Genomic DNA, 57,671 nt, shown 5'->3' with positions numbered 1-57,671 from the left:
GGTAGCTTCCGGATTGTATCCGGCAAAATCACCGACACGCAGGTTGTACGATCCCTGAACAGGTATATCATAGGTGTAAGTTCCGGTCAGTAGCGCAATATCCGCTGCATGGGGGACATTGATACCGTAGTTTCCGGAATCGGCACGGAACCAGTTCGGGTCCTCCGTATTAAACATGATATTTCTTTTCACCGGTTTACGTTTGCTCCACATGTTAATGCGTGCAGCAGCAGAGAAATAGTTAAGCGAGTTATCGCCCACACTTCCACCATAAGCGTTCAGGGTATCGCGGATATCCAGGTTAGTAAACCGCTCAGGGATTCGATTATATACCGCCATTAAGCAGCCCTCCTTTCTAATTGTTCAATTCTGTTTCTCAATTTGATATTTTCCTTTTCCAAAGCATCCATTCTCAACTCCGTGTCCGACTTCCATTCATAGTCTGAAAGGAGATGATCCCGGAGGAACCGGGCTGCATGTACTGCGTATACATAAGCGCATACAGCATAGTCCATCGTTTTAAAGTTACTTGTCTCATGGGTCAGTTCCGGAAGGATCTGCTCGGTGTACTGAGCATAACCACCCACATGGAGAAGCCCGTCACGATCTCTCTTCTTGCTGTTCCAGCGGTAGTAGATAGTGGGTGAGTCTGCGATCTGATCCAATTGCAGGGTTACTTCACCCAGATAGGTTTTATAACGTGAGTCGGAACCCCAGGTTGAATAACCGGAGACATAGTGGTTACCGGTGAAACTCCAGTTACCGCCGCCATAGTCCATGATATAGGATTTTCCAGAACTGGAATTGGTTGAGGTTGATGTTCCCCACCACCAGTACATGTGATCATTGGAGTGTACACCGATACCAAAGGTATTGTCAGAAGCCCTCACTTCTATCCCTCCATGGTCTGACCTGCCCTGGAATACAGCATACACATTAAAACCTGATGCGCCTGAGCCGCCATAGATACCACTTACAGCAAGACCGCCATTAGTACTCAGGTGACCACCGGCATAAATCCTGCCACTTGCGTTAATACCTCCGGCGGTATGGATGGCATCGGAAGAGGTGCTGCCTACATAGAACTGTTTACCATTATAGACACGTACCCAGGTCGAATCTGTCATGTGAATGCCACCGCCATAGGATTCGCAATAGAATCCGTTACTTCCGCCGGCCCTGACCCAACCGGCAGAATATATATCAGAGGTAGTGCTAATCCTTCCGTTTGCATTTAAGGTACTGCAAGTCCAGGCAGCAGAAGAATGGTTTGAATTATAGCCGGTCCATATGTGGTACATTGTGCCATAACTCGTAGCGTGATATTTTTGACTGCTTATATAAATAAGAGGAGCACCGCCCCTTGAGAAATGCAAAGCACACATATCCGGGACATCAGTACCCCCATATCCATTAATCCATAAAGTATCGCCCCAATATGAATCAGGATTAACGCCTGTCATAGCTACTTTGACCCCCATACTATTATTGAAATAGGTTTGAGGATTCGCCTGTTGTCCGCCGACATAGTTCGGAAGTATAAATGTGGCAGATGCAGAATTACCCATAAAGTGATTACCCCATATATAATTCCATTTACTTGCACTTCTGCCTAAATCATAAGTGTTGTCTGAATAAGGAGATATAGTGCCGGATATATTAATAGTATTATCAATATAATACGGTCTGTTAGCATTGTTCGTTATATGAACATAGCTTGTATTTTGACTACCTATTCTTATCTCGCAACCATTAACATTACTGTATAACCAGCCTCCATTGGCATAAAAAGAACCTGCGCTGACAGTACCGCCGGTACTCCCTCCTTGAACTGCAAATGTCCAACCTCCTGCACCATCAAGCCTAAGACTTCCGGCATATACTCCCGGCTGATGGAAACCAATACCAGGCTTAACTGTATTAGCTGTTCCATTTCCATTAACCATAAGACCCAAGCCATTATAGTCGTTGTTGCTTGCTTCTCTGAATGTTACATTATGAAAACGGGCATCAGTATAGCCCCAGTTACCAACATCCTTATTATTAGAATAACATCTAATTCTTCCATCTTCTATCTGATGTAAACCGGAATCATTGTCCCCAATAGCAAGTGAAATACTTGGTGCATCTCCACTTTTTCTATTAACAAATAGTTTACCATCACTATCCATAGTCATTTTAATACCAGCATCTGAATACCACCAATCAAATGACCATTGATTCCTAATACCAGCGCCTACTGTCCAAACAGGTTTATCCCCTGTAGGGTTGACGTTATTATAATATCCAATAGAACATTCTGAACCACTTCTATTAACTACAGCAAATTTGCCATAAGAACTTCCACTATATCTAACAAATACTCCTTCATTATTATTTGCTCCAGGTCTAATTTCATAATTACCTGCTTGTCCTGCTAAACCAGCAGTAGTACCAGATAAACCAGTATCGACTATTCTACCATTAGTATTATATCTTGTAAATGCCCAAGCGTTGTCTTTAGCTTTAATCTCTAAACCTTTATTAGCAGATGTAAATAATCCACAAGGTGTACTGGTATTATATAATATAATATCACTTCCAAGTTCAACAATAGAATTTTTTATTTCAGCGTTAAATACTTCTCCACTCTGAGAATTGAAATACTTGACATAAAACGGTAATCCTGTAGAACTTATATCATATATAAGAGTTTTGATATTATCTAAACTTGCTGCTCCTGTCCATTTAAGACCACAATATTTAACTCCACCATAAGTAAAAGTACATAGTTTAGGAGCATCTTCATCTGTAGATACTCCAAATCCATTATATATAACTCCTGCATAAACATTAGTAGTACTATATTTCTTCATAACACTAAAGTTTACAGAGCCATTGCCATATATACCATTTCCTCTTCTGTAAAACATGGTACCGCTTGCATAATTATATTCAGAATCAGCAGGACTAAGTTTACATAAAGCAACTACCCACCACCCATAGTCTGAATATATATTTTGTCCCTCAAAGTAAGGAGTTGCAACTTTATTACAATCTTCGAGAAAAGCTATACCTTTCCAATCAGTAGCCCAAGAAGAACCTTTGCCATCTCTATAATATAATCTATTATTAGTGTTATCTGTTGAAGAAGGGCCAACAAGTTCCCAGGTAGCATAACCTTCTCCCCAACCTTTCACATGAATACCTGACCACCAGTTAGAGGATGGCATGCCGGACATATGAAATAAGCCACTAATATTATAATTATCATAAGAGGTTGGAAGTATTGTGTCATTTCTTCTATCAATAACTCTTAAGTAATTAGATTTACTTGAATACTGAATACTGTTTTGGTCACCACCATACGCTAATGCATAAAGGTTGGAATCCACACTACCATTGGCCTTGAGAAATTGTGATGCGGTTCCATTAGGTGTTTTCTGATATAAATCAGGCAGTGTGATGACTCCGTTAGCCGCTTCATAGAGTGTGCCGTTCAACATAATGTTGCCACCACCGATACTTCCACCGCCACCGATAACGGAAAGTTTGCCACCTTCTTTCGACAGAGTGGCCGGGTCGTAAGGTAGCAGGTCGAGAAGGGTCGGAGCAGTATAATCGCCCACCGCATTCCAGGTTGTGCTACCTGTGATTAACAGGTTACCATCCAGTTTCCAGACTTTATGTGTCGGATCGTAATCGAGCAGGCCACCGTTTACTTTCAGTCCGCCGGTGAAATTCTTTTCACCGGTAATCTCCTGAGCACCGGCAAGGGTGACGAAGGTATTCAAACGATTCTGCAAACCATTGATTTTGCTAATCTCTAAAGTGGGGATATCAGAGGCTATCAACCCTGATGCGGACGTTGCGCGACCATAAGCGTCAACGGTGAGTTTAGTGTATGTACCGGCCTTTATTCCGGAAGGAGAAAGGGACAAGGTACGATCCGCAGACAAATCACCACCCCCGGAAAGACCGGTGCCGGCAATAATGCTACGGGTTTTATCCGCTTTGACAGATAGAGCAGTAGCAAGGGTATCCGTTTCGGAGAATCCGGCCAGGAACGCTTCAAGTTCCTTCCATTTGTTGATTGTCGAGTCGGTATCTGATCCGGTGAGAAAGGTAAGCAGGGTATTGGCTATCTCTGTAACATTGCGATATCCTTCCGTAGTTGGAAGACCGGCTCCTTTCAGGGCATTAAGGTTCGTATTTACAAAGTTCTCTGTTGCATATCCGGCAAGAGCTGTACCCAGATGTGATTTGTCGATCTGTTGAGAACCACTTTTCAAGAGTGCGGTCCACATGGCGGATTCGTCGAAGCTTGAACCGGCACTGCCGATTACTGACAGCCGGCCGCCCTCTTTTGACAGGGTAGCCGGATCATAAGGCAACAGATCAAGAAGGGTCGGAGCTGTGTATGTTCCATTGTCCCAGCCGAAAGTGATGTTACCTGAGATCAGCATATTACCGTTCAGTTTCCAAACTCTTTCGGTCGGATCGTAATCGAGCAGGCCACCGTTTACTTTCAGTCCGCCGGTGAAATCTTTTTCACCGGTAATCTCCTGGGCACCGGCAAGGGTTACAAAGTTCTCTCTGACGAAGGTCTCCGTAGCGTAGCCGGTAAGAGCGGAGGAAGTGATATAGCCTTTATCTGTGACAAATTTCTCTGTCGCATATCCGGCAAGAGCACCGGACAAATGTGACTTGTCGATCTGCTGAACACCTTCTTTACCGAGGATACCCCACATGGCCAATTCATCGAAGTCAGAACCTCCACCTCCTAACACAGTAATTACCCCATCCTTCCAGCCCAAAGTCTGCTGATCCAAAGGAATCTCTTCAAACATGGAAGGAAGATAAGGAGTATCACCATGCCCAAAAACAGCATACCTTTCAAGTACAAGTGGATAATTCGTATGCAAGTACTCTTGTCCATCAGGAGATCTTTTCTTCGTGAAGTAGGAGTCAGGAACTTCTTCCTTAGTAAGAAACCTATTATCAGCTTCCAAGGCAGAGTAAGCATTTTCTTCAGTTGGAGGAGTCTTATCATTCCTTCTTATTAAGTATATCTGCTTACTCCAAGCAGCATTGTATTTTGCGTAAATTCTATTTGAAATATATTCTTCCAAAGCACCTGCTGTGGTAGTATTCCATTCTTCTGAATAAGGTTGCTGGACAGGAAATAGTGCCCCCTCAGTTAGTGATAAGCGAGAAAATTCAACAAGTCGAGGGGGCACCGTAAAAGAACCGACTTCGGGTACTGTAATATTAAGTACTTCAGTAGGAATATCAGTTCTGGGAAGATTCAATAATGGACGAGCGTCTGCATAACGATAAGTAAACGTGTAATGACTCGGAAGTTCTCGGTCAGTATAAGTAACATTACTTTCTACGACAACTATGCGTCGCAAAGCAGAACCTGAATAAATATACTTCACCTCAGAAGGAAAGAAATCAAGTAACCACTGCCGTTCTTTCCGATTAAGATGCCCTGTATTTTTTTGAAATTTCCGCTCTGTGTCTACCCGATACTCAAAAGCTATATCTTCAACTTCCGCAATATTATGTGTGTGTTCACCTATAAAATCAGTTGTACCATAAGCACGAAAAGTATCAATTCCTCCAAGTGAGTTTTCGAATAGAATCCATTGCTCTTGCTCCGAGCGCATATCGGATGCATAATACCGTTGTATATATGTTAAACGCTCTGAAGAGTTGTTTTCTATCCAAACATCATAATAGGCAGGTAGTTTATGCCCCAACCGACCTGCAACTATCGCATATTGCAATGGAATAGTATAGGCATTACCGGAAGCAAAGGTGTATAGTTCAAGATCTTGCTGTGAGATCATATTTCCAGAGCTATCAGTAAAATAGGCACGGAGTTTTGCTTTGCAAGGGAGGATTGCATAGTAAGTAAGAAATTCCGGGGAATAATATGTAACTGGCTTAACCGAAGGTTGCCAAGAAAGGAAGTTTTGTGTGAGAAAATTAGAAGTGGTATCCGTAAGCCTATCGACTCCAGCACGAACAACACGAAAATTGACCTCTGTACCATCAATAACAGCTGTAAAGGTGGCCGCTAAAGAAGGTTGGACATAAACCGTTGAAGACTCTTGAAGCAAGAAAGAAAGACGGGCATGAACAATATCACGAATATCAATAGTAATATACCCATCCTGTCCAGGAGCATAACGATGTGATAATATCTCCTCAGAGCCTTGTCTTAACGTAAATAAGACCGGGCTTGCTGAATTTATACGAAACGGAGCAATATTACCACTCAAAGAAAGCACATCAGGTTGTTGAAGAATCGTCATAGCAAATATTTTATGTAACAAAAATAAGAGTGAGAAACAAAAATGAAAAGGACAAAAAATTCTCAAGTCGGACGAGAATGATCCGAGTCAGGAGTTGAATATAATACAGGAGTAAGATACCAGTCAACTTTATAATATACTTTAGAATTCGAACCTCGCTCTACGTAATAGTGTGCATATTCCCGATGATAATAATTACCTCCTTGATTATATTGCACCTCAGTTGGCGGCATTGGATAAATAGCAGGAAGAGGGGATGCTCCCCGAGGATCGAACTGTCCAATTTGAACAGGAGAATCATTATACTCCTGCTCTGTAATAATCGTAGTCGAACGAAGAATCTTCCATTTATACGTCTTATTCTCAACAAGAATATCTGACTCAGAAACAGCACTTTGGACAGGCTCATATAAGTGTGTAGTAAGAAACTCGGACTCTACCGGAGCATTATCCCCTCCCAAATGATAGCAGAGCTTATTGACAAGAAGTTCCTGCCCCTGAAGGAGAACTTTATGATGAGCATTTATACGATTTTTCAGAGAATCAGATAAAAGAAGTTCCGCCTTAACAGGCATCAACGAATTACGTAGTAAATCATCCAATGTCCTATAAAAGCGTTCAAATATTCCATCAGGTCCAGGATACAATAAGGAATATTTCCATTTACCATTATTGGTATGATTTGTCCCCTTACAAGATTCTCCATCCTTACAAACAAATACGAGAATAGGTGCTTGTCCGTCATCTGATGTCGTAATAGGAGTTTGAGGCTCTCCTTCATCGTTGGCAGCAGGAAGTCTTAGTGTAGAATTCAGACAGCGCCCGTCTCCAATATAGGGTGCCAAAGTACCACGCTCCACTCCCCTACGATAGTCCTGAGCAGTAATATCATCATATGCACCGTAAACAATAGAATAGGCACAATCCGGACAAGTAATTTCTTTAGTCTTTAAACTACCTCCGATGTAATAAGGGATCGTAGCAGATGCAACCTTCTGCAGAATTCTATCAGTACTGTCATATCCCCATCTGTAAAAAGCGCCATCATCCGGATCATAAAATGCTTCCGGATACTTAGCCTTCAAATCAATTATAGAATCAAATGAGTCTCCATCCTGAATGACCTTCTCAGAAGAGAGTTTTATCTGTTTATACTCAGGTACATCAACTATTGGATACGCCGTAAGCATAGAACTAAGATCGTACTCTGCTTTGGAGGACATGATTTCATTAAAGAGTTCAATACTTACTGTCATATTCGATTCATCCGATACAAATTCACAGCAAAACTTCTTTCGATACACATTCAGAATTGTACTACACAGACAATCAGGAACTAAGTGAGCAAGCAAGATTGAACCATTCACCAAAGAATCAATCGTATTATTTACAAAGACCATATCTTTGAACGGCTCAGTTCGAGTGAAAAAATTCTCTTGGAGAGTATACCCAAAATACGACATGATGCGCTGAAGAAGATAAGAGGAACGAATAAAAGGAGTCATATAATAACCCGGTTCCAACTTAACAGGACTGTTATTAACTGTCTCAGAACGTGGAAATTCATTATAAAAGCCCAAAACTCCGGATGTAGAAGTCACTACTTTTCCATTTACATCCATGTAGTTCATCCGGTTACAAAATCGACGCTGCCCATCGAGTTCAACCAAGATAGGAAAAATAGCAAAATGCGGATTAGAGTTATCAAGTAGTGACTTACAAAATGAAATCCCTTGAGTGACAGTCGATACCCCTGGTATTGTCTCAGTTCCAAACACTTCTGCCAAAGAAGTCTTCGATATCCTGGACAGAAAGGATCCCTCGTTCATGTAAAAGGAGGTGGATATACTCTTTTTTCGTTGAGCACCTAAAATAGCCTGTCTACAAGGCATAAAATACTCTCCATCCTGAATAGTCGCCTGAATGTTAGCAAAAGGTTTCTTGCGATTGGCAAGCATGTCAGAGTAACCGGTAAGTTTACGGTTAAGATCTGTATCCGGTAAATCTAAAGGAAATGTCTGCTCACCATACTCATTAAAGAACAGATTAGGACGTTCAACTTTAAGTTGTGTACCAGAAGTTAGCTGATAGGCCAGACCAGAGGCCGTATTAATAATTTTCATATTCTAAAAGTTAATCGTTTTTTGAACCAATGGAACGAGAGCGTTCAAGAAGCGCCCGCTTCTTATCAATCTCGGAAAGAACAATTGGAGCAGACACTCCATTTTCTTCAATTGAGATAACAGCCATGGCCAATCTCCGCATTAATTCAGGTGGAAGGGTAACACCAATATCCGGATTAGAGTTATCAGGAGGAACCGAAAGCGACTTATCGACAGATCCACCCGAGGAGCAACCGGCCATCCGTGCCCGAATCACCTGATTAAGATCAAGTGTACGGATAGTACCGGCTTGCTGGGCCTGATCGAGTAGATTGAGTATAGGAGCAACCGTGGGATTCTCGACTGCAGCATTACTTGCCACCCACTCCCGAGACTGACCGACCGGTCCCTCTCCTACTATTACCGTGGGACGATCTATGAAGCCTCGGGCATCAGGATCGTAATCAGCACCCGGAAAGAGTTTACCATCCTGGGCACGACGGACATCAATTTTACCACCTTCCTGGCGACCAGTTGCAACGCGAGCTCCACCCTTACTGGAGGAAGAGGATCCGGATAAGGTCATGTTCTTAACCTTCTGACGTTCGGCATTGGCAGATGCTATCTGAGCTGCACCGGTAACCCCCATCAGGGCAGCAGCTATCGCACCGGCAATGGGACCAAGATCGGCAAAGGCTTTCATTATAGAGACCGAGGTATCCGCAATGATCTGAGAGACTTTAATAGCAAAGTTGATATCGGCATACTTCTTCTGGATGTCGAGCTTCTTCTGAGCTTTCTCTTTCTCGAGACGCTCCACTTCCTTTGAATTGCCCTGAGCTGCTTCGATTTCAGCATCGTACTGAGCATCGACATTATCCATTTCTGCTTGCTGAAGTGCCTGGACCGCCCCGGAGAAGAGATTGTAGTAGTAGTCGAATTGTTTCTTAAATGAATCACGCTTCAGATTCTGAATAGCCTTCTGATATTCTTCTTCTTCCAGATAACCCTGTTCGTGGGCACTCTTCAATTGGGCAAGTTCGGCATCGAAACGCTCCTGCTGAGTGGAAATGCCATACTGATCACGAATTGCCTGGATACGTACCTGGTGATCCATTTCCAGTTGTTCCGAAGCCCGATAGTAAGACTTATCAAGTTCTGTAGTATCAAGGTGGTTCTTTTCGGCCATCTCCTTACGAGCCTGGTAAGTGGCATCAAGCACTTTTTTCTGAGCTTCAAAGTCCTCGTCAACAGTGGTCAGCTTAAACTGAGACTTGAAGTCTTTAACCAGGTCATCAAGTTTCTGTTGTTGAGCTGCACGAGCATTGGCAGCATTCTGATCAGCGGTCATCACCGCTTCATTTGCCTTCTTGACAGCATCGGCTTTGAGTTGGCCATTCTTCAGTTCCAGGTCATTGACATCGCTGAGATAACGCTGCTCGATAGCTAACCGGGTTTCAGTACTGGCAACATCGAGAGAAGATATAAGCATATCATATTGCTCTTTCGACAGCTTCTTCTCGGACAGAGCTTTGGTATAATAGAGCTTGTAAGCATCAGTAGTCTCTTTTTCCCTGGTTAGATCATCAGAGCGGAGTTTCTCAATAGAAGCAATGGCCTGCTTCTCCATATTAACCTCGATATCCAACAGTTTAGATTTGGCAGTAACGATCTGGTTCTGGTATTCAGCCTGTTTAGAAGACTTCTTCTCGTTCTTTTTAAATTTTTCGAGAACTGCGATACGCTTCTCGTAGTATTCCTGATCTGATTTTAATATGGCCAGGTTAATTTCACTTTCTGCCTGTTGCTTCTCTTGACCGGCTAACCGGATCTGGTTGATTTCAGCATTGTGAGTTGACTCGAGGTTCTTGAGGGCGACTGCGTTCGGATCTGACTTGTCTTCTGTAACATTGACTTTAGGAAAGCGGGCATCGTAAACCTCTTGGGCTATTTCCCTATATTGGTCGGCGGCATTCTTTTCGTCTTTGAGCCAGGCTGACAGCATGGATTTATTCATTTTCGTAAAGCGCTGCTTAGCGTCTGCCATATCTTTTTGTTGTTGAACAGCATCTTCCAAAGTTTGCCCATTTATTTTTTTCAGTTTTTCTTCAACTCCTAAAATAAGATCACCGTACTTTTCCAAATCAGCGTCTATCTGCGCTACTGTTTCAACACTTTTATCAATGTAAGATGTATAGCCACCAAACATACCATTGCTTTGCAAAACAGTCTTCCCACCTTGAGCATGCTGCTTCTGCAAATCTTCATATATTCTCTTATAATCTTCTTTTTGCTTCTCTAATTCAGAAATAGCTTTCTTATTTTCGAACAGTAACAAAGCCTTCTGCTTCTTAAGGAACTCGTCTACCTTATCTCCGGAAAGAGCAATTGCATGACCATAGTCGTCAAAAGCAGACGCCGCCCCTGGAATTAAAGATGTTATTTGAGATATAATATTAGCCAACTCCTTTTGTTCTGCATTATTTAGATCTGTCTTTGAACGCAAATCCTCATAACGGAGCATCAATTGTGGTACAGTGGATTCCAACTTGACTAACTGATCCAAATGATTTTCATATACCTCTGTATGCGAAGTAAATAGTTTATCAATCGTAGAGAAGAAATCAATTCCCCTACGTAAAAGTCCCTTATAGAAAGGTTCCAGCTTTTTACCGATCCGGTTAAGAATAGAATCCACCGTATCACCAAAATTAGACTGCAAGCCCTCCAGCTCTTGCATTTGTACGGCCATGGAACCGGCCACACCTTCTAATTGTCCCAATGAAAGCAAGTAGTCCTTAATAGCCTGCTCTGAATTTTTCACCTCTGTAGTCACCCCACGAAAAGTGAACTTAGTAGTTTCACCACTTTTGGCTGCTTTTATGCCAAACTCTTTCAGCCGTTCGTTTTCACCGGTCATAGCGTCAAGAATAGCTTCAATTAACTGATCCACGCTTTTACCTTGAGATGCAGCAAGATCCCCCATGTTAGTGAGTTCGTCATTGGTAGGTTTGATACCACGATTAACAAGTTTGATATAAGCCTCAGTCCATTCTTTTAAAGAAGCAGGAGTATCGGCAGCCAATTGCTGTAACATCTTCATCGACCGGGCAGCCTTCTCTTGTGATTGAAAAGTATTACGTAGGACCGCTTCATATTTTGCAAACTCTTTACGAGTACTGTAAACTGCAGAATTCAGTTGAACAAGATATCCCACGAGTTTTACAGCAATAAAGCCCTTTATTGCCATTTTCCACTTAGAAAGCATAGATCCGGCCGAACCGAACTCCGAGCTAATATTTTTACCTTTATTTTTGAGATCATCCATGCGCCGTCGAACTGAACCAAGCTGATTGCTTAGTTCCGCATAAGCTTCCGGATTAGCGGCCTCAGACATATCTTCAAGTTCAGCGGTGAGTTCCTTAGCTATTTTCTTTAATTGACGCATTGACATAGCATTGACATCAATTTGCCGAGTGAGCCGACTAATTTTATCATTATTCTTAGAAATCTGTTCGGTGTAAGACTTAACTTCCTTCTTTAAACGACGATATTCATCAGTGTTCTTTTTCCCTTGAGCTTCAAGTTCAACCATCGTTTTCCGACGCTCCCGTTCTTCCTTTTTGAGTTCCTTTGTTTCTTGGGTTAACGCATGAATTTCTTTTTGAGCTGTCGACGAATCAGCTGATACAATATATTTTATTTCGTCTTCTGATAAATGTTTCTTAGCCATGGGAATTAACTGTTAGATGTTTCATATTGAAGTGCCTGCTCCAGTTCCTGGCGGATAGAGCTCCGGATCTCGTCATTGAAACCGTATCGGAGTTGCGGAAAAGTCTCGTGATAAAGAACTCCCCAGATAGCACGATTGTAGAGAGCCAGGTTACTGCGAATGTGACGAGAGATACGATCGGAACCACGACGATAATTAATATCAAGGAAACGAAGGTATGGGAAGATACGAATGAAAAACTCTTCCCTGGAATCGGACTCAGTAAAACTAAAAGGCCGTCGGCTGAGATGTGCTTTGAGCTGTCCGGATTGAGTTTTCAGGTTGGCCTGGACAACATTTTCCTGAATGGCGTAAATTTGGTTTATACCTTTGGAAATGGTGTCACGAATAAAACGTTTTCTGATTAAATCGTCAGTAATCATAGTGCGCTGAAGTTATTTTTCAGCGAATGTAGGAAGGGAATGCAAGGAAGGAAAGGACACAAAAAAGCCGGGAACTACCGACCGGCTAATCTTTTGTGTAACAGAACTCAAACGATGGTAGTTCCCAGGCTTCTTCTATTTATTACTACGTTCCTGAAGCATCCAGCGAAAATCGCATCCGGATGCCCCCGGACGGTTTTGGAACTTAAAGCCGGCAGCAGTCATTGCCTGGAAGAGTTGCTCCTTCGTAATATCGGCAGATGGATCCAGACGTTTGATAGCGGTATAAACTTCATCGGTAGAGAACCAATGGGTGGTATGACGAGCGTCTGGAGCAGGACGATAGGTTGCTTGCAATCCAGCAATATAGATGCTGATATTGGTGATTTTCTGTTCTTGATTATCCATGATTAATAGGTTTTTTAAAAGATGATATATGTTGTGCAAGATAACGAAGGTTACGTACAATACGGAGACAATCCTTATCTGAATCTAAAACGGCTGGAATATCTTCGGCGATGACGATATCTATAACCTCGTTAATTTGCTTCACTGTTTCATCAACATAGTTTTCTTGCTGAAGAAACTTAATGGTTTGAATGGCTTCGGGAGTTATAATTGCTCCATCAACATTAGTGTTCATGGTCAGCCTCCTTTTCTTTTTTAAGTGCACCCTGTAATAGAAATACCACTTCTTCAGATTCTTCACGATTGAACGCTACAATTTCGTTTCCATCAATTTTGATTAAAAATGATTCAGATTTACCATTGATCCGATAGGTTTCAATCTTATCGACAGCTAATTCCTTGCCTGAAGTCATGATTGACCTCCTTTCAGACTATCAAGTAAAATGGTCTCCTTAGAATTATCTTCTGAAAATGCGTATGTGCTTTTTACGACGCAATAATTGAGATTAAATACAGTATCAGGACATCCACACGACATTACCCTCGCAGAGATGCAACCGGAAATCTTACTGTTATCACCACTGAAAATGATTGGTTTAAGTTTAGGATGTTCAGCATTAATTTCATTTACCTTAGCTTCAATTTCCATTTTCAAGGCATCGAGAGAACATTCATCCAGGATAAGAACGTGTTCGAACCGCCGGATCCAGTCAACGAGTTTCTTCCAAGCCCGGTTTTTAGGTGAGATGGTGGAAAGACTGTTTGTAAAGTACATCATGACTGACCTCCTTTCTGCATGGAAATGGTTAAATACTGACCTCGAGCGAGGCGGATGGAGGTGGTACCGTCATTGGAACGGTTAACGAAAAACTCGCTACCTTCTTGAGATAGCATACCTGAAAGCTCACTTAAGAACGTTTGGAGTTTAGATACCGGAACTTTGCCGGATTGCTTTTTTGTTTTCATCCTTACTGATTGTTTAGCATTTTAGCTGAGAACCGCTCAACCATCGAGACGCAGAAACGGCTGCCATCTCCCGTGTCGCTAAACAATCAGTAAGATTACTCCAAGAGCAAAATTACAGGGGAAAGGCAGCCGCCAATATTTAAATCCGGGCATAAAAAAAGCCCATCGTTATTCGTTGAGCGTCTTACACCGCCCTTGGTGATTAATCATCACTGATTGTTTAGCACTGCAAATATGGAAAGAATATTTGAGAATACAAAAAGAAAAGCGGAGTTTTTTAAACCCCGCTCAAGAAATTCATTTTCCATCATATACATTAATAATATCTGCCAATTCTTTAGAGAAATTATATATATCATTTAACGAAGTGATTTCATGTTTAGTCTCTTTTTTATTTTCATCAAACGTAGAGATATATTTTTTTGAGATACCATTAAAATACATACGGCAAATAGGTTTTCGGTTGTTATCATCCAACAAGATAGCGAAGTACGTTTGTGCATCTCTATAAACGATCCTTGATATATCAACTAAAGGTCGCAGAATAGATTTAACTACTAAATAACTTTCTATTTCTTCTTCTGTAGTAACTATTTTGTCATCTTTGCTCTCCACCGTAGATGGCTCAGTCTCAGAATGCATTTCTTGCTGTTCTTGAGCTACCTCAGTTTTAAGAGCAGATTTTAAACGGTCGGATATAAGATCATTAATATAAGTACTTATTGACTTTTTTGTAAGCATAGTAAACTGTTCAAGCAGTTTAGACGTGATCATTCCATCATAAACCTGCTTTGCGAAGAATTTTACAAAATCAGCAGATGGATTCGCAAATTCATTCGCAATAATAGCTTTCAGTTCCCCAGTATACTTCAACTCACTGGCAGAACTTAATACATTTTCTACGTCAAAATAAGATTTGTGAAACTTCTTCAATTCTTCAATCTGAGCATCCTTTATGTCTGTTATATCAACCTCAAGGAAAGGTTTACTATCCATCTTATTAGGTTCTATTAAATCGGTATAAAAACGGTAGATTATACCATTTGTCAATAGTCCAAACTTTGCTTCTGAAACATTAAAGTATCGAATCAATTGATTATCATGCAAGCTAAGATCTTGTGCCCAATGCTTACATTCAATCAGCAATATTGGCGTTCCATCCTTCATAACAGCATAATCAATCTTCTCACCTTTCTTCATCGCAATATCACAAGTCATTTCAGGAACGACTTCCAAAGGGTTAAACACATCGTAACCAAGTGCATTTATAAAAGGCATAATAAATGCATTTTTAGTAGCTTCTTCTGTTTGTATACTATCTTTGAGTTTTAAAACTCTATCAGATAGTTGCTTAATACTGTCTTTAAAATCCATAGTATGAGATAATTAAAAATCCTCTGCCAGCGTGCGCCCACTGGAAGTTACTCCAGAATCTGATTAAATGCAGATTACACGCTGGCAGAAGACCTAAACAAAACTTTTATTGGGCAATGCAATATGGGAATAATATCTGAAAAGGCAAAAAGAATATGACTATTTTTCCATATCATTCCAATTAGATAGTTCTTTTGCTTGATTATCCAAAGACTGAAACAATTCTTCGTCAATACTTTCTTTCACAAGTGTCCGGAAAGTCTTTAGATATTTTATATACTCCTTAGCCTTATACTTAGTTGGAATATCTTTTTTAATTATTGTCCCCCTAATCTGGCGTATTTGCTGATTTATGATATCAACAAAAGCAAGATTGTAACTCCGAGCATCAGAGGTTCTGATGTATTTTGACTTCAATTCTTCTGAGTGGTTTTTATCTAAATCTGCGTGCAAAACACGCAACCGATCCTTCATTTCCCTTGCAGCCTGAAGTAAGGTTCTTCTCCAATCCAATAATATTGTTATATCGGTTTGTTTGAGTACATCATCCGATGTTATATTTAAAATTTTGTTTTCAACCATATCATAAACAAGCAATTAGTAGTAAAGGTCGTCACTTCCTTTTTCATCTCTCACCCTTTCTTTGCGTTTTTTTTCCTTTTTAGATTGATCATCTTTAAAATCTCTACGAGTATATATACCAGAATCCATCTCAGTATCTCCACCGAGTTCCTTATTTAACAAGTAATGATAAACATTTTGTTTGGACACACTGGAATTCTCTGTTACCACGTATGCTTGCTCAAATCGCCACCCAAACTGAGACATATAATTGAGAGCATCAACCATAGAAACTAACTTTTCTCTATACACTACGTTCAGTTATCTTTCATCTACCCAATTAAGCTGATAATCTTTAGCAATCACAACAGAGCTCAATTTTACATTCTCATATTTATATTGTCTTAAACGTTGTTTTAGGGACTTTTTATTTTCTTCTGTACAACAACAGCCGAAAGCTATTTCAATTAATGAGGCTTTATTAAACTTAATAAGCCCCGCTTGAGTATGACTTTTAATAACCCTAATTTCTTGTTCAGATTCCCAACACTTGCCCTTCGTTGTGTATTGTTTTAGAATATGATCCTCGGCTGCTGAAAAGCGATAAGAAACACTTTTTTCTTGATAATCAACTGGATATACACTATGAAAGAATTTTACATCTTTCGTTATATCAAACTTGAGACATACCCCTCTATTATTATCAGAGTAATGAGCCCACATTGGTACGTTATCACCAGTTTTGGAAAAACAAGAAATAGCTATACTACGATCACACTTTCTAAAAAAATAATCTGATAACTTTTGCATTTCATCACTATCTGATCTTTTCTTATTTATCACTATTTCCTTCTGCGAGTCAGACAAGCTATGTAATTTAAAATAATCTATAATCCAATCATCTGGAAAATCATATTCAATATAAGCTTTACCATCAAAAGGGTCATTAAAATCCGTACTATTACTAAACTTAATTGAATCATTCGCTAATACTTGAAAAATAGAACGACAACTCATATATTTATACACGTATCGAGGTATAACTTCCTTTGCTATCTCATCCATAATAGCTTGCCTCCTCTTTTCTAAAATCACAGGTGTTTCCATCTTCCTACATCTTGATAATAAAACAATAATCGACTCCAAAGTTAAGCATTAATTCATCTTACAGTATAAAAACTACACTAAAAAGAATCACATACAAAAAAGGAGCTTCCAACTCGTGAAAGCTCCTTTGCTTTTGAAAGAAGATATTAGAATACCTTCTCCCACTGTCATCAAGGTCTCGCGATCGACCGAGAAGTATCGTTCAGCCTGGCTCCAAGTTCTGAAAGAGCCGAGGATAATGTGTTCAATTCATCGGAAGTAAATCCGACCGGCTTTCCATTCACCATATTGCCATTGATGCGTTGGTACAGCCACTGGCGCGTTTTTCCAAAATAATGTTTTGCAATGTAGGATATTGAAACAAAGTCCTGCACTTTCTCCAGTTCCTTCTTTACAGAAACGATTTTAATTACATCTTCAGCTTCGGCAATAGCTTGCTTTGCTCCAGCTTGGAAAGCTGCTGCAAAAGCCTTTTTATCTTCCGGAGACAAAGCACTGACGAAGGCTTTGAAACGCTTCTGATGATCAGCACGTTTTTCTGGTGTATCAGCAACCAGATAGTCCGCTTTCCATTTCTCTAATTCCTTTTGTACATCCATACGACCTAATATTTTAAAAGTGAAATGAAAGAGTAACCCCCTTTCGAGGGTTACCTTTCATTCAGCTTGTTTCTTGCATCAATTAAATCATCTAAGGTTTCATTGATACTTTCCTCAAGCTCCTCCTCTGTCGCAAATCCTTCTGCGAGGATTGCGTCAGAGTTGAGGGAAAAGAAGCTAAGATCTTTCTTTGCAGCTTCAATCCGAGCCTTTAGCTCTTCTTCATCAGTCATTTAAAGATCGCGATTCTTTCTGACACCACAAAGATAATAACCTTTTGGTTATTACACAAGTTTTCTGGAACTTTTTTTTAATCTATTTCTGAAATAAATCCAGCCTGAAGCAAATCGGATAAAAAGTGCTCGGAAGAATCAGCACGTACGGTGTTCCCAGACTGGTCATGGTATCGATCGGCAAAATGATACATATACTCCTGGTCGGTACACTCGGAGTCAAAACGGCTACTCTGACGGAGTTTGGTAACAAAATCGGTGGCGCAGGTGGCGGTAATTGTACCGCCGTCCTGCAATGTGTAGGTCTTATTCATTATCTGCTAAGTTTTTTTGTTCTAAGTTTGAAATACGTTTTTTGATCGCCGGTCAGGAAAGGCAAATTTGCCAAGGCCGTTCCGGTTGCGATATTGGTCTGCTGAGCAAAGGTAATCATGTTGGCGATAAAGCGTATCCAATTTTCCATTTTTATGAAATTTGTCGTACCTCCATGCTGGCGAAACTCAACCGTGCGGTGGCGTGAGTAGGACTCAAGGTTCAGTTTGTGGTAGCGGTCACCTCCGAAAGCGTTCTGTAAATCTCTAAGGCTGCCGGCATCCTGAATCCGCTGTTCTGTTATGGATTGTAGCCCTCTGCAATAGTGGTTATTGCGTCGAGATGGAGGCATAAAAGCGTCAATTATACGTTCAACTCTCCGGTAGGTAAGTATAAGGTTCTTCCAGGTGCTAAGGGTAAAGTTGGCAGCGTCCATATGGATGTGAAGCCCGCAGGAGTCGTTTACCTTTATCTCGCAATAGTCAAGCACCCAGCAAACTTTCTGTAGCTCCCGAAGGCCAGCCTCTCCCTCAAGTATCGGGCTTACAAGTTCAAAAGTATTCGATCCCGAAAGGCTGCCGTCTGTTACCAGTTTCCAATGATTGCGGGTATCGTGGTTGTATCCCTCGACTGCTACGCTTATGCCGGCTTCCCTAAGTTCTCGAGCGAGGCGTTCGCGGGTGCAGTTATAGGCTTCAATCTCAACTCCGAAGCGACGGTTGAAAGTATAATCAATCTCCGGAAGGTTATTTGGTACTACTTGGTTGCCAGGCTGGAAGGTTCCGGCTTCAATCATCCGCTTGTAGACGTTTTGAACAAAACCGTAGTTTCCGTTGGTTACCAGGTCGGCAACCTGGCGGCGAGTTAAGCCTAAAAGAAGCAATTGCTGTATCTTGCTTGTCTTCGTTATTCTTTGGTTAAGAATGTTGGTAATCTGCTCGTTCATAATGCTTTATCCTTTATTATTATACAGCTAAGATAACACTATAAGTGCGGACGTCGTAGCAATTACTCCTTTATTATCAAGCAGTTAGCTTTGTTTAGCTGAAGCTAAAAAAGGATAGAAAAAGGTCCAGAATGTATGGTTCCGGACCTTCAAAAAACAATTACCAGTTGAGTTGGTCCACAATATCTTGTGGTAAATAGTCATTTCCATATAAACAAGTGGCTATATAAACTCTATTGCCATCTTCACTTTGTGCCAATTCTTCACCGGCTTTCTTTTCTAATGGAAACTTGGGCTGATATGCAATATAAACTTCTGCTTCGGGATTCATTCCCTGTAATTCAATGATTAATTCTTCTACTGTCATAACGTTGTTTATTTTATTATTATACAGCTAAGATAACACTATAAGTACGGACATCGCAGCAGTTACTCCTTTATTATCAGCAAGTTAGATTTGTTTAGCTGAAGCTAAAAAAGGATACAGAAAGCCCCGAATCTCACGACTCAGGGCATTCCTTTTTCTCCATAACTAAATATGAAGAAACTCTTATTTGACAAATGTATCATTTATTTCCGATTTTCACGATCTCACTATACTTAATCTTCGATCGTGGATTGAAGTTCATTACTTCCTGACGGAAACCAACCACCTTCCAACGCCACCACAAAAATTTATGTTTATAAATAGCATGAACGATTTGTGTAATACTATCCCGGCTTTCAATCAGCATTAAACTGTCATTGATGCAGGCATCCACTCTCAGCCACTTATCCAAATAATGAAAACACCCAACTGTATCAATCTTGTATATAAGACTATCTTTGGTTTCTATCGTCGTATTAGCAATATACTCTACATCCTTTGGTCGCAGCTTTAGTTCTTTGATAAGTTTGGCATCTTCTGTCCGGTACTTTTTCAGTTCATCGACAGTCAATCGAAGACTGCCTACTGAAGCAACATTCAAACTATCACGCACTTTGTACTGCTTGACAGTGTCCATAAGCGTTTCCACATTCGCAAACTGTCGGTCACGTTCTGCTCGCAACTTCCGGTTCTGCTGAACCAAGGCACCAACTCCTCCAAACAGTACAATAAATACTATTGCAATAATCAGGTACTTTTTCATGATGTACCACTTTTCAAATACTCCATAATCCCGTCAATATGAATTTGTGCTACCGTCTTCTTACCGACTGAAGACAAAAGATACTCTACATCCTCTTTGTTGTCTTGGAAGAAGTTCTCTGTCAGCACTGCCGGACAATTAGTGTCTCGGCACATGGCAAGGTTCTGTGCCCAGTACATAAGATTTGGTGTCTGTCTACGAATGGCAACTCCTTGAGATGATGCTGCATTGCCTAAGCATGTAGCCAGACGCTTACTGTTTTCCGAAGCATTATTACTCACAAAAACACTCCAACCCTTTGCTCCCATCCAAGCAGCACCACTGCCGGCAGCATTGCAATGAATAGAAACAAGAATCGCCTTCTTACCTGTCTCTTTATAGATTTCATTAGCTCGCCGACATCGTTCAGACAAAGAAACATCTATATTCTCCCTAACAATGCGGTCTACATCAACTCCCAACCTGCGCAATCCCATTGCTACCATATCGGCAATCTCTCTTGTGTATGCCCATTCCATCAGTTGTTTATCCGGTGAGCACTTGCCCGGCGTATTCTCGCCGTGGCCATTATCAATCAATACTTTCATTTCTGTTCCTCCTTATTTAATAATTTATTCTGCAAGTGATTAAACTTTCCATTTATATATATGCCGACACCAAAGATAGACCCAGCATAAATCAGACATTGCGCAAATATCCATAGAACACTGTCGTGTATTTCCCCTACCGGATCGGCCAGAAAACCAGCAATTGCTAATCCTGTACCGACCATCAGCATACCCACTGCACTAAATAGTTGTAGATTTTCTTTTGATTCCTTTTTCATCATTCATTGAATTATATACCAAATTTATATCTAAAATGACATTACCGAAAGGACGTAACTCTTCCTTTGACATTGAACAGATCGGAACCATCTGCTTCAAACATCATAGTCCATCCGATAGACTTTAGCTCTTTGGCCACGAACGGGATGATATCAAGGATCTTTATGTTCGATCGATTTAGCCAGGATATCTTCCCACTTTCTGCATCAAACAGAAGATGGGCACGCAGAGTGTTCAGGTATTCAAGGCAAGTGTCTGAAGCAATGGCTTCCTCGACAAGATCCGAGGAGTCTGATAGTTTCATTGCGATTGTGGCCGCCAGCTTCTGGGTATCTTCTATTGAGTTCCTGTTGTCACTCCTGGAAGAAAACTCACCATAATCAATAAAGAGATAAGTACCCACCAGAGTATCAATGCGGGCTTTAACCGACTCAAAAGACTGTCCAAAAACATACGACTGAATTGTAGGGATCAGCGGATCCGGCATAGCTAAAATGGTTTCTTGCAATTCGGCATATTGCGCATGTGAACTACTACCATTGTTAAAGATGGAAAGCACGCCCTCTCTTGAGGGATACTTTGCGAAGTAAGAGAATAAATCAAGTATCATAATATTTGGTTAATGATATGGAGTGGTAAGCCTGTTTCCTTCTCAATGTCCATCTTTTCCATTTTCATTGCACTCATGCTCCGAACGGTTTCAATGATCTTCTTCCGGAGGATAGTCAGGTACTTGATGACGTTCATCTGCTCGATGGCTGTAATGTCACCAAGTCCATCATTGCTTAGATTATACAGTGACTCCAAAGCACCGGTACTGATAGCACTACATTTGCCCTCTTTAGCAGCAGTCAGTAACCGAAAGTCTGTTTGAGTAAACAGGTAGTTGTTGAAAGCCTGGAAATTGAAGGCAATGGCCTGTAATTCGTCCTCTGGAAGTTTTGCGAATACTGTAGCCAACCGGTGAGCTCCTTCTGAAGTGTATGTACCTGGATAATACAGGATCGCTGCTAATAATGGAAGCATGTCTACAGACTTACCTATCAGGGCACGGGCCTCGATGTATTGCAATGCCGTTAACGAGCAGGTCAGGACATTGAAATTGGTATCGATGGAATATGCTGAATAAATATCGTCATCAATAACCACTGCCGGAACCAGCTGCTTGCAAAAGCAACAATCAAAGGCAAATTTATAGTCCAAGCGTGAGAGATAGCGTGCGATGGGGAGACAAGTTAGTCTTTCCGGAGGAGTCTTTTTGCAAAGTTTTCTGGTTTCAGGATCCATTTCGCTTAAAGCCATATCGTTGTCCGGATACATAATGACGAATGGAAAGGTAACCTGTTCTGCCAGGAAAGCCAGGTTCTGGAATGATTCTTCTCCCCGGATCTTCTTTGGCTTCCACCCCATAACATTACACACGTAGTTTACTCTCACCATGGCCGGTGAAAGTTCTCCCTTCACCATGCGATTAAAGTCACGGATCAGACTAATGAATAAATAACTATTTAGTTGGTCCCAGGAATTGGGAATATAATACGTATTCCCATGGACCATAAACTCTATTTTGTCTTTCATGGCATCATTATGATTTTGTCGTCCGGAGTATTAAATGATGTTTCTGTATCTACTATACCGGAATCGTTGTTAGACAACATAAGATCGATGTTCTTGAGTAGTGATTGAGCTTCGCCAGTTAGCTGTTCAGCAAGTGCCAACATACGTTCCTGTTCATCCTTTCCGGATCGAGTGGTTTTAGAGTCATCGAAGAGATTACGAATGGTAGATGGAAACTCAAGAATATCCAATCGACGCAAGGCAAGAGCAATCGTACTTTTTGCAAGAGCATGCAGTAGTAAATCCTTCATCTCCTGATTATCAACGACACGTTCAAAGTAACTGGTCATTCCTTCATCCAACACTTCTTTCTGAAGTGGAATAATCCGGAAGAAAAAGAGATAAGAAAGGTCAATCGAATATAGGAAATCAAAGTCCTCTGCAGTCTGAATCCGAAGAGAAGAAAGTAACTTGCAATAACGGGAATTCTTCCATTCTTCCAGACTTTCCTCCTTATCGAGCAACTGAATCAGAGTATCCATGCCACTGAAGTAGTTCTCAATATAGGATCGACGCATGGCTTCCATCTCATACTTGTAGATGTCAACATCGGATTTTCGTTGTTTGACAACATCAAACACTAACTGTTTGGCAAGTGTTAAGTTGGCCATTGCAGTCAGCAAAGCATCATGTATTTCTCCATCCCTCTTGAGAACTATGTCATAGACTTCTTTAGAAAGTATAATGCATATCTGCTTCCGGGCAGAAGATGCCGAACTATTGAGGTCTTTAAACTCAATGTTTGTCTCTGAATAGGGTGCATAATGGCGGAACTCAGTCAGGTTTTTAAATAGTTCTTCTAAAATGATCATGATTCTTGCTGATTTAATCGTTCGTTTGGTTTAACATCTTCTTGACGGCTTGGAATTTCCCGGTAAAATCCAAGCCTATAACCTTGCTTATACAGTGCCGGGAAGTTGATTTGAATAGCCCAGTTAAAAGGCTCACAGCAGATTTCTTCGTCTGGAGTGAGAGACATCAGGTAGATTAGATAGTTGTAGTACGCATCGGATCCGGACTTGGATATCACGCCATCTTTTCCAACACTGGAGATAGAGGAGTCGAGTCCGACACTTGATAACAACACTTCATCAGCACGCTTATCATAAGAAATCAACGACTCAATATACTCTTTGTATTTCAGGTCGACAGTTTCGATTCTCCAGCGTTCTTCTTCATTACTACTGCTTTTAAAACTGATTGTTGCATAAGCCTTTCCCTGGTTATCGGCTCCGGAGAGATATTGTGAAATCTTGCGGAGCTCGGACTGGATATACTTGATCAGTGTAGACTCTTTGAATTCGGTACCTATATCGATACCATTAAACACATATAGCTTCACTCCGTCTTTATCCCGTTTCTTGTTCTCATCGCAAAGCTTCTGTATCTGAGTGCGCTTGGCGTTTATCCAGGCATTAGGGATGATGATGTGTATTTTGGCTGCCAGGCTATTACGTAAGAAGGAGTTAATATACCGCGCTGTCGCATTAGAACCTCTGATATATTCCTTAGTGCCTTCATGCGTTTCATTTACACCATAGAACTCATCGACTGACTTCTCCCGGTGATGCGAGATGGCAGCATACTTATAATTGGCAACTTCTGCCAGGTTAAATTTGGGGTAAATCTTGAAGTTGGATATCCCATAGTTCCAACGTCCAACAGCGATAAAGCGGAAATCACGATAGTACACCAGATCGGTAGCGACATCCTTTTTTGTCGTGGCCAGCCTACAATTTCTATTCTCCATTGTCTCAATACCGGCAACAGGCAGTGCCCCTAAATTTCGGCCTACGGAGAATCGCCATTTCACAAAGTAGTCACGAAAATAATAGAAGTCTTTAATAAGAGCTTTAGCCACCTCCTTATAATCGCTTTCAAGTCCACGGTCCTTCCAACTATCCAACCAATTCATGATCTCCGGGCACTCAACCCATTCACGCTTAAACTTGCCATCGGCAAACACAGTCTGGTACACTGCCGGTCCCTTTCCGTACAGCATATTGGCCTGTTTAGTGATAAGCCGAGGTAGCAGACGATTCTTCTTGAGATCAGCTGCCACCTCCTCACACTTCATGTTGTTATAGCCACGGCTACACACTTGATAGCCATTAATAGATTGCCACTGCATATCCGGTAATGGATTATAGTCTCCTACAGAGAAACCCGGATCATCCATACCGGTTCGGGGGTTGTCCCCAACCTGAAATGATATCACATTACTTTCATCGATGTAGCAACCATAGTCACCTAACATCTTTACATCACTCATAACCAGTCGATTTTATGTAGTTTAAAATTGTCCTGTGGAAAGCCCATATATCGAATCAGGATCCTGTAACACATCTTTGGCTCTCCATCACCATCAGTGAAGAGGAATAGATTCTCTCCATCGATACTAAACCTTTCATGTGGTAACTGAGTCCGAAACTTACATCCCTCTCGAATCACCAGTTTGGCCGATGCTTCACCCTTCTGCCTCGAGTAAGGGAAGAAAGCAATCGTAAAGCACCCATCAGGCAACTTCGATATCTCTTTTGCCCATTGCAGTGCATGCGGTCCTGTCATTGTCGTTTCCATGCTCGAAAATACCTGTTTCTGAACCTCCCAGAAAGGACCGGCGGGATGACACCCTCATATTTCCAGCCAAAGACCGAAGGCTGCACCTCATATCGAATTATCAGCGGGGCGTGGAGATAGGGAGCTGACGAAAAAAAAGAAATAAACTTTTGAAACGTGATAAGATTAATTTTCAATAAGTTAGTATCTTTTTCAATGTCAAACAGAACAATTTTTATAGATAATACAAAGTTTTTCATGTGTACCGAACTTATTATATAGAGAAATTATCAGGTAAATCAGTCGGAATTGAAGATAATTCAGCCTGAACACGGTCGCCGTAACGTCCAAACAGCAAGTAAATAAGCGCACTTGGTATCTGCGTTGTGAGGCCCGCTTGAAGTTTAAGCGGTACTTTTACCTCAGAAGTTTTATCCAACTCAATACGGCCATCTGTTTTTTTGAGCGGCGACAGCATGATGGCACTACAAAGGTTCTTGCATTCGTTTTCGTCAATAAGGATGCGGGGCAATACGTTACTGCGATTGCCAAAGATAAGAAGCAAGAGCTTGAACTGTTGCCAGTGATAAACAGTTGCCTGACCTTCGTTCATCAGCTCGACAGTAAAGCCGTAAGACTCCAGCTCTCGCTTGAGAATGCGGGAGTCGGTGGTTATCTTTTCCAGGTCTTCTTTCTTCTTGTTGCCGGCACGGTCAGGATAGAGAATGATGTGTTTATTGACAGCATCCTGACCGAAGAACTCGTAGAACTGCCGGGCAAGTTCCGGCTGTTCGTCCGGATAGTAACAGAAGAACTCCTTCAGTATCCTGAGTTCCGAACCGTATTCCTTCTCCTGGCCAACGGTCAGGCTGGAGAAATGCCCGGGGTCATAACCGACGAGCAGCTCGTCACGCTTATTATAGTGCTTCAGGTAACGTGCCGTTAAGATGAAGTGATCCCGGAGATCAAGTTTCAGGATGGACTCGTAAATGTAACTATCGGCAAACTGATGTAAGTCCTTCCTGAAATTAGCAAAAAACTTGTTTACAACTTCCTTGTGGCGAATAGCACAAATGGAAGTCAGAAACTCGTCAATATCAAGGGTTTCAATCTGAGTCTTGAAGAATTTAGGCCCTAATATATCTTTGTTACAGAATGAACTGGCCCGCACGTACAAGGTAGCGTTACGACGCATATCGGCAAGACGAGATTTCCAGAGTGCGAGTGTACGTTCTACTTTTTGAAGCTCGAGGCGGATGGCTTCAAGAATAACCGGATTAGTAGTTTGTTTTTGTTGAGCAAACAGCTTGTAACGCTTGTACATAGCTGCATTAACGTGAAGGGAAACTGTAGCTATTTCCTCAAGAAGTGCTTGGTCGATATTGTTTTCATACTCTTCGAACCAGTCATCTTCGCCAAGATCCACACGAGCTGTATCGGAAACACCGGTTACACCCTGATAGTATTGCGACATACGAATCTCAGCAGAGGATCCACGAAGTGACGGAAAGAGTCGAGTCTTCAGTTTCTCACCTTTGTTGTGCTTCATCTCTTCAATAAAGGCATGTACACCTGAACGACCGGCAACAGACTCCGGCTGGTCGGAACTCACCATCTGCAAATGATGACCATCGCGAAACAGGATGCTGTGTTTCGGGTACGCAATGGGATAGCGTGGATGACGGAAGTGAGAAGGTATCTTAGCCTCTCCAACAACATAGTCTATCCCGTACTCCAACATCGGACGAACACGTCCGGCAACAGTTACCGGCCGAGAAAAATATGCCTGAATATTAGGCCAGACGTTTGTCATCAGGGCAATATATGTTTTGTGCACCAGGAAAGAAAGTTCTCCGGGCATGTCATTGGCAACTCGGATAATACGCGGTCCCATAACTCCTTCAGTCTTGCCGACTGCACGGGCACCTTCAACAAATATATTGTTAGGATCCAACACATTCACCTGAATCTGCATGGAGTTCATGTAGTAACGTTCGAACTCAGCTGTAGCATCGAAGGTATTATCGCCACAAGAAAGGCTGTCCCGGGATTGAGAATAAAGTTCTATCGACATAGTTATTCTTCATTGACTTCAGTAAACTCAGCCTCCTGGATATCAGCATCACGCAGGAGACGTTTTTTCTCTTCCTTCTCGATCGGAAGTTTATTAATCAGATTCAAATAGAATCCTTCGTTATGTTTTGATGCAATTTCTTTAAGAGACTTCTTAGAATATCCAAGTTCTTCAGGAGTGATCTCTGGGGAAATAAGAAAGACAACACCAAGATCACGATCGGCTTCAGCAATCTCCGATGCCCGGCGACGACACTCGGCGGCAGCATCGTAACACTGTTTCTGAGTTTTGTAGTCACCACGGACAGCGGAGAGTTTAGCCAGGTCTTCGTATTTATCCGCATAGTTTGACTCCCATACTTTTATAGATACATTATTATCAATCGAAAAGTAGTTGATGGCAGCATATATACGTGCTTTACAGGTACGTTCATCAAGATTAAGATGCTGTAAGGCATTAATACGCTGCTTTAGTAATTTAGCAGCACGGGTAATGTTCCGTTCGTATTCGTATATTTCAGCAGCCCACTGCAGCTGCTTGAGGAAGAGTTGCACATCAGCCGGTATGCCATCGCTCTTCCCGGAAACCAGGAAAGCAGATATCATGTCCGGATGTATCTTATCAAGTATATCAAGTTGTGTCATACGCCGAATAAATTATTTCGAAGTTCAAGTTCTATACGTTCATTTTTGCGAGTTTCCAAAGCAGTGATAGCATCAATCTCGCCAGCTTCAGCACGTTTTGCCAATTCTGCATCAATATTATACTCACCCAAAGCACGCCCATTGCTGTAGGCATCGTTGTAAACATCACCAGGAAGACCGATACGAATTGTAAGAGCAATTTTCTCTTTACCCCGTAAGCCAAGGAGGTTACAGATACGTTCTGCTGAGTAACCAAGTGCGCCAAATGTGCGCACTTGAGATACATATTCATCACCAATTAAAATGGCTTTATCCACATCGGAGGTTGGTGTCAGTTCTGATTTCATACGATAATTTTTGAAGTTTCCTCAGATGTAAGAAGTTCCCCAGAACGAATTACCCGGACGGGCTGTTCCGGGAACATAGACCGGTACCGATGAACTGTGCCTGAAACATAGCGAGGATCTATTTCCATAGCATGACATATACGGTCAGTCTGTTGGCAAGCCATCAGAGTAGAACCGGATCCGGAGAAGAAATCTGCAACTATCTGACTGGATGCACTGGAATTACAGATGGGATAAGCCATCAAAGCAATGGGTTTCATTGTCGGATGGATGGCATTGCGTTGGGGTTTATCGAAGTTCCAAACAGTGGTCTGCTTACGATCGGAGTTCCAGTAGTGAGCGGCACCAGGTTTCCATCCATAGAGGCACGGTTCATGCTGCCATTGATAGTCCTGCCGTCCCATAACCATGGAGTTCTTTACCCAAACGCAACATTGGGCTATTTTGAACCCTGCTTTCCGAAGAGAGGCCCGGAAGTTCTCACCTTCGCTGTCTGCATGAAAAATATAATAGGATCCGCCAGGCTTCAATATAGAAAACATAACTGCGAACACTTGCTTCAGGAATGTAGCAAACAAATCGTTCTCCATGGAATCGTTTTGGATAGTCAGTTCCTCCTCAGTCCCACCCTGATAAGCAACATTGTAAGGTGGATCGGTGACAAGCAAGTCAGCATGCTGTCCGTCCATCAACGCAGTGACATCCGATTTTGAACGGCAATCACCACACATTAAACGGTTCTTACCAAGTAACCAGATATCTCCTGGTTGCGCAAAAATGGAGTTGGCATCGTCTTCTGTAGGAACTGTGAAATCAATGGCATCTTCCTGAATATCGGTTGATTCATGCTCTGATCCGAATAACGGAGCTGCATTTTGACTGAAGTCGATGGCTTTCACTTCATAACCAAGATTGAACCGGGAAAGAGTATCGGTATCGATGTTGTACTTTTTAAAGAGTAAAGTGTCCGGGTTCTTAGTGGCGAACTCAGAGTTGTAGGCAGCTATTTCCTCGACTGCTTCTTTTTTATCCGCTGCGAAGATTGGTTCATACGGAATCTCCGGAATAGTAAAACCAGATTTACGCAGAGCAAGCAGAGCTTTCCTCCGTTGATGGGCATCGATAATCCAGAGTTTTCCATCAGGATCCTTCCAGGCTTTAAATGCATACTTGAAGCCACGAGTGATGATTAGCATCTGCAGCTTCGATAACTTGTCAGGATCCGACTTCTTGAAGTCTTCCTGAAGCTCTAAGAATGAATCCAGCGGGGCAGTCGGAAGACCACCCAAATTAAATACTTCTATTAGCTTTTCCATGATTAATCTTTATTTGTTGTTGATTCGAGAATTGCTTTGAAAAGGGCTTCCCGCTCTCGATGACGGCGAAGGTTTTCTTTGTCCTGAGCACGCCGACTTTCACGGTCGGCACGCTTCAGGTAGGATTCGTATCTACGGATGTTATCAAGTACATTCTTGTGATATCGCAGGAATTCCTGCGGGTTCTTCCGAAGGAGTTCCTCCAGTTGTGCTCTCTCGGACTGGCGGATGATTAACGGATGTTTGTACCTAAACTTCCCAGTGTCGTTGAACGACTGCAGCTCTTCGAACGCCAGCAGATTCCGAATGCGGAGCTCTGCCATATCAGTGACAGCTCTTTCAGTCGGGTTCTTGTCCAGCTGCTCGTCGAGCTGCTTCATTTGTTTCCAACTTACGATTCGGTCGTTGTAGAGGATCGTGGCCGTTTGGACTTGCGGGTCCGAGAGGTTGTCCCAGTCGATTTTGGGGTACTCTTCGTGCTTTTGGACTTTACCATCTTTAGTGTAGTAACGGCTTTTTTTTTCTCCTCTTCAAGAGCAGCTTCAGCACTTTCTGCTCGTTCTTCAGCTTCCTCAGCACGAAGTTCCGCTTCTTCGGCACGTTCTTCAGCTTCTTCTGTACGAAGTTCCGCATCCTCAGCACGCTCTTCGGCTTCTTGAACACGCTCTTTAACTTCTTCTGTATGAAGTTCCGCTTCCTCAGTACGCTCTTCGGCTTCTTCTACTTGATTAGTTACCTCAGACACCTTATCAGGTTGTTCCGGATTAGGGTCTGGAGTTTGCTCAACAGTACGCCGATTATTGCGGATTTCATCACGTTCTGCAACATCCAACAACGCATATAGGATGTCATCAGCATATCGCTTCGGATTACGTGAAAACATACTCAATGTTGATAGTTCGGGTTGCTTCTTACGCAGGAGCTCAAGATCCTGCTCTGCAGCATCCGGATTACGAAGTTCCGTATAATGTTTTTGTTTTTCTTTGAAAGAATACATATAGGTTGAGTTTATGGGCGGATCGCTCCGCCCAGGTAAGTATTAAGCTGTCTGGATCCGGCTACCGGGAACCTCGACAAGAGTAGTAGTGTCCATGACCCGGAACGTAATCTGAGAGCCGGCACGGGCAGTCCATGTTGCACCATCCTCGAGGACGAATGCAGCACCATCGGCAATAGTGGCCGCTTTATCGGTACCAGTTCCCTCAAGCGTTATATACCGGCCTTTATCGTTGGCAGTCACTCCAGAAATAGCATTGATAGCATAAGTTGCTGCTGATCCGTTCGGTATTTCATAACGGTTGCTCTCCGGTTTGATAGCAAGTGTCGTAGCATCAACTGTATGATTAGTTGCTGGGGCACGAACGATATCACCGACATATTTACAATACTGATCGATAGATGTACGTTTGAAAGTAAAGGTTACATAGCGACCATCCTTGTCATTCTTCGCTTCGAAAGATTGCAGAATCATCGGACGATCATATTCACCGATAATGTACCACTGGTCCTCACCTACTTCCTTAAACAAGATGACAAACTTACTCCCGGCGTGCTGCTCTATAAAATCTAATAGCTGGTCGCGCATACCACCCATAATTATTGCGAAGCTATTTTCCCCAGAGGTAGTGATATCCCCTTTCTCACCAGTTGCGGTGTAAGTGGGAATATCGTGGGCTTCAAAGTATTGCATGTATTGTCCTGCTTTCATCGGAATAGTACTTACCTCCCTATTGGCATTTTTTTTGGGAAAGCGCACATTATCATTTATCTGAGAGAGTTCTATCAAGTAGACTTTATAGGCAATGTTAGAGCCATGTGTTTGACGATCGGATACGTCATTAACGTTACCAATTAACATCATTGAGGCAAATGTCGTACCACCTAAACCAGGCATACAGATATGTGCGGATGCTGCCGGATCCAAGAAGAGCCATGCAACGAATGCAATAGCGAATAGTACCATTAGCGAGAGAAAGAAGCGGGTTTGCAACTTGCGGGCAGCCCGGTATCCTTTCATTGGATTTGAAATTTTTCTTGCTTTCATATTTTTGAATTAAATGTGATTTAAAAAAGAAAGGGCGGGCATTACACCCGCCCCAACCAAAACTAACTAACCTATTGAAACACAGAAATGAAAAAGTATTATCTTACTCCAGGAAGATTGGGCTGAAGGTCTGCATTAACCTTACGTACACCTCCGACACAACGTTCAAGTTCCCGGAAGTTACCATCTTTATTCAGTACCACCATAATGTAATCCCCCACTGCTGTCGGTGTATATGCTTCCGAAATCTCAGCAAACTTGCCGGTTTTCGCAATGGTAGACGCATTGGTTATAGATCCACACTCAATAATGTATCCAACTCCGGCTTTAGCTCCAGTGATATCAGTAATCGCCGTGGCTTTAGAGTTCTCGACTGTTTCTTGCCAGAATCCTTTCGATGCAGTGATTGTAGTGGCATCAGCATCAACATTGACAGATGGCTTGTTCATGAATATCTGTTGCCATTCATAGTTGTTAGCAACCAGTTTTGCACGGGTATCGAATCGACGCCCAACGAATGCGGCAGCAAAGCCTTCTTTCCATGTAGACCAAGCCTTGACAAGCTCCATATCTTCCTTGACCTTGATAGATAACATTTCACCGGGAATATACTCAAGGCACTGAAGGTTTCCGGGAACATCCATCATCATGAAAGGCATCTGTCCAAGATAAGGCAGCCAGATAATGCGCTGACTCGTATCGGGAACCACATACAGATAGCTATTAGGACCTGTGAAATCGGTATCCTTACCATATTTGGCACGTACATTCTTAATCCACCAGGGTTGGTGTGTCTTATTCAGATAAAGAATGTGTTGATCCAGATCCATATCCTCGGTACATGATACAACAACATCGGCATGGAATTCCTGAACTGCATCCAACATATTAGCTTGAGTGTAGGAGCGATATGCTGCATCGTCATGCAACAGGATCTTGTTTTCATGATGATAACGGATCAAGGTATAAAGGAGACCTGTAGAAGAGTTCAGATAAGAACCGGCAATACCAGTTTCTGGTTTAACATAGATACCACGCATACGGCGTTTGTTTTGTTCAACCTGAGCTGTCTCCAAAGAATTCAATATACAGAACTCAATCATAGACCATTTGATAGGATCGGAACCTTCTTTATTGAGGTAAGCAATGTATTTACGTTCCAAGTCCTTCATCGGACCGAACTTCATCTTGATCATTGCATCGTCAACATGGCCCATCTCGTTTTCAAGTTTCATGTCACCCTTGAAGACTTCTCCCTGCTGATAAGCCTGAGAAACTTCAGTGAAGAATGCATTGAACACAAGGTCATGATCCTGAATTCCATAGCGAACCGGGAAGTACTGAGTCAGGTCACGTTTGCTTAACACCCGAGCAATCAACTGATCCTGACGCAAAACGACATGCTGGTTACCGACTCCGGCTGTATCAACACCTTCATAATTGGTAGAGAACTCACCCGCTGCGAGCTTCTTTACATCCAGCATGTGGTTTTGATGCAGATAGTTGTATCGTTTCCTCAATGAAACAGAGTAACTGACAACTTCTTTACGGAAAGAGCCACCTTCTTCGTTCTCTTCCGGATCTTCCATAGCTGCAGCTATACGAGGGTTAGCAGCAATCTTATTCCATCGGTTGTTCATCGAGAACATAGGGTGTTCTATGCCAAATAAGAACTTAGCGGTATTTCCCGGTCCATTAAACTGAAGATTGGAAGCTGTAGCAACTGATACCGGGATATCGGCTGCCGCCTGATTTTTCAAACCATCAACAATAGCCTTAACCAACCCTGCAGACTGAGCTACTGTTTCCGGAGATGCCGGAGCCACATTCTGAGGTTTGCCATTAGTGGGAGTGCCATTTTCGCCTTTCGGTTCCTGATCATCATCATGACTGTTAAGAGGAACGATAATAGAATCCAAAATGGCCTGAGCCTGATTCATCGCTTCCTGATCAAGCGGGTTCTGATGTGAAGCCTGGTCAGCAGCCATGTCATCCTGAAGGGTTACTTGAAATTCTTTTTGATAAGCATCGACAATAGCTTTCCAATCTTCATTGGTAAGTTCCTTGGATTTTGCCTTATCAACCAGATTTAATGCTTCAAGTACCTTCCTAAATTTTTCTTTTACATTCATACTGAATAGATATTATTAATTATATTAAATTGAGAGCACGCTGTTTCAAAGCTTCATTAGCGAGATATCCCTGAGCAAGTTCGTAAGCTGCAACCAGAGCTTGTGGAAATGTAGAGGTACCATCAATTAGACCATTCTCAATGGAGTGATTCGTATCAAATGTTTCTCCACGGAAGACCGGATCGTCTTCAGGACGATCGGTCAACGTCGAACGGCAAGATCTTACCTCTGAAATAAATTGCTCTGCGAGAGGATTAAGTACATCTTTACGATACTGTTCCGGATGACCATCAATCAGGTCCTCTACCTTTTTATTCTTGAGGTCGGATTGATCCGCTTTAACTCGAACGACTTTAAGGCCTAACTTTTCATAGTATCCCTGGAAATCAAGATACTCGAGCATGGTGCCGATACAGCCAATCTGATCGTTCCTGGTTAGAGCATGGATAGTTGTGCCATGACAGGCAATGTAATAGCCGGCAGAAGCACATACATTCTCAATAAAAACGAATACAGGCTTCTGAAGAGAGCGCATGGTTTCGGAAAGCCGGTCAAGATACCAGGCTTCTCCACCCGGAGTATTCACATGCAGGAAATGACAAGCAATGCCCGGATTGGACTCCGCAACAAGAAGATCCTGCTCAAACTGTTTAGTAGAAAAGTACCAACATGAAGTAGCAGTAACAAATCCCCAAACACGATGATATGCAATACTGCCTTCAGGAAGATCATCAGCATGAAAGTCATCGGTAACATTGATACCCTGCAATTCAGAATGGGCAGAAAGTTCCTGCTTCAATACATTCAGGACTTTTGTGGAGATCTCCTTATAAGTAGGTGGATCTTTCACGATGAACAGTGATCCTGGAACAGGACCATCATTAGATAATAGAGGGAAACAGTCCATCATCGCAGAGTTATAGCCCTCAGCGGTGATGAATAACTTACTTGAAAGAAGAGTTTGTCGAAGGAAAGTTCTGTTCATTACATATCTTTTCAGCGAAGATATGGTATGAACAGAAGGCTATGAAGGACGGTATTCAGCGAGAAAATGGGGATTGAAGCATTTTGCACTCGATTTTCAACTTGGCCGAATTAAGATATGGGCAGATGGAAACGATTGCCGGCAGATCATTATTACCCAACACAACTTTCCCATTGGAAGTATCAGTGAGCTGTACTGTCACTTTTCGTCCGGAAGCAAACTCCTGAAGGGTGTCTCTATCCGGTCTATCAATTACGATATCCGTACTACAATTAAATAGGCTGCCGGAAGATGAATTTTCGATGGTAGGAGCCAATGAAAATTCATCTGCAATGAACCGATAGTTCTCTTTACGCATTTTTATGCAAGGAGTAACTAAAATATTGATGGATAGTTCTTTCATATACATTTTATTAAATTGATAATCAACAAGTTCGCCACACAACGGACATTTTATCCCCTGTTTATGGACAAAACAGGTAGTTCGGTCGGTGATTTTTCAGGTGTTTTTTAACTTCTTTTTATACTCTCGCCGTTTTTCCCGTTTTTTAAGGTTCTCCCGCCATCTATAGAAGTTCTTTATAAGAGCATCTTCTGAAATGGAGTCAATGCTATAAGAACACAAGAATTTGTGAACAACATCGATGTTGTTATACTTATGCCCGTTCTGGTCATTCTCCAGAAGTGTTGAATGTAACTCCCAATTCAACATACGTCCCACTTCCTGTTCAATGATCCTGGCTGATCTGGGAGAAAGGAAGTTATAGACTTTAGGATCCTTTCCAATACGACGTTCAGGAAGCACAAAGGTCAGGTTACCAGTATCAACGGGAGACTGATTGCATTGTCTTTTTGCCATCAATGTCCAAACGATGTGATATAAGTCCGTATTATCTGGGATTTTTAAAGGTTCATCCGCACCATTGTTGTATTTTCCGCGCAAATACTCAGCTAAGTAAGGTTTGATTTGAATACTCGTTGTAATCATTGCTATGTTCTCTAAATATTATTTTGAAATAGTTTTTATTAGTTTTTACGTCCAACTGTCCAACCGTCCAACATAGGGGTTAAATCATAACTAAAGTTACTGATATTTATTTAGTTACGCAAATTTACCCAACTAAAGTTAGTGTTGGAGGACGTCCAACACGTCCAACAAACACCTATTTTGTTGGACGGAGCTAAATTTTCAACGTTGGACGGTTGAAAACAGTAAATCCAACACGTCCAACAGCGTCCTACAAAACAACAGATATGTAGGATATATATATACTTTAATAAAAACATATACTACTATCCTACAGGCTTTTATATTTTAAAATGTTTTTTCTTGTTGGACGGTTGGACGGTTGGACGCACTTTCTGAAAAGTTTTCTTTTCAAAACTCTCGCTCTTTTGTTCTCTCTTTTTTTATTCAGGGGGTCTGGGGGATTGAAGTGATATATCATAATAGTATGGTTTTAATAGGAATGGAAAATGTCCGTATATTTGGAATAAGAAAAAACAAAGAGGCCCACCGGATGAGGGCGGGCTTTATGGTTCTATGATTAGAAAAACTCTTATCCGACAAAGGTTACATTACAATTATGGAATATAAACTCCGGGTGACGTGCAAGCCAAGACTCGTAATTTCGCTGACGTTTAAGCTGGCGACATTCGGAAACATAGCGGTGGTACTCTTTACGCTTGTCAACCAGAAAAAGAATCAGAGATTCATAACTGGTAGCTCCCGCAGTTTCTATGCGACCAGAGATACTAAAGATTCCGGTAATGATATTACCTTTAACGTTCGGTTTGCGCAGATAGCGAATAGTACATCCGTGAAGATCGATACCATAAGCAGAAAGGTCAATGTAAGGATTCCCAATAAGGGCAATGGGTGAATTGCTACGCGTTTCGTAGGTGGACGTTCCGAAACTGTCGTTAGCAGCACAGCCGTGGAATTGGTTTGATTCGTTAAGCATAAACAAATAGTTGTTAAAATGAAAGTATCCGTGTCTTTCCCGCTGCTTAACACATTCAAACCAAATGCTGTGATTCCATTACAGTCCCACACGGAGGTACACGGATACCAAATATGATACACTAATAGTCTGGATACAAAGGTGCACAGTAAATAAAACCGACCACCCACATTGGGTTTGTTATACCCATTGATGGAATTAAATATGCGCTAATTCAATTAGCCCTTGTTTTCCCTCATTATTGTCAACATTGTGTCTGCAAACTTCAGTGCAAACTTTTTCAATGTTTCTACTGGTATTTCAGCTTCAAAAGTTGATTGCTCTCCGTAGAGGTCTTTAAATCGAAGATGAGTAATCTTTTTATTTGTTCCACGGTCTTTACTGATAGGAGTTACCCTTCCATGTGCAACAGAGTTTCTAATGTGCTTAACAACTTCATCAATCTTATATTGATCCTTCTCAATCTTCTCTATATGCTTCTTCTTAATACCCCAATTTTCATCCAAATCACTTTTCGGAACCTTGCCATACCAGACTTGCTGGGGCACCACAAGAAGTCCCATCAAACAATTCATACACAAAGTTACTTCATACTTTTCTTCTGGTACCTCAGAAAAATCAGTCTTGTCATACTGCTCTAAAATTAATTTAGTTCTTTCGATAAAATCGAATTCTCCCTGTAAATAATGGCTCATTATTAGTTATTTTATACCCGTTAGTGGAAACTAAATTAGTACATATTTAATTCCACCAATAGATTTGTTATATAATCACTGCAATTTTACTGATCATTTTCGTCTTATACAATATTTATCCGAATTATTTTACTCTTTAGTTACTTCTTTTATTTCTCCTATCATTTCCTCAGTAGAAAATATACTTTTGAAATTGTTGATTCTTTCTTTTTTGCGCAGTTCGAGTAATTTCTTTTGTTTTTGCTCTGCTTTTTTCAGCTCTTCTATTTCCTTTTGTATGGGGTGAGTGGTAAGAAACTGCTCCTTCTGAGAAATTTGAGTTTGAATTCGAGCTATCTCTTTAAGGTTCTTCTCGTCATCAAGGTATGAGCCGAAGAGAATGTTGTCAATGGTGGTATATACCCACAGTTCAAAATCCGGGTTGAGCCAGGCAGCAAACTTGATAGCCAGCACACGGTGCATAAATGTACCACTTTTCTGACTGGAACGATACAAATCAGACTGTGAAAAAACCTTTAAATAACCGGAATTCCGGTTATTTAAACATGCTTTAACAAATCGTTTCGTTGATTCGTTTTCCATGAAACCGTTAATACTTTTACCAAATATTTTCGCCATTTGGGTTGCATTTACCATCACATTCTTATCTTCAACTTCAAAACCTACAGTTTCTCCGTTATACTTAAATTCTTTCTTTTCCATAATTGTAATGTTCAAATAGTCTATATTAATTTACATCAGAAATCAAGTTCTTGTTTGCTTTCATCGTCAGGCTTTCGCTGAAGGTCGATGTCATACAGTTCACGGAAGATATCGTAATTGAGAGCAATACAACTGGAGTTTGTTGATTGCTTCTCCATCTTCCGGACCATGGTGTTATCTACAGAGGTACCGGCTGCTGGATCAAATGGCAAGTCCTCTTCAAAACCTCCCCTGGGTACTTCGACTACATCATACCAGTTGAACCGCCGGGCATGAATCAGACCGATGTAACTCGGATGCGAGCGAAGGTTCTGCTCGATAGTAGATTGTGTTGAATCCTCACTGTTGTAGGAGCTACGAGCAAACTGAGTGTAAACAGGACTGAGCCGTAAGAATAGAATACGTGTGCCGGCAGCGAAAGCAACCTCTTTCTTTTCGCCTCCCGGTAACTTGATCGTGACCCGGTCTGGAGTATCAATAGTGAAGTCGCGCCCTTCACGCACAGCCTTGCTGTCGATCATGACATCCATGGCCTTAAAGAAGGTGGCCAACTTATCGGTCTTGCTGATCAGTTCAACCTGGAACTTGATTTTGCTGCAAGCAATTTTGAAAAAGTCGTCGTAAGTGAAAGGTAACTTTAGCTCTGTATAATCTTCAACCAGCCGACAAGTGGCCAAGAAGAGTGATGCTGTTTTCATTAACCGATCAATTTCTCCGGCATTAATAAGTGCTTCCTTCAGTTCATCGTAACACTGTTGCTTGAGTGACCGGAAATTCTCCATTACTATTGGCCGTAGCTTCAGAATCTCAAAAAGTACATTCGACAATCCGATCTTGGCCGGATCCTCAATCTCCTTGAGTTCATTAAATAGTTGCACCTCCTCCGGAAGACGGTTCTTAGGTTTAGGAACCTCGCAGACAATAATACGGGACATCAGGGCATTGTCGTCGCGCTGGGGCGTTTCCTGGCCACAAATAATAACCGGTGCGTATATTTTCTCAACTTCGATTTCTTTGCCGACAGTGCCCTTCCTTTTTTGTCGGCCATCACCATCATAGACAGCTCCCTTCAGGTACTGGAACATGATATCCTGTATATCCTTATTGTTGTATTCGTCAAGTACGGCAGGAACATCCCGGAAGGAAGAGAGCAGGGAAGATAATGCCGGCAGCGTACCGGTATTCAAGTTGAAGATCGGTATCTTCGGAGAGATGAACAAGGATCGGATTGAGATAGCGATCTGAGTCTTTCCGGAGGACATGGGACCCATGAAGAAAGGAGCTGTGAATAGGCGATCAATGTTATGAATGTTACTACGGAAGGCGCACATGATGGCAAAGAGAACAGCCCATTTACCGTTATCATTGATTTTATAAACCTGGTCCATCAAGCTGGCCCATCGTTCGAAATTACATTGTTTTTCTGCAGGAATATCCTTATAGACCAATTGGGAAATAAGCTCGTATTTATCGGTTTGTCTACCTGATCCGGCGTAAATGGTAGAGAATGCCGGAAGATAATAGTTCTTGTTATTGTGAGTGACAACTCCGAGCTCGTTAACCGGATCGAAACGGGCCTGCTCGTCGACAACATGAAAGATACCATTGGAGAAGGCAAAAAACATATTATCCTCCCGGCGGGATGATCCATCGGTTTGCTGATTTCCATAGGTCAATATCTCTGAGCAGGTAACAAAGTGCCGGGACATGTACTCCTTGATCTTTGTCCAGTGTTTTTCTTCTCCGGACGTGAAGTTGACAGCTTCTAACTGGATCAGTTCTTCCTCGATGGTGGCTTTCTTAAGAAGTGACCTGGAGGGAACCTCAATATAAAGGGGATTCTTATAATACCGGCGGTTAATTTTCAAAACTCGTTTATTGGCATCTTTGTCGTCTGAGTATATGTGCAGAAGGGGAGTCATGAAAAAATCGGCAACTTGTAAATGTCCCCCCTTCTCTTGCCGGAACATGTAGCACACCGGTTCACCTTCTTTATTCAACTTCGGATAGAAACCACATTGACGGTACATCTCGGCATACTCAGGATTTTCATCGACATAACTCGGCTGGCATTCCGGATTGTATTCTTCATCTGCATCATCATCTGTACGCTGGGCAGCGATGGCCATGCGTGATTTCCGCTTGGCCAAGTAAGGTTTTAAAATTTCCGTAAGCGATCCCTTGTTCAAATCAAGGGAATCATAGAAGTATTTGAAATTAACCACCCGGACTGAATCATCCGCATAACTTATCAAGTCGGCACAACGTTCGATAAAAGGGGTTTTCTCTCCATAATAAGCAACTAAAAATTGGCCATACAAATACACATAGTATTTAACGAAAGTATAACTCTTATCCGTTGACTGTACTTCTCTTTTATACCCTTCATCATCTTCCTCTTCTTCCGGCTCTTGTTCGTTCGCAGGAACAGTAACTGTTATATTTGTTATGCCGGCACGATATAACATAGCCAGAGCAGAAAGATAGTCAGATTCATTGCCATCCTTGTTAACTGATAACCCCAAAAGGTTCGTCGTAAAAAAGGTACATTCACGACGGATTTCCTGAATATCCGTTGTCGACGGAACGCCATGTATTAAAATAACCGGAGAATCACCATATAAATTCAGAAACTCGGAGAAATCGGAGGTCAGAATACATGGTTGGCCTTCCTTACGCAGTTCTTTGATTAAATCGAGTCCATAAACGCCAGGCTTCAATTCCTCTTGTTTTGGAGCCTCCTTTATATTCCGGCGGATATCACGTATTTTACGCTCAAGAACCTCAGTATTCAATTCGAAGCGGGTGGCCAAGACATGTATATGACTTAGCCGTGAAGTTTCCGAGGAGATACAAGAGATAAGACCACATATTGTATTGAGAATCTCTTCCTGTTCGTTCGGATCCGGAGAAAGGTTCTGTTCCAGAAAAACATCAGCGAAATAAGTAGGAAAATCTGTTCTACGATTAAGTAACCATCTACCCGTATTTTCCTTTTCCTCTAATGCTATGTTATCCGGGTCCTTTCCATCAGGAAGACGAACACAATTTACTAAGAATCCGGCACGTAATAGTTGTTCGCAATTCTTCAAAGAGGCTTTGAGACCAGCCGGATCAGCATCGTATAATAGTGTAACAGATTGTGTGAAGCGACTGATCAGTCTTATCTGCTCCGGAGTTAAAGCAGTACCGGAACCGGCGATGGTATTCTCAACTCCAGCAGCATGCATCGACATTACATCGAATTGTCCCTCAACCAAGTAAGTGAAGTTCATTCTGGCAATAGAGCGTTTAGCTTGATAAAGTCCGAAGAGCTGTGTTCCTTTTTTGAAAACAGGAGTATCACCGGTATTCACATACTTTCCTGTATTTTCTTTCGGTGTGATAAAACGTCCGGAGAAACCTGTGATATTCCCATTCAAATCAATAAAGGGAAACATGATTCTATCCCGAAATACATCGTAGGTGTACTTCCGTTCATTCTCAGCCAGCACACCAACTTTCTTCAATATGGACTCCGAATAACCGGCTTGGATAAGTTCTTTATGTGCAAGATTCCCTTCAGGAGCATAGCCTATCTGAAAATTTTGAACCACTTTGTCTGTTAGCCTGTACCCACGTTGATCGAGATAATTCTGGGCCTCGGGAAGATGCTTTTGGAAGAAGACCCCAGCAGCCTGGAGAGCAATCCGCATGGCTTCTTTATCCTTAGCTCTTTGTACTTCTTCTTCTGTCAGTTCTCTGTTTTCTATTTGAATACCAGCTTTCCTGGCACACCATTCAACAGCTTCCGCGAATGAAAAATTTTCATGCTTCTCGATAAAAGCGATGACATCTCCTCCTTTGCCACAAGCAAAACATTTAAAAGTTTGTCTGGCCGGACTAACTTTCATCGAGGGATGTGTATCAGGATGGAAGGGACAGATTCCGACATAACCGGATCCCTCCTTCTTGAGAGAGACAAATTCACCGATGATATCAACTATATTTAGAGCTGACTTTACCCGGTCAATGGTCTGTTTATCAATCATAATTCATCATTATTAAATATATTCAACTGGCGCGCTTCGAAGGCTTCCTGGAGTGTAATCCCGAAATAATCACAGAGCGAGAGATATTCTTCATTTGTGATGGATTTACGCCCATAGTATAAATCCCAGAAACGCATCTGGTTGATACCGACTTCTTTATAAAATGGGCGATTGGGCATGAAGTTCTCCGGGTGTTTGAACTTCAGACTCAATATTTCTTGTACCAGGTTCCGTTTGACGACCTGGCGAATGACGATTTTGCGCCGATGCATGAATAGCTGGACCGCCAATTCGGACCGGCCAACGAATGCAGCCATCTCAGATAAGGTGAGTTTTCCGGCATTATCCCGGATATATTTTTCCTCTTCAGGAGTCCATCTACCGTTATTCATCTTTTGGTTCTATTATAAATTCGACAATTATCTTCAGTAAGTTCATAATCCGGATGGCTATCGATGTAGGAACTGCAGATGCCAAGAAACGTTTCACGTCTATAAACTGGTACTGAACTTACAATATCGTAGTAATGGTTTAGCTGTAGCTTATCCAAGGCAGTAAAGACGCGCTGTTTATATTCATTAAAGCCATCTATGCCCATATTGAAAACTGCTACTTCAGCCCAATCTGGACTAAGCGTTATCCCAGGTTCTTGAATTCTTTCGCTTGTTTTTCCCATTGTAGTATTGTTGGAATTGGTAAGTCATAATTTCGCTGACGTACATTAGATCTCTGCGAAAAACAATGGCCCGTAGCGTCCCACCGTACTTTCTTATGATAAATTGCCGTTTTTCGCTGGCCATCGATTGTTACTTTCTTGGAAATAGGAACTGTACCGATAACTTTCCGCACCTCTCTCGATTTATCGGTATATTTAATTTCCTTAATTGTGTAGCCACATATTTTAATGGCTTCTTCAAATATTTTAGTTGGGTACATAAATTATCAGTTATTAATCAATCTGCATCATATTCTACATCAATTATTTCTTCGGACTGATAAGCCACTGGCAATGTCATATCTTTCCGTAACATCCGCCACATATAGGTAATAGCGGTTTCCTCATCATCGGCATATACTTCCCGTATTCCGGAGTATGAACCGTAATAATATCTTATAGTGTATTTATTCATTTCTATATCGTTATATTTTAATCACCAATAATCTGACGAATGCTGTATTTCTGCTTTCCTTTGAAATCTGAGAAATCAACTAAGGACTGTTTATGATAAAGAGCAAGGGCTACTTTCCGAAATCTTTCATAATTATTCCGATCGATAGGTTGGAGACCCCATTTCTTCATATCTTCAATTAATTCCTTACGAGTATGGGCAAAGTGTCCGTGGCAGCTGTCTCTACCAAAATCATGGTCAATAGTATGGACATGGTATTGATCACTTTTAGACAGAAAGATTCTCAACCTTTCCAGTCGAGTAAAACTCAATCTCTCAATCCCCTGCCTGGATGTTTCTTTTTCTTCCAGCCAGGCAACAATCTCAAGGTCGTAAAAACCTTGAGAATAATTTCTTTTGTAGAAATAATGTATTTTCATGTTTAAACTATTAAGAATTTAACTTTTCATATCTAAATCCGAAACACCATTTCATCATTCTGCGTTGCAGCCAATTCATGGGTTTAAAAACAGGGATAATTGATTTGGTGTATTCATGTACTAATTGAGCGACAGCCTTTGGTTGCTCAAAGAAAAAGGATGTCTGTTTTTCATTCATATTTATTTAGTTATTATCAATTTACCTCTATCTTATCAGCTGACTCTCCTTCTCTTTGTAAGGCACCAACTAAGACAGATGCTATTGTACAATAAAAGCCCTTATGCTCTTTAAGGTTATTAGGACTACCAGTTATATTGATATCTAAAGTTTCCTTCTTCAAGTCATTACAGAGATTGATTATTATTTTTTCCCCATCTTCATTTTCAATGGTTACTTTACATTTTTGATTTTGCTTTTCCATGATTAATAAGTTTTATGTTAGTAACTATTTATTTTGCTCTTCCTTCAAAAAAGCACGTCGTTTCTTCGATATAATTTTATGCCAGTCACGCCGTACATGCTGCATCCACTCTCCTGAGAGCTTTTGGTGATTTATACGATAGTTTACTTTTGTTTCCATGGCAAGTTATAGTCAGGTGGTTGTTTAGAATAGACCGGGAGTTTCCCGGTCTATAAGTGATATCTAAAATACAAAACCTAACTGGGGCTGTCCCAACGGCTGTCCTTTCAGCCGGCATCTTTAATTATTATATATAAATTAGCACTCCTCACGGAGCATTGTATTCTAAGCTAAGTCCTTTGATACGATACAATGAATCGTATCTTCATCATTACAGATCAATTCGTCTACACAGTGTGAGCATACAGTATGATCCGAATCAGCCCACCAACAATTTCCATAATTAGGATTATAACAAGGATCATTGTCCGTGCAACCGCAATATCGGCAAACACCTGATACAAACCGTGGACGGGATTTAATGATATCCTTCAGAGAAAGATATCTCCTCTGTTTATGCTTTTTATTCCTTCTCTTTTTCATTTCATATTGTTATGATGCCAGTAATTGACCATCTGTGAGACACTTTTTACACCGATCTTAAATTTTATGTTTTCCCGGTGTCGATTAACAGTAGGTATAGATATGGCAAGTTCTTTAGCGATCTCTTCCGTTTGCATATTATCCACAATCAGCCGGAAGACCATCATCTCACGATCAGTCAACTCTGTAGTAAGTTTAGGCTTGCATACTACTCCTTCATATAAGCATTCGCCCCGGAGAGGGCATTTGACTTCCTCAAATTCATAATTACCAGACGCATCGATATCGTAATTAAATTGATCGTACTCTCCAAAATTACACCGGATAAAACGATGCACAATCCGAAATTCATAATAGAGCTTATTCCGATCACTCTTTGAGTAAATTTCAAGAAGTTTATTGTAAGCATCAACGTACCTGTCGCGAATAAGGGAAAGAACATTATTTATAAGCTCACGTTCCGATTCCGTAAAGACACGTGCAGGTTTATTTTCTTCCTTGATCATAACCTCACCATCAGGTGTATTATAGAATTCAACGTTTCGGTATATCATAATATTATGCCTTTACTAATGATGGAACTTTGTGATCTGATATCAGTTTCTCAAAAAGGTTCCGTTCTAATGGTCTAAAAGAATCAGTACGCAACTTCATATAAAATGTCGTATATGCCATCCCTGTAGCATCCATGTACTCTTTCCGCAATGCAATTTTGTCTTCTTCAGATAAAGCATCATAATGGTCTTTAAGTACCATTTTTTGAGATTCCTCAGTTTTCTTCATGCCAATACAATTTTTAGTTCTATATTTATACTGCAAACATAAACAATAGTTTTATATAATACAAACTATAATATATAAAACTACCTATCGTTTGCATTATTTAGACTAATTATAAACTGAAGTTATGTTTGTAGGAGAGAGAATAAATAATCTTTTGGAAGAGAGAGGAATTACTAAGGTAAAATTATACACTACTTTAGGTATTAGTGCTCCAGGATTAGATAAAATGATTGCAGGAGCCAATGTAAGAGTAGGTAGCCTTGAGAAAATTGCTGATTTTTTTAAGGTATCAATGGATTACTTCTTTGATAGAGAGGTAGATAATACATCTATCAATATTGGACATCATGTTAAAGGTAATGGAAATAATGTATCTGGAGATATTGCCTTGAGTGAATGTCAGAAAGAACTATCTCACTTAAAACAACTGCTTGAAGAGAAAGAAAGAACTATTCAAATTCTTTTAAAACAATAATAAAAGAAAAATTGAAGTTCTAAAATGTTTTCTGAGGACAAATCTCGGACAAATAATAAGATTACTAACATAGTTATGAAGGAGTAAGTAACTGATTCTCAAAGTGCAGTCCATCTATTTTTTAAAACAGGAAAGTCAGGCCTCCGCAACTAAATAGAAGAGAAAGGCTGATAATTAATAAATTATCAGCCTTTCTTGATTTTATATCAGAACCAAAGGGATCATGGAGGATTCATACCTAAATTCTTAGGGATTACCGTTTTTATCATTAAGTACCAACTTTAAGACAGTCACCAATAGCTACATTATTCTTAGTACCATCCCCGGATCAGAACAATCTCCCTCAGAAGCATTCATGAGTCCTATTTGTCGGATTACATCCCCCGGTATTGTCAAACGATTCCCCTTAATTACAATTTTGGAAGTAATATCCACCGGAGTTTCTCCTGCCAAATCCTGTGCATATACCGTACGATTCTCCTTTTCTATTGAGGAAGGAAATACCATCGTCACCTCTTTGAAATACCCCAGTAAACCGACAGGCACATCCCAACGATCAATAGATACGGTCACTGCAACTTCTTCTGTTACATATTCACGCCCCAAATTACGCCCTATTGTAACAACAGCTACAGCACCATTGGGATAACGGGACGCCAGCACAAATGGACGAACTTCCAGAGGAGCCCCGGAAACTTTCGGCAATCCCATTCCCCGGGCGACCCGTGCCGGTGCTACAGCTATCACGTCCGTACCAACCTTACGTCCTTTATTCCAGGTTTCGTTCTCCCATAGCGTCCAATGATCAGTAAGCTTCACGCTATCAATAGCATAAGCTGTATTTCCTACTGAGAAAGGTACTGCTATCCGATGCCATCTGACTCCACGTACTACTTCATCCAAACGTCGCTTTATATCACGCCCGGTCGGTGGAAATACAAAATCCTGTGTCCCATCCGGCAAAGTTCCTGCAAACGAATGACGCATCACACCAATAGCACAACCCAGCCCCACTGCAATATAAGGTTCATCTTCACAGTTGATAATTCCTTTTGCCCCATTAACGGTCTTATAAGGTAATAGATCACAAATACGCTGAATAGTAATCGGCTGCGCCATAATGTTTTCTACATCATACGTCCGAAAGACATCGCTGAATTCAATAAACTCATTTCGCAAAGCATGTTCTATATATAAATGAGGAGCATATCGTTTGCCCATAGAAGTTAATCTTCTCCTCCATTCTCCATTCCTATCCTCTTTCCCCCAATCCACTTTCCAATAATCAAAACCTGCTTCATTAGCTACCTTTATCCGTCGTTTCCAATATTCTTCCTCAGGAATATCGGTATACTTTTCTGCCTTCTGGGCACAAATCCATCCACCAACACCTTTCCAGCCTTTGCCTTTGATTTTTAAGGATAGCTGCCTTAAACGTTCCACGTCATCTCCACCAAAAGACGGGAAGCGATCCGGACTAAGTTCTACAGTTCCTAAATAAGGATTTGGTGAATCATTAACGCCTTTCGGTATATCCCATGAATCGTCCATTACAAAATAAAGATCTTTCCGGATAGCAGGATAACAATCTACCCAATTCTGATAGGGTCCATCTCCAAATAAATAGTCTTCAGTCATGGCGGCTCTGGTTAGTTCAGTACTTTTATAGCTGACCACATAGCCTTGCAAATTCCACGTACAAAAGTAATCCGGAGCTTTAGATGGAGTATCGGGCACAAGGCTTTTTACTGCACATGGCTGACCTGCAACAGAAATACACATGCTACAAAAAAACAATATCAATAAGTTTTTATGTCGTGTCATATAGGATATTTTTTAGATTAACAAAAACAAATATTGCAAATATAATCATTCTTCTCATCTATCGGACAAGATCATTTCATTCGTTTCATTAAATCTCTCCAAAACGGCAAAATACTCCAATGCCTTACCACTCCAAAAACACGCCATTACTATCGCATTTAGCACCATAATAGTCTACTGCATAAATGGTAAGTATGTAACAGAAAGTATAGCTTTCCACTTCTGATAACAAAAAAAGATGCAACAATAAACTAAACAGTTCTTTTGCTACATCCTTTTCTTCCTGATATACAATCTATCCACTCAAACTTCTCAAAGCCCGAGAAGCAATGCCTTTTTTATTCGTCTTGAAGTACTAAACACCCTTTTTCCTTCATCGTCACATGCAGCACGGCATCCTCCTTCTTAGGAGTCCAAATCATCTTCTTGCATTCCCCTTTCTGGAGCTCATTACGATGATAAGTCTCACTACCTGTCAAGTGTTCAGTACCAATTGTACATTCATGGACACCCCAGTTTCTGACGCCATCCAGATCCAAATAAAGATAGGGAATTATCGATTGATGAGCATTAAATGTCACGCCATCACCATCAACATAGAGAGCGCGAATCTCACAAGAATCTAAACGTACTTCCCCACTTTGGATATGCGTAGCCAAAGAGTCTGTTTTTATCCCGTTTATATTCGTACGCAATCCACGAATGGTATTGGTCAGAAAAGCCAGATTAGCATCCGCTTCTATAGTAAGCTGTAATCCTTTAGCCTGCAACCCTGGAATAAGATATTTCTTTTTCTGTTCAGGAAGATCATAATTAGTCAAATCCAGGCAAATCACCAAAGTATCCGCATCCTGACTGATTTTCAGATATTCAGATTCCGGACTAAATAATCTTGTTTTCCCATCAGTAGATGGCACTACATTCACGCAAGCCTGTTCCAGCCACGCATGACGTGTATCACTTGCATAAACTTTTACGGCACGAACACCGGAAAACTCTGTTTGAAGCAACTTATCCGAAAAAGTGAGTATGTATGAGTCTCTATCAGACTTTTGGAAAGAAATATAAACGACACCTGCCATTAGTATCACGAGTACCGAAGCAAGTATGCCAATAAATATATATGTAGTACGTTTCATAAGATTCTATTTTTTTATTTTTGTTTCATCATAAAGTTACGATACATAACCAGCAGCTCTTCATCCGAAACTCCCAGTGTGTAGAGTTGACGAAATACGTGCTCAAGTTCATCCTTCAAGAAGGTCTCCCGGCGAAGTGAAAGAATCAGATCTTTGGCACCGGCAGAAACAAAATAACCGATACCTCGTTTATTGTAAATGATATTCTGCGACTGAAGATAGTCGAACGAGCGCATGGCCGTATTGGCATTTACCTCTACTATAGCTGCATACTCCCTTACGGAAGGAATACGTTCCTCCTCCTGATACTGCCCGAGAAGTATCTCATCACAGATTCGATCTGCTATTTGCAGATAAATGGCTTTACTCTCTTTAAAATTCATAAACGTAAGAGTTTGTTACATTCGATTAATAATCTCAGATTCCTTGAAACGGAAATACGAAAGTGTCCAATTGATCAGTGTAAAAAGTATTACTATTGCTGAAAGACAATCAAAAGCTGCTTCCTCACTAATATCCGGATTGAAATTTATGTGATCCGACCATATCAATTTAGCAAATCCGCCAACAATTAACACATAGGCAATAAAAACAATCATTCCTGCAGAAAATGTTTTGACAAAAGAATTCTTAGGCCAGACAGTACTCCCTAATACAAAACAAGACTGAAAGAAAAAATAGCCTGCTATCATCAATACAAACGTATAGGTATGCCTGAACACCGTATAATAACCTGTATTATCACCAAACAAATGAGACAGCGGAGTAACCGCAATCGCATCATTCTCCGGATAAGCTAACGAATACACCAATACCTTTGTATAATCCGCCAGCTTATAGGTAATCAGAAAAACGATTAAGAAAACAACCGTAAATACCAGCCAGCGGGAAAAGAATTTTTCAAACGAAGTGGCAGGAGTCATAAGTACAGAGAGCCGCCCTGTTTTCGATTTCATCCTTTCCATCGTAAACGAAGCACTCAGGCAACCAAACACCCAAAGCCCCCATATAAAAATCATCAGATTAAAACTCCAGGTTATATCGCTATCCTGACTGGCCCGATAACTCAAATATCCATTCCATATCATTATCACCGCCATGGCACCATACATCAACGCGACACGGAGCAGATTTGACTTCCAGTTCTCGATCATCTCTTTACGGCAGAGATTCATAAAACGTGTTTGGCTGAAAAAAGTATCTCTTATCATAATTCTGTTTGTTTAGTGTGGAACAATGCAGATATCCTTTCGGGAACTGCCAAGGTAGCGTTAAAAAGTAATTCAAGATTGATCTCCGAATCATCGCCCGATTCATTAGGCAGAAGCAAGAAATTACCTTGAATAGACGGAGCGGAATATAAAGAAGATTGAAGCAATGTCCGGTCGTCACTCTCAGTAAAAAGCAGTTTATCACAAATGCCCATTACAGATTCGTTCAGTAGCACCCGGCTATTGTCCATAATCAGCACATGGTCCAACACCTTATCAATGTCACGCACCTGATGTGTAGAAATCAAGATCGTTTTATCATCTGTCATACCCGAAGCTATAAACTTCCGGAACTGGCTCTTACCCGGAATGTCCAGTCCATTGGTCGGCTCATCCATCAATAGTAAAGACGTATTTGTAGCAAGCGCAAAGCTCATGAACACTTTCTTCTTCTGCCCCATAGAGAGCGCCCCCAGATCAATATTGATATCCATCTCAAAATAGTGCAGATATTTCACCATATCCTCTTTACTAAAACGAGGGTAAAACGGACTGTTTAACTCTACATAGCTAATTAGCGAAACAGGGGGAAGGTCAAACTCTTCAGGAACCAGGAACATATCCTGCAATGTAACCGGCAGGCGACGGCGCACATCAGTACCGTGATAAAGCACACGGCCACTTTTGGGTGTGAGTAGGCCACTCATGAGATAGAGTAGTGTAGATTTACCTGCACCATTTTTGCCGAGCAATCCGTAAACTCTACCCTTCTCAAGTGATAGAGAGAAGTCATGCAATACGGCACGCTTCGATTTACGATAGAAAAAAGAAAGATTTTCTGCTGTAATCATCTTCATTTATTTATGAGCTTATGTGTATTAGTATAATAGTACACTGCAAAAGTAGACAAATATATGGATACTACAACAAATTCAGCAATATTTTTTCAAACTTTCTTATACAATTCTTATAATCAACACTATAAAGAAACACATTTTATATATACAAAGAAGAGAATAAGATCAACGCAAAAACTGAGAAGCATATGTCTCACTAAATATAATAAGGTGAAAAACAAGCAGACTTATAATTAAGCAAAGGTAGCGGAAAGCACTATAAAAAAGGAGGAGCTAAGAATCACTCTCCACTCCTCCCACACGACAAACAACTAAAATTATTACTATTTGATGCCATCCAATGCACGTTTAGCAGTAGCATTAGCGGGGTCTATAGCCAGAATTTTATTCCAATACTCCTTAGATTCAGGAAGTTTGTTAGCCACCAGATAATAATATCCCAGATAACTGTAACACTCAATCAGTGCAGAGTTATATCTCGGATCGTTTTTGTCAACCAGGAATGTGGCTACCTCTTCATAATAAGGTTTAGCCAATCCCTGAGTGGTTTCCGGGTCTAACGCAGAATTGGTGCGTGCCCTCCAGAAGTTACCCAAATAACTATCCGGAGCCACTGTAGCAATTTCAGTAAAAATAGAATCGGCAGAGAGAAGAGCAGCCCTCCGCTCATCTAAAGGAACCGTCAATGTATCCGATTGCGTACCTTTTTCGTAATAAAGCTTTCCAATCTGGAACTGTACGTCAGGGGTACGTTTATCGGCACTCAACGATTCGCTATATTTTTTATAGGCTTCTATCGCCTTCGTAAATTCATTGTTCAATTCATAAGAAGAAGAGACTTCACGCCACAAATCTGTTTTACTCGGATCGAGTGTGATTGCCTGCATATAAGCATCCACCGCTTGATCATACTTTTTTACAGCATTAAGCAAATGACCGAAATACATATAGTCAAGATAAGAAAAATCGGCCTTATCAGACTCTTTAAAGAAAGCATCTGCTGCTTTCATAGCTTCATCATAGCGTTTCAAGTCGGTATAGTTATACATAGCCAAACGGTTGAACGCGGCATCACGCGGATTCTTCTGCAATCCCATCAGAGCTATCTGTAGCGACTTCTCAAAATCATGGTTCAAAAAAAGCGCAAAAGAGTACTTCGTCAAATCATCTTCCGTTGCTTCCGGAGTATTGATGAATCGGGCATAAGCTTCAGCCGCTTTATCAAACTTATTATTCAAATAATAAATTTCAGCCAATTTCTTGTCGGCAGCAACACTCGAAGGATCAATGCTCTTCAGCTGTTCCAGTTTCTCTATGGCAAGTTGTGGACTGGCAGCCTTATACACATCAGCGAATTTCAAATAGGCCTCTTTATAATTAGGATCGAAATAGATAGCCTGTTCGTAAAGCTGACAAGCTTTTCCGGCATCTTTCTTAGCTACGGCTATATCGCCTTGCAGCACCGATACCGCAGCCGATTTGCTGTCAGCCTTTTGTCCAAGAGCGGCATAAGTTTCCGCTTCACTAATTTTACCAGCTTCCAGATATGCCTGACCAATAGCAGTCAGGAGATCGGTATTTTTTTTATTTTTCCCTTTCAGCAACTGTGCGGCTTCTTCGGAAGCCTGCGCCGGGTTGGTCTGAATCAATTCTTTTACTTTGGCAACCTCGCTGTGCCAATCAGCATCCGCCGATTGCGCAAAAAGCGGACCGGCTGCTACAAATGCTCCTACTAAAAACAGTTGAAATCGTTTCATTGTAATTCAATTTTAGTTATTATTCGTCTTTCACGTCCACAATACGAACCGGCTGGGTAGCCGGAACGAGTCCGGACTTTAATATAATCCGCTGCCCTCTATCAGAAGTGAGAAAAGAAGCGAATCCCCAGGGCAGTGCATTACGGGGATCGTTCAGTAATACATAAATAGGGCGTGCTAACGGATAGTTTCCGTAATACAGATAAGCTTGATAGGGCTTGTAACTGTTCTGCGGGGTAGCTATATCGTCTGCACTTACTGACATCACTCTAATCTCATCACGGAAAGACAAGTTTGTGGTATCACTCCGGTTTCCAAGCCAATTGACGCCAATCACTCCGATAGCATCGGGTGTACGTGCTACGTAATCAATCACTTGCTGATTTGTCCTCAGAGCCTTTACATCTTTATCGGATAAAGGAGCTCCTTTGCAGATGGAGTCAACTGCAAAACGTACCGTGCTTGAGTTCTTATTATCAAATACGAGTTGGATATCACCCAGCTCTGAGGTAGGATAAAGCTCTTTCCATGCATGTACCCTTCCTGTCAGAATACGCCGGATATCACGCACCGAAATCAGGGTATCTGTATTTTGCCTGTTGACAATCAGGGCTAATCCGTCAGTAGCCAGCTTTATTTCCCGAGGGAAGAATTTCCGGCTGTGGAAAGAATTCATCTCTTCGGGAGTCAATGTACGAGTCGTAATAGCCAGACGCACACTATCCTTCAGAAGCTGATTGATAGCGTCTACCTCAGTAGTATAACGGGGAACAATTCCGGCCAAAGGAAATAATCCCTCGAATACATCGATTTCCTCTTGAACAATGGGTTGAAAACTTTCGTCAGCGGTAATAGCTATTACTCCCGACGTATAAGTATCCGTCAGTCCGTCCTTGGGTTTTGAATTACAAGCAGATAATACAATCAAAGACCAGGCACTGATTAGCCAGAATTGTTTCTTAGTCATAATTACTGTAGTTTAAAGACAATAGGAACTGTGAAATTTACTGCCACGGCCTTACCGTTCTGTTTTCCGGGAATCCATTTAGGCATCGATTTGATAACACGTATGGCTTCCTTGTCGCAATATGGATCCAATGAACGTGCGATAGTTACATCCCGCACCTGTCCATCCTTACCAACCACAAAACGACAGATCACCTTTCCTTGTGTACCATTCTCGGCAGCAATGGTAGGGTATTTCAGATGTTCACCGATATACCTCATCAATTCTGTGGTTCCACCGGGGAATGTAGGCATCTGTTCTACCATATCGAAAACTTTTTCTTCGGCCGGCTCTGCCTGAGTAACCACTTGTTTCAAATCGGCAATATCCTTACCGTTTGCTTCATCGTTACCCTTCACGTCGGCAATGGATATAGCGACTTTGGTTTGTGTGAGTTCTTCCTGGCTTTTAATCTCATCATCCTCATGTACCTCCTCATCTTTTTTAATGACTGGAGCGGTAAACTTGATAGAACTCTTCAAAGCAGGTGGGGGTGGTGCCACCGGTTCTACTCTCTTCATCTCTTCCTGCTTTATTTCAGGCTCCTCCAATTGCGACAAGGTGGTGACTTCCGTCATTACCTCTTTTTGCTTCGGAGTGGCCATTTTGATTAAAGTCGGAAGACTAAAGCCCACTAAGGCGATTATCAACACAATAACCATTGCCACATTGTGACGTTTGGGTGAATCAGCACGCATTTTATACGCACCATAAGCTTTATTTTTGCCTTTAAAAATCAGCTCACACCATTCAAAAGAAGTTAAATCTATTTTTGCCATTTTAATTTTCTATTTTTTGGTGTTACATTTTATTCGGCAATATTCTGTGAAAGCTCACCCTTACTTTCAAAATTCTTCACCAGAAATTCGTCAGCCTCGGCAATATCCGTTATCACATACTTACCAATATTACATATCTGCATTTCATCGAGAGCATCAATCAGATTTGCATACGATGCATTATCCATCGCCTTGATGATGACTGTAGGCGTATCCTTTCCACTCTTTATTTCGGAAAGTTGCTTCGTAAATTCATCGTCTGATATCTTAAGTTCCAGCTTCTTCTGTTTCAGATCATTTACCTGTCTGACAGCAGCAGCATTCTTCTTCAGAAGTATTGCCCGTAATCCATCCGGTTTATACGACGTCTCTTTCAGAGAAGTATAATCCTTGTAGTTGGGTTCTCCTTCATAATAATATAGTTTGTCATCGGGTCCCAACAAGAGCGTGATTGCCTGTGAAGCTTTCACCTTGCTTTGCTGTTCTTCAGTGATGTTTTTATCATTGCTCGGCATGCTTATCTCCATCGTCTGAGGTTTGCTCAACGAGGTACAAAGCATAAAGAAAGTGATCAACAACATATTCATATCCACCATAGGCGTAAAGTCTACGCGAACCGTCATCTTCTTCTGTTTGCTATTCCCCTTCTTTTTACCGCTTTCTTGTACTTCAGCACTCATAGTTGTTCGTTTTTAGTTTTCAGAAGTCGTTTTCAGAGAAGTAATCAGGTTATACCGATTCTCCCTGAGGTCCTGAAGTGAATTCATAACATTTTTAATCACAGAATAAGGAGTATCCGCATCAGCCTTGATCGCAATACGCAAATCAGAATTCACAGCACGTGCATTACGCACCCATGACTTAAACTGATTATCAAGACTATCGCAAGGAATACCTTCGTTCTTCAGTACTGCATCCTGCTTGTCAGTCGGCAAGTCAAGATAAGTTTTCATGTTTTTCATCGGCACTCCGAAAGTGGATGCCAACATGAATTTCTTTTCCTGTTCCGGAGTGAATGTGACGCCATATTCCTGTCCCATGCTCTCCAATACCGCTTTCAAGTCGGACTGCTTGTCCATACTCATAAATATCTTTCCGTTCGGATCGACCAATATCTGAAGGATATTCTTTTCCGGAATCTTAATTTCCGAAACTGAGGCGGGTGTAGTCACTTGTACCGGCTCTTTCTTCACAAATGTAGAAGTTAACATAAAGAAGGTAAGCAACAGTACCGTAACGTCACTCATCGCCGTCATGTCGATGAACGTACTTTTCTTTTTAATTTTCGCTCTGCCCATTATTGTCAGAATTTAGTGGATTCCAGATTATTTATGAGTAGCTGCAAAAGTCTGCACAATAGAGAAGCCTACCTCGTCAAGGCTGTAAGTCAACTTATCGATTTTGTTTGTATAGTAGTTATAAGAGATAACTGCCAACGCACCGGTAAGGATACCGAAAGCTGTATTAATCAAAGCTTCAGAGATACCTTGTGAAAGAGCCATTGAGTCGGCAGAACCACCGGCAGCCAAAGCGGCAAACGAACGGATCATACCAATAACCGTACCAAGCAATCCCATCAAAGTACCCAATGTGGTGATCGTACCGATAATCGGAAGATTCTGTTCCATCATCGGAAGTTCAAGCGCAGTAGCTTCTTCCAGTTCTTTTTGGATAGCAAGCAGTTTCTGATCTTTCGAAAGAGAAGAATCATTCTCCATTTCTTCGTACTTCCGCAATGTAGAAGTAACGACGTTTGCTACAGAACCACGCTGTTTATCACAAACTTCCTGCGCCTTACGAAGATCTCCTGCCGATAGGGCATCCTTGATGTTAGAAACGAATTTAACCAAAGAACCTCTACCGAAAGCAGAGCGAAGAGCAAAATAACGTTCAATGCTCAATGCCAATACGGTCAGCAATAAAGTTTGAATAACAGGCACAATCACTCCACCTTTGTAAATGGTCCCCATAAAGTTTCCCGGAAGTGGGTGATTGTTAGGATCATTGTTCATAAAGTTCGTGGGATTTCCCAAAATGAAATGATAGATACACACTGCTATAATGAAACAGCAGATAATAACCAATCCGGCATTCTTGATACCTACAATCTTAGTCGACTTTTTTTGAGTAGTTTCCATAATAAAGTTTTTTTTGTTAAAGAATTTGTTATTAAGAATTAAAGTAAATACGATTAGACACACCGCAGTCCGACCCCTACAGCCTCATGCTAAAAATGAGGCTGCATTGTCAAACACAGCGAGTATATAAGATTGGGAATTAAATAAGGATACGTCTTAAAGCAAAGATGTAGTATTGACAGCTTATGGACGCATAATGTGGATCCTTATCCGAATAATAAGATTTACTTTGGTCTAATACCAACAAATTCTCTCTCAACAGGCACAATTTACGCATTGTGTCATTAAAAAGGTCAGAATCCTCAAGAATTCGACGAAGACGAAGATTATTAGTAGAAGAATATGTTTCAGAAACGGGTTTGAAACCTAATTCAACATCGGAGACAGACAAAGTTTGCGATTTATCAAAACCGGCAAAATCGCTACCACACCGATAAGAGTAATTAGCATCCAAAGAAGAGGATGAAACCTGGCAAGAAGTAACCGGGTTATGAGAGCATTCCATAATATTCAATGCATTGCCACTTATGCTAAATGATAGCATCAGTAGAACAAACATCAATATGAATTTTACAGAAGTTTTCATCGTTCTATTTTTATGGATAAACTCTCTTTTCGATTTTCGTGGCAAAAATAGTAACTTATTGTATAGTGTCACCATATTTCACATCTTTTAATTGCTAAAAATCGAACTCTACCATTAAAACACTCACAGCCGGTTTTTGTTTTAACTAAAAGATTCTTTCTTTTATATAAAAGATTAATCAAAGTAAAAAAGGTATAATGCAAATAAGTGATCCCCGCTTCTCCAAGCGCATGTCCCTCTTAGCCTATACCCCAAAAACAAGTCATCCCCTCGGGTCAGAAGACACGAGGGGATGAACTCTCTGAAAACGGCGACTACCTACTCTCCCACTGTTACGCAGTACCATCGGCGTGATCAGGCTTAACTTCTCTGTTCGGAATGGGAAGAGGTGGAACCCTGATGCTATAGTCACCTGAATAAGGCAGACATAA

General features: G+C 41.2%; 63 protein-coding genes and 1 rRNA gene (1 of these 64 running past the window's edge). 1 reads left to right on the top strand and 63 read right to left on the bottom strand.

Annotation, left to right across the window (positions count from 1 at the left end; genetic code table 11):
• From KO473_RS21310 to KO473_RS21065, 50 genes are all read right to left on the bottom strand, one after another.
• Positions 1-339, bottom strand: the 5' end (the start) of a protein-coding gene (locus tag KO473_RS21310; RefSeq protein ID WP_032543749.1) for a hypothetical protein. Its footprint begins 747 nt before the window's first position; 339 of the gene's 1,086 nt are visible here — the first part of the coding sequence; the start codon lies at positions 337-339; its stop codon lies beyond the left edge, outside the window.
• A complete protein-coding gene (locus tag KO473_RS21305; protein WP_252733294.1) occupies positions 339-5,834 on the bottom strand; it encodes a tail fiber domain-containing protein in 5,496 nt (1,831 codons plus the stop codon). Before KO473_RS21305 ends, KO473_RS21310 begins: the two co-directional genes overlap by 1 nt.
• Positions 5,835-6,364: 530 nt before the next feature.
• Complete coding sequence (locus KO473_RS21300) at positions 6,365-8,425, bottom strand: hypothetical protein (protein WP_216035176.1); 2,061 nt, start codon at positions 8,423-8,425, stop codon at positions 6,365-6,367.
• Positions 8,426-8,435: 10 nt separating this feature from the next.
• Positions 8,436-12,137, bottom strand: a complete 3,702-nt coding sequence (locus tag KO473_RS21295; RefSeq protein ID WP_216035175.1) for a hypothetical protein — start codon at positions 12,135-12,137, stop codon at positions 8,436-8,438.
• A 5-nt stretch (positions 12,138-12,142) separates the two neighbouring features.
• Positions 12,143-12,559: a hypothetical protein gene (locus KO473_RS21290; protein WP_216035174.1), complete on the bottom strand. Its 417-nt coding sequence runs from the start codon at positions 12,557-12,559 to the stop codon at positions 12,143-12,145.
• 135 nt (positions 12,560-12,694) lie between these two features.
• Entirely contained in the window at positions 12,695-12,967 is a 273-nt protein-coding gene (locus KO473_RS21285; protein ID WP_216035173.1) for a 5-formyltetrahydrofolate cyclo-ligase, read from the bottom strand.
• Positions 12,960-13,202, bottom strand: coding sequence for a hypothetical protein (locus tag KO473_RS21280; RefSeq protein ID WP_216035172.1), 243 nt, complete (start codon positions 13,200-13,202; stop codon positions 12,960-12,962). Before KO473_RS21280 ends, KO473_RS21285 begins: the two co-directional genes overlap by 8 nt.
• On the bottom strand, positions 13,192-13,380 hold the full coding sequence (locus tag KO473_RS21275) for a hypothetical protein (protein WP_216035171.1): 189 nt from the start codon (positions 13,378-13,380) through the stop codon (positions 13,192-13,194). Before KO473_RS21275 ends, KO473_RS21280 begins: the two co-directional genes overlap by 11 nt.
• Positions 13,377-13,745 carry a hypothetical protein gene (locus tag KO473_RS21270; protein ID WP_216035170.1) on the bottom strand — a complete coding sequence of 123 codons (369 nt, stop codon included), beginning with the start codon at positions 13,743-13,745 and terminating at the stop codon, positions 13,377-13,379. Before KO473_RS21270 ends, KO473_RS21275 begins: the two co-directional genes overlap by 4 nt.
• Positions 13,742-13,933, bottom strand: a complete 192-nt coding sequence (locus tag KO473_RS21265; RefSeq protein ID WP_122200476.1) for a hypothetical protein — start codon at positions 13,931-13,933, stop codon at positions 13,742-13,744. The genes KO473_RS21270 and KO473_RS21265 overlap by 4 nt, the downstream gene beginning before the upstream one ends.
• Positions 13,934-14,230: 297 nt before the next feature.
• Positions 14,231-15,307 (bottom strand): type I restriction endonuclease, encoded by a 1,077-nt coding sequence (locus KO473_RS21260; RefSeq protein ID WP_122200477.1) that lies wholly within the window; start codon positions 15,305-15,307, stop codon positions 14,231-14,233.
• A 159-nt stretch (positions 15,308-15,466) separates the two neighbouring features.
• Positions 15,467-15,889 (bottom strand): hypothetical protein, encoded by a 423-nt coding sequence (locus KO473_RS21255; protein ID WP_216035169.1) that lies wholly within the window; start codon positions 15,887-15,889, stop codon positions 15,467-15,469.
• Between the two features lie 15 nt (positions 15,890-15,904).
• Positions 15,905-16,156, bottom strand: a complete 252-nt coding sequence (locus KO473_RS21250; RefSeq protein ID WP_252733293.1) for a hypothetical protein — start codon at positions 16,154-16,156, stop codon at positions 15,905-15,907.
• A gap of 33 nt (positions 16,157-16,189) precedes the next feature.
• Positions 16,190-16,975 (bottom strand): DUF2971 domain-containing protein, encoded by a 786-nt coding sequence (locus tag KO473_RS21245; RefSeq protein WP_216035168.1) that lies wholly within the window; start codon positions 16,973-16,975, stop codon positions 16,190-16,192.
• Between the two features lie 170 nt (positions 16,976-17,145).
• Positions 17,146-17,574, bottom strand: coding sequence for a DUF5053 domain-containing protein (locus KO473_RS21240; RefSeq protein WP_216035167.1), 429 nt, complete (start codon positions 17,572-17,574; stop codon positions 17,146-17,148).
• A 50-nt stretch (positions 17,575-17,624) separates the two neighbouring features.
• Positions 17,625-17,807, bottom strand: coding sequence for a diguanylate cyclase (locus tag KO473_RS21235; protein WP_216035166.1), 183 nt, complete (start codon positions 17,805-17,807; stop codon positions 17,625-17,627).
• Between the two features lie 77 nt (positions 17,808-17,884).
• Positions 17,885-18,121: a hypothetical protein gene (locus KO473_RS21230; RefSeq protein ID WP_216035165.1), complete on the bottom strand. Its 237-nt coding sequence runs from the start codon at positions 18,119-18,121 to the stop codon at positions 17,885-17,887.
• Entirely contained in the window at positions 18,121-19,065 is a 945-nt protein-coding gene (locus KO473_RS21225; RefSeq protein ID WP_216035164.1) for an amidoligase family protein, read from the bottom strand. The genes KO473_RS21230 and KO473_RS21225 overlap by 1 nt, the downstream gene beginning before the upstream one ends.
• A gap of 160 nt (positions 19,066-19,225) precedes the next feature.
• Positions 19,226-19,432, bottom strand: coding sequence for a hypothetical protein (locus KO473_RS21220; RefSeq protein ID WP_005811004.1), 207 nt, complete (start codon positions 19,430-19,432; stop codon positions 19,226-19,228).
• 199 nt (positions 19,433-19,631) lie between these two features.
• On the bottom strand, positions 19,632-20,195 hold the full coding sequence (locus tag KO473_RS21215; RefSeq protein ID WP_216035163.1) for a DUF6549 family protein: 564 nt from the start codon (positions 20,193-20,195) through the stop codon (positions 19,632-19,634).
• On the bottom strand, positions 20,192-20,782 hold the full coding sequence (locus KO473_RS21210) for an N-acetylmuramoyl-L-alanine amidase (RefSeq protein ID WP_216035162.1): 591 nt from the start codon (positions 20,780-20,782) through the stop codon (positions 20,192-20,194). Before KO473_RS21210 ends, KO473_RS21215 begins: the two co-directional genes overlap by 4 nt.
• Positions 20,779-21,024 carry a hypothetical protein gene (locus tag KO473_RS21205; RefSeq protein WP_216035161.1) on the bottom strand — a complete coding sequence of 82 codons (246 nt, stop codon included), beginning with the start codon at positions 21,022-21,024 and terminating at the stop codon, positions 20,779-20,781. The genes KO473_RS21210 and KO473_RS21205 overlap by 4 nt, the downstream gene beginning before the upstream one ends.
• Positions 21,025-21,062: 38 nt before the next feature.
• Positions 21,063-21,632 carry a hypothetical protein gene (locus tag KO473_RS21200; protein WP_216035160.1) on the bottom strand — a complete coding sequence of 190 codons (570 nt, stop codon included), beginning with the start codon at positions 21,630-21,632 and terminating at the stop codon, positions 21,063-21,065.
• A complete protein-coding gene (locus KO473_RS21195) occupies positions 21,629-22,600 on the bottom strand; it encodes a hypothetical protein (RefSeq protein ID WP_216035159.1) in 972 nt (323 codons plus the stop codon). Before KO473_RS21195 ends, KO473_RS21200 begins: the two co-directional genes overlap by 4 nt.
• Positions 22,597-23,451: a hypothetical protein gene (locus KO473_RS21190; RefSeq protein WP_216035158.1), complete on the bottom strand. Its 855-nt coding sequence runs from the start codon at positions 23,449-23,451 to the stop codon at positions 22,597-22,599. The genes KO473_RS21195 and KO473_RS21190 overlap by 4 nt, the downstream gene beginning before the upstream one ends.
• Positions 23,448-24,911 (bottom strand): hypothetical protein, encoded by a 1,464-nt coding sequence (locus KO473_RS21185; protein WP_216035157.1) that lies wholly within the window; start codon positions 24,909-24,911, stop codon positions 23,448-23,450. The genes KO473_RS21190 and KO473_RS21185 overlap by 4 nt, the downstream gene beginning before the upstream one ends.
• On the bottom strand, positions 24,908-25,207 hold the full coding sequence (locus KO473_RS21180; protein WP_252733292.1) for a hypothetical protein: 300 nt from the start codon (positions 25,205-25,207) through the stop codon (positions 24,908-24,910). The genes KO473_RS21185 and KO473_RS21180 overlap by 4 nt, the downstream gene beginning before the upstream one ends.
• Before the next feature lie 265 nt (positions 25,208-25,472).
• The gene (locus tag KO473_RS21175; protein ID WP_216035156.1) at positions 25,473-27,272 is read right to left on the bottom strand and encodes a hypothetical protein; all 1,800 of its coding nucleotides are present in this window, start codon (positions 27,270-27,272) and stop codon (positions 25,473-25,475) included.
• Positions 27,273-27,274: 2 nt separating this feature from the next.
• Complete coding sequence (locus KO473_RS21170; protein WP_216035155.1) at positions 27,275-27,916, bottom strand: hypothetical protein; 642 nt, start codon at positions 27,914-27,916, stop codon at positions 27,275-27,277.
• A complete protein-coding gene (locus KO473_RS21165; protein WP_216035154.1) occupies positions 27,913-28,263 on the bottom strand; it encodes a hypothetical protein in 351 nt (116 codons plus the stop codon). The genes KO473_RS21170 and KO473_RS21165 overlap by 4 nt, the downstream gene beginning before the upstream one ends.
• A complete protein-coding gene (locus tag KO473_RS21160) occupies positions 28,260-29,579 on the bottom strand; it encodes a site-specific DNA-methyltransferase (RefSeq protein ID WP_216035153.1) in 1,320 nt (439 codons plus the stop codon). The genes KO473_RS21165 and KO473_RS21160 overlap by 4 nt, the downstream gene beginning before the upstream one ends.
• Positions 29,580-29,581: 2 nt before the next feature.
• The gene (locus KO473_RS21155) at positions 29,582-29,959 is read right to left on the bottom strand and encodes a hypothetical protein (protein ID WP_196036120.1); all 378 of its coding nucleotides are present in this window, start codon (positions 29,957-29,959) and stop codon (positions 29,582-29,584) included.
• A gap of 11 nt (positions 29,960-29,970) precedes the next feature.
• Positions 29,971-30,576, bottom strand: coding sequence for an alanine-zipper protein (locus tag KO473_RS21150; RefSeq protein ID WP_216035152.1), 606 nt, complete (start codon positions 30,574-30,576; stop codon positions 29,971-29,973).
• A gap of 42 nt (positions 30,577-30,618) precedes the next feature.
• Complete coding sequence (locus tag KO473_RS21145) at positions 30,619-31,623, bottom strand: hypothetical protein (RefSeq protein WP_230321793.1); 1,005 nt, start codon at positions 31,621-31,623, stop codon at positions 30,619-30,621.
• A 98-nt stretch (positions 31,624-31,721) separates the two neighbouring features.
• Entirely contained in the window at positions 31,722-33,755 is a 2,034-nt protein-coding gene (locus tag KO473_RS21140) for a hypothetical protein (RefSeq protein WP_216035151.1), read from the bottom strand.
• 19 nt (positions 33,756-33,774) lie between these two features.
• Positions 33,775-34,740, bottom strand: a complete 966-nt coding sequence (locus KO473_RS21135; protein ID WP_196036117.1) for a S49 family peptidase — start codon at positions 34,738-34,740, stop codon at positions 33,775-33,777.
• A gap of 55 nt (positions 34,741-34,795) precedes the next feature.
• Positions 34,796-35,143 carry a hypothetical protein gene (locus KO473_RS21130; protein ID WP_196036116.1) on the bottom strand — a complete coding sequence of 116 codons (348 nt, stop codon included), beginning with the start codon at positions 35,141-35,143 and terminating at the stop codon, positions 34,796-34,798.
• 96 nt (positions 35,144-35,239) lie between these two features.
• The gene (locus tag KO473_RS21125; RefSeq protein WP_196036115.1) at positions 35,240-35,728 is read right to left on the bottom strand and encodes a hypothetical protein; all 489 of its coding nucleotides are present in this window, start codon (positions 35,726-35,728) and stop codon (positions 35,240-35,242) included.
• A 571-nt stretch (positions 35,729-36,299) separates the two neighbouring features.
• Entirely contained in the window at positions 36,300-36,704 is a 405-nt protein-coding gene (locus KO473_RS21120; RefSeq protein WP_032542170.1) for a hypothetical protein, read from the bottom strand.
• 218 nt (positions 36,705-36,922) lie between these two features.
• Entirely contained in the window at positions 36,923-37,399 is a 477-nt protein-coding gene (locus tag KO473_RS21115) for a HEPN family nuclease (protein ID WP_032542171.1), read from the bottom strand.
• A 129-nt stretch (positions 37,400-37,528) separates the two neighbouring features.
• Positions 37,529-38,101, bottom strand: coding sequence for a KilA-N domain-containing protein (locus KO473_RS21110; RefSeq protein ID WP_216035150.1), 573 nt, complete (start codon positions 38,099-38,101; stop codon positions 37,529-37,531).
• A 35-nt stretch (positions 38,102-38,136) separates the two neighbouring features.
• Positions 38,137-42,132, bottom strand: a complete 3,996-nt coding sequence (gene dnaG, locus KO473_RS21105; protein WP_216035149.1) for a DNA primase — start codon at positions 42,130-42,132, stop codon at positions 38,137-38,139.
• The gene (locus tag KO473_RS21100) at positions 42,129-42,524 is read right to left on the bottom strand and encodes an XRE family transcriptional regulator (RefSeq protein WP_216035148.1); all 396 of its coding nucleotides are present in this window, start codon (positions 42,522-42,524) and stop codon (positions 42,129-42,131) included. The genes dnaG and KO473_RS21100 overlap by 4 nt, the downstream gene beginning before the upstream one ends.
• Positions 42,521-42,808 carry a hypothetical protein gene (locus KO473_RS21095; RefSeq protein WP_080720175.1) on the bottom strand — a complete coding sequence of 96 codons (288 nt, stop codon included), beginning with the start codon at positions 42,806-42,808 and terminating at the stop codon, positions 42,521-42,523. The genes KO473_RS21100 and KO473_RS21095 overlap by 4 nt, the downstream gene beginning before the upstream one ends.
• A 277-nt stretch (positions 42,809-43,085) precedes the next feature.
• Positions 43,086-43,262 (bottom strand): hypothetical protein, encoded by a 177-nt coding sequence (locus KO473_RS21090; RefSeq protein ID WP_005811065.1) that lies wholly within the window; start codon positions 43,260-43,262, stop codon positions 43,086-43,088.
• Positions 43,263-43,279: 17 nt separating this feature from the next.
• Entirely contained in the window at positions 43,280-43,681 is a 402-nt protein-coding gene (locus KO473_RS21085) for a hypothetical protein (protein ID WP_005819053.1), read from the bottom strand.
• A 10-nt stretch (positions 43,682-43,691) separates the two neighbouring features.
• Positions 43,692-43,859, bottom strand: coding sequence for a hypothetical protein (locus KO473_RS21080; protein WP_005819055.1), 168 nt, complete (start codon positions 43,857-43,859; stop codon positions 43,692-43,694).
• A 16-nt stretch (positions 43,860-43,875) separates the two neighbouring features.
• Positions 43,876-44,103 (bottom strand): hypothetical protein, encoded by a 228-nt coding sequence (locus KO473_RS21075; RefSeq protein WP_216035147.1) that lies wholly within the window; start codon positions 44,101-44,103, stop codon positions 43,876-43,878.
• Between the two features lie 578 nt (positions 44,104-44,681).
• Positions 44,682-45,239, bottom strand: coding sequence for a response regulator transcription factor (locus tag KO473_RS21070; RefSeq protein ID WP_032542138.1), 558 nt, complete (start codon positions 45,237-45,239; stop codon positions 44,682-44,684).
• Between the two features lie 4 nt (positions 45,240-45,243).
• Positions 45,244-45,468 carry a hypothetical protein gene (locus tag KO473_RS21065; protein WP_005811086.1) on the bottom strand — a complete coding sequence of 75 codons (225 nt, stop codon included), beginning with the start codon at positions 45,466-45,468 and terminating at the stop codon, positions 45,244-45,246.
• A 124-nt stretch (positions 45,469-45,592) separates the two neighbouring features.
• Between KO473_RS21065 and KO473_RS21060 the strand changes: the two genes are divergently transcribed.
• On the top strand, positions 45,593-45,943 hold the full coding sequence (locus KO473_RS21060; RefSeq protein WP_005811088.1) for a helix-turn-helix domain-containing protein: 351 nt from the start codon (positions 45,593-45,595) through the stop codon (positions 45,941-45,943).
• Positions 45,944-46,243: 300 nt separating this feature from the next.
• Here KO473_RS21060 and KO473_RS21055 read toward each other — a convergent pair whose 3' ends face one another.
• From KO473_RS21055 to rrf, 13 genes are all read right to left on the bottom strand, one after another.
• Complete coding sequence (locus KO473_RS21055; RefSeq protein ID WP_216035146.1) at positions 46,244-47,767, bottom strand: hypothetical protein; 1,524 nt, start codon at positions 47,765-47,767, stop codon at positions 46,244-46,246.
• A gap of 338 nt (positions 47,768-48,105) precedes the next feature.
• A complete protein-coding gene (locus KO473_RS21050; RefSeq protein WP_005822081.1) occupies positions 48,106-48,906 on the bottom strand; it encodes a hypothetical protein in 801 nt (266 codons plus the stop codon).
• A gap of 14 nt (positions 48,907-48,920) precedes the next feature.
• Positions 48,921-49,289: a GntR family transcriptional regulator gene (locus KO473_RS21045; protein ID WP_005811098.1), complete on the bottom strand. Its 369-nt coding sequence runs from the start codon at positions 49,287-49,289 to the stop codon at positions 48,921-48,923.
• 15 nt (positions 49,290-49,304) lie between these two features.
• A complete protein-coding gene (locus KO473_RS21040) occupies positions 49,305-50,117 on the bottom strand; it encodes a hypothetical protein (RefSeq protein ID WP_005822082.1) in 813 nt (270 codons plus the stop codon).
• Entirely contained in the window at positions 50,114-50,968 is an 855-nt protein-coding gene (locus tag KO473_RS21035) for an ATP-binding cassette domain-containing protein (RefSeq protein ID WP_032530226.1), read from the bottom strand. The genes KO473_RS21040 and KO473_RS21035 overlap by 4 nt, the downstream gene beginning before the upstream one ends.
• Positions 50,969-51,297: 329 nt before the next feature.
• Complete coding sequence (locus tag KO473_RS21030) at positions 51,298-52,731, bottom strand: tetratricopeptide repeat protein (protein WP_005822083.1); 1,434 nt, start codon at positions 52,729-52,731, stop codon at positions 51,298-51,300.
• A gap of 19 nt (positions 52,732-52,750) precedes the next feature.
• Entirely contained in the window at positions 52,751-53,698 is a 948-nt protein-coding gene (locus tag KO473_RS21025) for a PstS family phosphate ABC transporter substrate-binding protein (protein ID WP_005822084.1), read from the bottom strand.
• Positions 53,699-53,700: 2 nt separating this feature from the next.
• A complete protein-coding gene (locus tag KO473_RS21020) occupies positions 53,701-54,516 on the bottom strand; it encodes an energy transducer TonB (RefSeq protein ID WP_005783011.1) in 816 nt (271 codons plus the stop codon).
• A gap of 29 nt (positions 54,517-54,545) precedes the next feature.
• The gene (locus tag KO473_RS21015) at positions 54,546-55,196 is read right to left on the bottom strand and encodes a biopolymer transporter ExbD (RefSeq protein ID WP_005783009.1); all 651 of its coding nucleotides are present in this window, start codon (positions 55,194-55,196) and stop codon (positions 54,546-54,548) included.
• Positions 55,197-55,208: 12 nt separating this feature from the next.
• Positions 55,209-55,814, bottom strand: a complete 606-nt coding sequence (locus KO473_RS21010; RefSeq protein WP_005792004.1) for a biopolymer transporter ExbD — start codon at positions 55,812-55,814, stop codon at positions 55,209-55,211.
• Between the two features lie 27 nt (positions 55,815-55,841).
• Complete coding sequence (locus KO473_RS21005) at positions 55,842-56,654, bottom strand: MotA/TolQ/ExbB proton channel family protein (RefSeq protein WP_005783005.1); 813 nt, start codon at positions 56,652-56,654, stop codon at positions 55,842-55,844.
• Between the two features lie 139 nt (positions 56,655-56,793).
• Positions 56,794-57,240, bottom strand: a complete 447-nt coding sequence (locus tag KO473_RS21000; RefSeq protein WP_032538256.1) for a hypothetical protein — start codon at positions 57,238-57,240, stop codon at positions 56,794-56,796.
• A gap of 305 nt (positions 57,241-57,545) precedes the next feature.
• Positions 57,546-57,656, bottom strand: a 5S ribosomal RNA gene (gene rrf, locus KO473_RS20995).
• Between the last annotated feature and the right edge of the window lie 15 nt (positions 57,657-57,671).

Source organism: Bacteroides sp. HF-4919 (genome assembly GCF_018860125.1).
Note: the sequence above shows the minus strand (reverse complement) of the source record. Positions and strands in the feature narration are given on the sequence as shown.

Excerpts from the sequence above, each read along its gene's own strand:
- KO473_RS21305 (WP_252733294.1), bottom strand. The coding sequence starts at position 5,834 with ATGATCTCACAGCAAGATCTTGAACTATACACCTTTGCTTCCGGTAAT.
- KO473_RS21300 (WP_216035176.1), bottom strand. The coding sequence starts at position 8,425 with ATGAAAATTATTAATACGGCCTCTGGTCTGGCCTATCAGCTAACTTCT.
- KO473_RS21295 (WP_216035175.1), bottom strand. The coding sequence starts at position 12,137 with ATGGCTAAGAAACATTTATCAGAAGACGAAATAAAATATATTGTATCA.
- KO473_RS21290 (WP_216035174.1), bottom strand. The coding sequence starts at position 12,559 with ATGATTACTGACGATTTAATCAGAAAACGTTTTATTCGTGACACCATT.
- KO473_RS21285 (WP_216035173.1), bottom strand. The coding sequence starts at position 12,967 with ATGGATAATCAAGAACAGAAAATCACCAATATCAGCATCTATATTGCT.
- KO473_RS21280 (WP_216035172.1), bottom strand. The coding sequence starts at position 13,202 with ATGAACACTAATGTTGATGGAGCAATTATAACTCCCGAAGCCATTCAA.
- KO473_RS21275 (WP_216035171.1), bottom strand. The coding sequence starts at position 13,380 with ATGACTTCAGGCAAGGAATTAGCTGTCGATAAGATTGAAACCTATCGG.
- KO473_RS21270 (WP_216035170.1), bottom strand. The coding sequence starts at position 13,745 with ATGATGTACTTTACAAACAGTCTTTCCACCATCTCACCTAAAAACCGG.
- KO473_RS21265 (WP_122200476.1), bottom strand. The coding sequence starts at position 13,933 with ATGAAAACAAAAAAGCAATCCGGCAAAGTTCCGGTATCTAAACTCCAA.
- KO473_RS21260 (WP_122200477.1), bottom strand. The coding sequence starts at position 15,307 with ATGGATTTTAAAGACAGTATTAAGCAACTATCTGATAGAGTTTTAAAA.
- KO473_RS21255 (WP_216035169.1), bottom strand. The coding sequence starts at position 15,889 with ATGGTTGAAAACAAAATTTTAAATATAACATCGGATGATGTACTCAAA.
- KO473_RS21250 (WP_252733293.1), bottom strand. The coding sequence starts at position 16,156 with ATGGTTGATGCTCTCAATTATATGTCTCAGTTTGGGTGGCGATTTGAG.
- KO473_RS21245 (WP_216035168.1), bottom strand. The coding sequence starts at position 16,975 with ATGGAAACACCTGTGATTTTAGAAAAGAGGAGGCAAGCTATTATGGAT.
- KO473_RS21240 (WP_216035167.1), bottom strand. The coding sequence starts at position 17,574 with ATGGATGTACAAAAGGAATTAGAGAAATGGAAAGCGGACTATCTGGTT.
- KO473_RS21235 (WP_216035166.1), bottom strand. The coding sequence starts at position 17,807 with ATGACTGATGAAGAAGAGCTAAAGGCTCGGATTGAAGCTGCAAAGAAA.
- KO473_RS21230 (WP_216035165.1), bottom strand. The coding sequence starts at position 18,121 with ATGAATAAGACCTACACATTGCAGGACGGCGGTACAATTACCGCCACC.
- KO473_RS21225 (WP_216035164.1), bottom strand. The coding sequence starts at position 19,065 with ATGAACGAGCAGATTACCAACATTCTTAACCAAAGAATAACGAAGACA.
- KO473_RS21220 (WP_005811004.1), bottom strand. The coding sequence starts at position 19,432 with ATGACAGTAGAAGAATTAATCATTGAATTACAGGGAATGAATCCCGAA.
- KO473_RS21215 (WP_216035163.1), bottom strand. The coding sequence starts at position 20,195 with ATGAAAAAGTACCTGATTATTGCAATAGTATTTATTGTACTGTTTGGA.
- KO473_RS21210 (WP_216035162.1), bottom strand. The coding sequence starts at position 20,782 with ATGAAAGTATTGATTGATAATGGCCACGGCGAGAATACGCCGGGCAAG.
- KO473_RS21205 (WP_216035161.1), bottom strand. The coding sequence starts at position 21,024 with ATGATGAAAAAGGAATCAAAAGAAAATCTACAACTATTTAGTGCAGTG.
- KO473_RS21200 (WP_216035160.1), bottom strand. The coding sequence starts at position 21,632 with ATGATACTTGATTTATTCTCTTACTTCGCAAAGTATCCCTCAAGAGAG.
- KO473_RS21195 (WP_216035159.1), bottom strand. The coding sequence starts at position 22,600 with ATGAAAGACAAAATAGAGTTTATGGTCCATGGGAATACGTATTATATT.
- KO473_RS21190 (WP_216035158.1), bottom strand. The coding sequence starts at position 23,451 with ATGATCATTTTAGAAGAACTATTTAAAAACCTGACTGAGTTCCGCCAT.
- KO473_RS21185 (WP_216035157.1), bottom strand. The coding sequence starts at position 24,911 with ATGAGTGATGTAAAGATGTTAGGTGACTATGGTTGCTACATCGATGAA.
- KO473_RS21180 (WP_252733292.1), bottom strand. The coding sequence starts at position 25,207 with ATGACAGGACCGCATGCACTGCAATGGGCAAAAGAGATATCGAAGTTG.
- KO473_RS21175 (WP_216035156.1), bottom strand. The coding sequence starts at position 27,272 with ATGTCGATAGAACTTTATTCTCAATCCCGGGACAGCCTTTCTTGTGGC.
- KO473_RS21170 (WP_216035155.1), bottom strand. The coding sequence starts at position 27,916 with ATGACACAACTTGATATACTTGATAAGATACATCCGGACATGATATCT.
- KO473_RS21165 (WP_216035154.1), bottom strand. The coding sequence starts at position 28,263 with ATGAAATCAGAACTGACACCAACCTCCGATGTGGATAAAGCCATTTTA.
- KO473_RS21160 (WP_216035153.1), bottom strand. The coding sequence starts at position 29,579 with ATGGAAAAGCTAATAGAAGTATTTAATTTGGGTGGTCTTCCGACTGCC.
- KO473_RS21155 (WP_196036120.1), bottom strand. The coding sequence starts at position 29,959 with ATGAAGCAGCTCGACGAGCAGCTGGACAAGAACCCGACTGAAAGAGCT.
- KO473_RS21150 (WP_216035152.1), bottom strand. The coding sequence starts at position 30,576 with ATGTATTCTTTCAAAGAAAAACAAAAACATTATACGGAACTTCGTAAT.
- KO473_RS21145 (WP_230321793.1), bottom strand. The coding sequence starts at position 31,623 with ATGAAAGCAAGAAAAATTTCAAATCCAATGAAAGGATACCGGGCTGCC.
- KO473_RS21140 (WP_216035151.1), bottom strand. The coding sequence starts at position 33,755 with ATGAATGTAAAAGAAAAATTTAGGAAGGTACTTGAAGCATTAAATCTG.
- KO473_RS21135 (WP_196036117.1), bottom strand. The coding sequence starts at position 34,740 with ATGAACAGAACTTTCCTTCGACAAACTCTTCTTTCAAGTAAGTTATTC.
- KO473_RS21130 (WP_196036116.1), bottom strand. The coding sequence starts at position 35,143 with ATGAAAGAACTATCCATCAATATTTTAGTTACTCCTTGCATAAAAATG.
- KO473_RS21125 (WP_196036115.1), bottom strand. The coding sequence starts at position 35,728 with ATGATTACAACGAGTATTCAAATCAAACCTTACTTAGCTGAGTATTTG.
- KO473_RS21120 (WP_032542170.1), bottom strand. The coding sequence starts at position 36,704 with ATGCTTAACGAATCAAACCAATTCCACGGCTGTGCTGCTAACGACAGT.
- KO473_RS21115 (WP_032542171.1), bottom strand. The coding sequence starts at position 37,399 with ATGAGCCATTATTTACAGGGAGAATTCGATTTTATCGAAAGAACTAAA.
- KO473_RS21110 (WP_216035150.1), bottom strand. The coding sequence starts at position 38,101 with ATGGAAAAGAAAGAATTTAAGTATAACGGAGAAACTGTAGGTTTTGAA.
- dnaG (WP_216035149.1), bottom strand. The coding sequence starts at position 42,132 with ATGATTGATAAACAGACCATTGACCGGGTAAAGTCAGCTCTAAATATA.
- KO473_RS21100 (WP_216035148.1), bottom strand. The coding sequence starts at position 42,524 with ATGAATAACGGTAGATGGACTCCTGAAGAGGAAAAATATATCCGGGAT.
- KO473_RS21095 (WP_080720175.1), bottom strand. The coding sequence starts at position 42,808 with ATGGGAAAAACAAGCGAAAGAATTCAAGAACCTGGGATAACGCTTAGT.
- KO473_RS21090 (WP_005811065.1), bottom strand. The coding sequence starts at position 43,262 with ATGAATAAATACACTATAAGATATTATTACGGTTCATACTCCGGAATA.
- KO473_RS21085 (WP_005819053.1), bottom strand. The coding sequence starts at position 43,681 with ATGAAAATACATTATTTCTACAAAAGAAATTATTCTCAAGGTTTTTAC.
- KO473_RS21080 (WP_005819055.1), bottom strand. The coding sequence starts at position 43,859 with ATGAATGAAAAACAGACATCCTTTTTCTTTGAGCAACCAAAGGCTGTC.
- KO473_RS21075 (WP_216035147.1), bottom strand. The coding sequence starts at position 44,103 with ATGGAAAAGCAAAATCAAAAATGTAAAGTAACCATTGAAAATGAAGAT.
- KO473_RS21070 (WP_032542138.1), bottom strand. The coding sequence starts at position 45,239 with ATGATATACCGAAACGTTGAATTCTATAATACACCTGATGGTGAGGTT.
- KO473_RS21065 (WP_005811086.1), bottom strand. The coding sequence starts at position 45,468 with ATGAAGAAAACTGAGGAATCTCAAAAAATGGTACTTAAAGACCATTAT.
- KO473_RS21060 (WP_005811088.1), top strand. The coding sequence starts at position 45,593 with ATGTTTGTAGGAGAGAGAATAAATAATCTTTTGGAAGAGAGAGGAATT.
- KO473_RS21055 (WP_216035146.1), bottom strand. The coding sequence starts at position 47,767 with ATGACACGACATAAAAACTTATTGATATTGTTTTTTTGTAGCATGTGT.
- KO473_RS21050 (WP_005822081.1), bottom strand. The coding sequence starts at position 48,906 with ATGAAACGTACTACATATATATTTATTGGCATACTTGCTTCGGTACTC.
- KO473_RS21045 (WP_005811098.1), bottom strand. The coding sequence starts at position 49,289 with ATGAATTTTAAAGAGAGTAAAGCCATTTATCTGCAAATAGCAGATCGA.
- KO473_RS21040 (WP_005822082.1), bottom strand. The coding sequence starts at position 50,117 with ATGATAAGAGATACTTTTTTCAGCCAAACACGTTTTATGAATCTCTGC.
- KO473_RS21035 (WP_032530226.1), bottom strand. The coding sequence starts at position 50,968 with ATGATTACAGCAGAAAATCTTTCTTTTTTCTATCGTAAATCGAAGCGT.
- KO473_RS21030 (WP_005822083.1), bottom strand. The coding sequence starts at position 52,731 with ATGAAACGATTTCAACTGTTTTTAGTAGGAGCATTTGTAGCAGCCGGT.
- KO473_RS21025 (WP_005822084.1), bottom strand. The coding sequence starts at position 53,698 with ATGACTAAGAAACAATTCTGGCTAATCAGTGCCTGGTCTTTGATTGTA.
- KO473_RS21020 (WP_005783011.1), bottom strand. The coding sequence starts at position 54,516 with ATGGCAAAAATAGATTTAACTTCTTTTGAATGGTGTGAGCTGATTTTT.
- KO473_RS21015 (WP_005783009.1), bottom strand. The coding sequence starts at position 55,196 with ATGAGTGCTGAAGTACAAGAAAGCGGTAAAAAGAAGGGGAATAGCAAA.
- KO473_RS21010 (WP_005792004.1), bottom strand. The coding sequence starts at position 55,814 with ATGGGCAGAGCGAAAATTAAAAAGAAAAGTACGTTCATCGACATGACG.
- KO473_RS21005 (WP_005783005.1), bottom strand. The coding sequence starts at position 56,654 with ATGGAAACTACTCAAAAAAAGTCGACTAAGATTGTAGGTATCAAGAAT.
- KO473_RS21000 (WP_032538256.1), bottom strand. The coding sequence starts at position 57,240 with ATGAAAACTTCTGTAAAATTCATATTGATGTTTGTTCTACTGATGCTA.